The sequence below is a fragment of the Cellulomonas sp. APG4 genome (genome assembly GCF_009996735.1).
Lineage (GTDB): Bacteria > Actinomycetota > Actinomycetes > Actinomycetales > Cellulomonadaceae > Actinotalea.
In genome coordinates, this window is sequence record NZ_JAACYI010000014.1 from 55564 (window position 1) to 99684 (window position 44121).

Here is a 44121-nt window from a genome sequence, read left to right on the forward strand (position 1 = left end):
GGTGGGCGCAGAGATCGCGCTGTCGGCCATCGCCGTGAAGCCGGTGAGGTCGCGCGTGAACGCGCCGGCGTCGTGCCAGAACCCGCCGTGCAGGTAGGCCGCGCCCACGTACCAGGTGGGCTCGGGCATCGCCTGGCCGCGCGCCGCGAGATCGGCGAAGACCTTTGCCCACCGCTCGGCAAGGCCGAAGGCGATCGCGAACGGGAGGTACCGGCTGAACAGGTCCTCACCCTCCTCGAACCGGATCTGGTCCGCCTCTGCCGTCTCGAGGTACTGACGGAAACCCTGCGCCTGCACCAGCACGGCGGTGCCGGCAGCGGTGCGGGCGGGGGCCATGCCCGTGAGCGCCGCCGCGACGATCCCCACGGCGACGACGGCCACCCCGGTGAGCGCCCACGTGGTCCACACGGCGAGCACGACGGTCGTCACGACGCCGAGGGCGATGAGACCGGCTGCGGCGAGCCCCCAGGTGGTACGCACGTGCTTGGGGTTCGAGCGGAACCAGCCCTGCGTGGTCACGTCGTCGTACAACGCGTCCTGCACCTTCGCCATGGACGCTGCGAAGGTCGTGCGCAGGTCCGACAGTGCGATCACGTCGCGGCCCTCGAACAGCTCGTCGAGCAGCAGCCGCTCGAAGGCGAGGAGGCCGGCCTGGTCCGTGCCGCCCAGCAGCACGAGCCGCCAGTCACCCCCGCTGCCGTCCTCCTCGGGTGACTCGACCTGCTCGATGCGCAGGTAGCCGCGCACGGCGAGGTCGACGAGCGTCGCGGTCACGTCGTGCGGGTCGGCCACCTCGTCGACGAGCGTGCCCAGCTGGCCGGGGCGCAGCCCGTCGGGCGGTGTGAACCGCACCGGGACGGGGGCCTTCGTGCGCGGACCGACGTCGGCCTGCTGCCCCGGCACCGGAGCGAGGCCCGGCGTGAGCCCGCGGAACTCCTCGTCCTGGCCTCGCCGTCGGGCACGACGCACGACGGCGGCCGTGCCGCCCAGGCCGAGCACCGCCGCGAGGGCGAGCGGTCCTGGCTCGGTCGCGAACGCCTGTCCTGCCGTCCAGCGGTCCTGGAGCAGGGGAGCGGCGTCGGCGAACGTCCCCGCGGGGTAGGTGACCCGCACCGTCATGGGCTCGCCGGCGTCGAGCTCGTCCTGGGTGAACTCGGCAGTGGTCCCGGCGTGGTCGGCGTCGGTGCACGGTTCGTCCCCCTCGGAGACCACGCACTCCGCACCGGTCGCGTCGACCGGGCCGATCACGGTCACCCGCACGTCCTCCAGCGGGACCTGCCACGCCGAGCCGATCGCGTTGAGGTACAGCTCGTCCTCGTCGAGGCGCGGGAAGTGCTCGGTCGAGCTGACCCAGCCCTCGACCTCGTAGGTGACGCGGTAGGAGTGCACGCCCGTGAAGTCGTCGCGGTCCTCGTCGCCGATGCGGACCTCGAGGTACGCGCCCTCCTCGCTGGTCTCGACGGCCGTCTCGGCGCCCGTGCTGCTGGTCACGAAGAAGTCCGTCATGCGGTAGACGCGGTCCGTCGGCTCCTCGGCCTCGACGGGCTGCTTCACGAGGTACCACAGCACGGGGCCGCGGTTGGGGTCGTTGCCGAAGTCGACGTCGAGCTCGAGGGTCACGCCTGCGTGCCCGTCCGGCCGCAGCTCGATCGTCTGGTCGTAGCGGACGATGCGGTCTTCCGGGTCCGACGACGCGTCGGCCGGCGTCGCGAGCAGCAGCGGGACGCCGATGAGGACGGCGGCGACCACGAGCGCGCAGCGCAGCGGGGCGAGTCGCTCACGCAGACGAGCCCCGCGGGGCGCCGGGGTGCAGCAGCTCATCGCTGACGACGCAGGCTCATCGCCGCCTGGGCCTCGCGGTTCTCCTGGCGCTCACGCAGCGTGTGTCGCTTGTCGTACTCCTTCTTGCCGCGAGCGAGTGCGATCTCGACCTTGGCCCGGCCGTCCACGAAGTACAGCGCGAGCGGCACGATCGTGCGGCCCTTGGCCTGCGACTCGCGCTCGAGCTCGTCGATCTGACGCCGGTGCAGCAGCAGCTTGCGCTTGCGCCGCGGTGCGTGGTTGGTCCACGTGCCCTCGGTGTACTCGGGGATGTGCACGCCCTCGAGCCAGGCCTCGCCGCGGTCCACCGACGCGAAGCCGTCGACGAGAGAGGCGCGACCGGCGCGCAGCGCCTTGACCTCGGTACCGGTCAGGACGAGGCCGGCCTCGTACGTCTCGTCGATGTGGTAGTCGTGCCGGGCCTTCTTGTTGCTCGCGACGAGCTTGCGCCCCGAGGTGTCCTTGGCCATGTCCCCAGGCTAGGGGATCGGTGCGACAGGGCCGGTCAGAAATACCCCATCGGGTTGACCGTGGCCCCGTTGCGGTAGACCTCGAAGTGCAGGTGGCACGCCGTCGAGGTGCCCGTGGTACCGGAGTAGCCGACCACCTGGCCTCGGCTCACCGACTGCCCCGCGCGCACCGCGAACCGGGACAGGTGGTTGTAGCTCGTCATGAGCGACTTCCCGGCCGAGTAGCCGTGGTCCAGCATCACCTGGTTGCCGTACCCGCCCCGGCCGGTGGCCCACACGACGGTGCCGGGTGCGGCCGCCAGGATCGCCGTGCCGCAGTAGGCGCGGAAGTCCGTGCCCGCGTGGAGCTTGCGGTACCCGTACACCGGGTGGATCCGGTACCCGTACGACGACGTGATGACCCAGGGGTTGAGCGGGGTCGGGTTGGTGAGCTTGCCGGCGGCGGGCGCCGACGAGCCGCCACCGCCTCCACCGCTCGAGCCGCCGTTGTTCTTGGCGGCTTCCTCCTGGCGGCGCCGCTCCTCCTCCTCGGCCTTCTTGCGCGCGGCTTCCTGGCGTGCGATGACGTCCTTGAGGTCGGCCTCGAGCTGCTCCTGCTGCTGCTCGAGCTCGGCCTGCTTGGCCAGGTGCGCGGCCTTCTGGTCCTCGATCGCGACGAGCTTGGCCTGCTGCTGCGCCTGGAGGTCCTCGAGCGCGTTCTTGGCGTCCTCCGCGGCCTGCCGCGCCTGCTCGGCCTCGACGACCTTCGCGTCGGCCTCGGTCTTCAGGCGGTCGATCTCCTCGCGCACCGCGGTGAGCCGTGCCTGCCGGTTGCGGTTGACGCCCGTGAGCTGCTCGAGGTCACGCAGGGCCTGGGTCTGGGTGCGCAGCGCGGTCGACGCGAGCGCGCTCTCCTCGACGAACTCCTCGGTGGTCGACGCGTCGAGCACCGCCGCGAGGGACGACGTCGTCATCTCGCCCTTGTAGGCCTCACGCGCCACCTGCCCGACGGCGGACCGCAGCTCCTCGGCGCGCGCGGTGTCCGTGGAGATGTCCTCGGTGATCGTGGCCTCCTCGCCCTGCGCCACCTCGAGGCGGTCGGCGAGCAGCTGGGCCTCGATCTGGAGCTGGGCCAGCCTGTCCTCGGCGGCCGTGAGCTCGGCCTCGGCGACGGGGATCTGCGCCTGGACCTCCTCGAGCTCGGCCTGGGTCTGCAGCAGCGCGGCGTCGGTGCTCTCGAGGTCCGCGTGGACGTCCTCGAGCGCCTCCTGGTTGTTCTGGGCGCGCTGCTCGGCCCGCCGCCGCTCGTCGTCGAGGTTGCCAGCGACGGCGGGGCTGACGGCTCCCGCGGCCATCAGCGCGGCCAGGAGGGTCGCGACCAGGGCGGTGGCACGGCGGCGGGGGGAGGGGCGAGTCATCTCAGACCTTCGTGTAGCGGCTCAGGGTGACGACGCTCGAGATCGCGGCGAGCACGATCGCGACGGCGACGAGCAGGGGGGCGAGCGTCCAGACGGCCTCGGAGCCCACCCACGGGATGAACTCGAGCGAGCCGGCGAGCCAGTCCTCGACGAGGTAGCGCATGCCGAACCACAGGCCGCCGACCGCGAGGCCCGCGCCGATGGTCGCCGCAATGGCCCCCTCGAGCATGAACGGGAGCTGGATGAACAGGTTGGACGCCCCGACCAGGCGCATGATGCCGGTCTCGCGCCGCCTGCTCATCGCCGAGAGGCGGATCGTCGTGGTGATCAGCAGCACCGCGGCGAGCAGCATCACACCCGCGAGCCCTGCCGAGACGAGGCTGAGCCGGTTCATCGCGAGGATGATCGGCTCGATCAGGCGCTTCTGGTCGAAGACCTCCTCGACGCCCTGCCGCCCGGTGAAGTGGTCGTCGACCACCTGGTACTGCTCGGGATTCACGAGCGCGACGCGCAGCGAGGCCTGCATCTGGTCGGCCGTGACGCCGCGCGCCCACTCCTCGTCGGCGAACCGCTCCTGGAACGAGGCGAAGGCCTGCTCCTTGGTCTCGACGTAGTACTGCTCGACGTACGGCTCCATCGCCTCGCCCTCGAGCTCGGCGACCAGGGCGTCCATCTGCTCCTCGCTCACCTCGCCCGCGGCGCACGTGGGGACGTCGGAGTCCTGCGGGCACAGGTAGATCGAGACCTCGACGCGGTCGTACCACTCGTCGGTGGTCTGCCCGATCTGGATCTGCAGCAGGCCCGCGGCACCCACGAACGTGAGCGACACGAAGGTCACGAGGATCACGGAGATCGTCATCGCGAGGTTGCGACGCAGGCCGATGCCGATCTCGGCGAGGATGAACTGGAGGCGCACGGTCCCGGCCCCCTCAGCGCGTCGAGCCGTAGACGCCGCGCGACTGGTCGCGCACCATCCGGCCGTTCTCGAGCTCGACCACACGCTTGCGCATCTGGTCGACGATCTCGTCGTCGTGCGTGGCCATGACCACGGTGGTGCCGGTCCGGTTGATGCGGTCGAGCAGGCGCATGATCCCCACGGAGGTGGTCGGGTCGAGGTTGCCGGTGGGCTCGTCGGCGAGCAGGATCGCGGGCCGGTTGACGAAGGCACGCGCGATCGCGACGCGTTGCTGCTCACCGCCCGAGAGCTCGTGCGGGCGACGCTTCTCCTTGCCGCCCAGGCCCACGAGCTCGAGCGTGTCCGGCACGGTGGTCAGGATGTGGTGGCGGGGCTTGCCGATCACCTGGAGGGCGAACGCGACGTTCTCGAAGACGGTCTTGTTGGGCAGCAGGCGGAAGTCCTGGAACACCGCGCCGATCTGCCGGCGCAGGTGCGGCACCTTCCACGTCGAGAGGCTGCCGAGGTCGCGGCCGGCGACGAACACGCGGCCCGCCGACGGGCGTTCCTCGCGCAGCGCGAGGCGCAGGAAGGTGGACTTGCCCGAGCCCGACGCGCCGACGAGGAAGACGAACTCGCCGCGCTCGACCTCGAGGTCCACGCCGTCGAGCGCTGGCCGGGCACCGCGGGCGTAGACCTTGGTGACGTTCTCGAAGCGGATCACGAGGGTCCTCAGGGTCGACGACGGCGCCGTGCGGCGCCGGGGGCAGGCGTCACCCCGCGGCGAGCGTAAGCAGTGCGCGCCGTCGGCCCCGCCCCAACACGCCGCACGCCCGTAGCCCGGCGCGGCCCGGCGCCCCTCAACCCGGACAACCCGGACACGCCCGCCGTGCCCACCCCGCCTGCCCGGCCCCACCCCCTCCCTGCCCGGCCCCACCCCCCTCCCTGCCCGGCCCCACCCCCTTCGCGAGATCGTGACACTTGCGGCGACCTCGTCAGCGGCAGGAGCGATCTCGGCACAAGAGTCACGATCCCGGGGAATGGGGGTGGCGGGGGCTGGGGGGCGGGCAGGGGGTGGAGGGTGGTTGGGTGGAGGGAGGCGAGAGAGAGGGTCGCGATGGTGCCGTCGACGGAGCACTACCTGAGGTTCGAGCGCGTCGTGGGGGTCGAACGTACGCCGTCCGGCGTGCTGGTGGACCTGGGGCGCGAGCGCATGCGGGTGGACGTGGTGCGCGACGACGTCGTGCGGTTCATGGCGAGCCGTGGCGGCCGGTTCGACGAGGCGCCCACGCACGCGGTGTGCGTGGACCCGCTCGGGCTCGAGGTGCCGTTCGAGGTCGAGGAGGACGACGACGCCGTCCGCGTTCGTACCGCGGGCCTGGTCGCCACGGTGCACCTCGACCCGTTCCGCCTCGACGTGCACCGGCCCGACGGCAGCCCCGTGGTCGAGACCGCGCAGGACGCGGACGGGCGCTGGTGGCCCTACGCGGTGCTCAACGACTCTTTCGTGCTGCGCAGACGCTCGCGGCCCGACGACGCGCTGCTGGGCCTGGGCGAGAAGACGGGCACCTTCGAGCGTGGCGGGCGCGACTTCGCCCTGTGGAACTCCGACGTGCTGGACCAGGACGCCTCGGCGCGCTTCCACGGTCACCGGCCCGAGGGCGACCCGCGGACGGACCCCACGAGCACCGAGTTCGACCCGTACTACATGTCGATTCCGCTGCTGCACCACCAGCGCTGGCCGGGCGGGGCGGTGAGCGCCTCGTTCGTCGACAACGGCTACCGGCTCGACTACGACCTCACGGACCCGCGCGAGATCGTGGTACACGGCGCGGGCGGGCACTGGTGCGAGTACGTCATCGCCGGCCCCGCGATGCGGGACGTGATCGAGGCGTACACCTGGCTCACCGGGCGTGCCGCGCTCCCGCCGCTGTGGGCGCTGGGCTACCACCAGTCCCGCTGGCATGCGTACACCCAGCCGCAGGTCGAGGCCCTCGCGCAGCGCCACCGCGAGCTCGAGGTGCCGTGCGACGGCATCTGGCTCGACATCGAGTACATGGACGGCTTCCGCGTCTTCACGTGGGACGAGCACAAGTTCCCGGACCCGCCGGGCATGCTCGAACGTCTGCGTGAGCAGGGGTTCCGTGTGGTGACGATCATCGACCCGGGCGTCAAGCACGATCCGGGCTACGCCGTGTTCGACGACGCCGTGGCGCAGGACGTGCTGTGCCGCACCGAGAGCGGCGACCTGTACGTGGGTCAGGTGTGGCCGGGCGACACGGTCTTCCCGGACTTCGCGACGCCCGAGGCGCGCGCGTGGTGGGGCCGGCTCAACACCGAGCACGTGCGCTCGGGTGTCGCGGGCATCTGGAACGACATGAACGAGCCGGCCACGGGCCGCATCCCGCCCGACGCGATGCGGTTCGACCACGGCGCCGCGAGCCACGAGCGGTTCCACAACCAGTACGCGCTGCTCATGGCGATGGGCACGGTCGAGGGCCTGCGGGCCGAGATGCCGGAGCTGCGCACGTTCGTGCTGAGCCGCGCGGGCTCACCGGGCATCCAGCGCTACGCGGCCAACTGGATGGGCGACAACCTCTCGCGCTGGGACCACCTCGCGCTGAGCATGCCGATGGCCGCGGGCCTGGGGATCTCGGGTCAGCCGTTCGTGGGTGCGGACGTGGGCGGGTTCTTCGGCAGCTCGAACGCCGAGCTGTTCGTGCGCTGGATGCAGTACGGCGCGCTCACGCCGTTCTTCCGCAACCACTCCGCGATCGGCAACGTGGACCAGTACGCGTGGGCGTTCGGCGACGTCGTCCTCGGGCTGGTGCGCGAGGCCGTGCGGCTGCGCTACCGGCTCATGCCCTACCTGTACGCGGCGTTCGTCGAGGCCACGCGCACGGGCCTGCCGGTGCAGCGCCCGCTGGTGCTCGAGTTCCAGGGCGACCCGCTGGTGCGGGGGCGCGACGACCAGTTCCTCCTGGGCCGTGACCTGCTGGTGGCGCCCGTGACCGCGCAGGGCATGACCTCTCGGCAGGTCTACCTGCCGCCGGGGGACTGGTTCGACCTGCACACGGACGAGCGGCTCGCGGGTGGCCGGTTCGTGGTCGCACCCACGCCCATGGATCGCATCCCGATCTTCGTGCGCGCCGGTGCGGTGATCCCGCAGTGGCCCGAGGCGCCGGCGTCCACCGACGGCTACCGGCCCTCGGTGCTCGAGCTGCACGTCTACCCGCCCGCGGACGGCGACGGCGTCACGTCGACGTTCCAGGAGGACGACGGCGTCACGACGGCGGCCGAGCGCGGTGCGTTGCGTCGCACGACGGTCGAGGTGCGTCGCGACGGGACGCGGCTGGTGCTGCGGGCCGAGGTCGAGGGCGACGGGTTCGACGGTGACAGGCGCACCGGTACGCGCGTGGTGGTGCACGGGGTGGACGTGCGCGGTGCCGTGCTCGACGGTGACGCGGTGGCGGTCGGTGCGGGGGCGCTCGCGGTGCCGCACGCGGGTGGCTTCGAGCTGGTGCTCGAGACCGACTGAGTCCCGCGGGCGCGGCGCTTCCGGCTCTGGAGCGCCGTATCTGCGGAGGTTAGGCTGCGCGTGTGCCGCACTTCCGGATCAGCGAGGCCGCGCGTCTGCTCGGCGTGAGCGACGACACCGTCCGTCGCTGGATCGATGCCGGGACGCTCACGGCGAGCCGGGACGACGTCGGCCTCCAGGTGGTCGACGGGCGCGAGCTGGCCGACCTCGCGCAGGCCCGCGCCGCGGCGCCCGCGGACCCCACGGGTGTGCGTCGCTCGGCGCGCAACCGGTTCGTGGGCCTGGTGACGCGGGTGACCGCCGGCGGCGTCATGGCGCAGGTCGAGATGCAGTGCGGCCCGCACACCGTCGTGTCGCTCATGAGCGCCGACGCCGCCCGCGAGCTCGAGCTCGAGCCCGGTCGCCTCGCCGTCGCGGTGGTCAAGGCGACCACGGTGATCGTCGAGACGCCGGGCGGAGTGTCATGAGGCCCGCACGACGGCGGCATGGGCGCGTGGCGGCGGGACTCGTCGGGGTTGCCGTCGTGACGTCCGGCTGCGTCCCCGGAACCCCGTCGGACGACGGCCGCACGCTCACCGTGCTGGCGGCGGCCTCGCTCACCGAGGTGCTCGACCAGGTGGCAGACGACTTCCGCGCGACGGAGCCCGACGTCGAGGTGCGGGTCTCCTACGCGGGCTCGGCCGACCTTGTGGCACAGGTGGCCGACGGCGCCCCGGCGGACGTCCTGGTGACGGCCGACGCCCCGACCATGGACGAGGCCCGGGCGACCGGTCGGGTGGCGGGGGAGCCCGTCGTCGTGGCGACCAACCGGCTGGTGCTCGTGACCCCTCCGGACGACCCTGCGGACGTCGCGGGACCCGAGGACCTCGCCCGGGACGACGTCGACCTCGTCGTCTGCGCTCCCCAGGTGCCGTGCGGGCGCGCGACGGTCGCGCTCGCCGACGAGCTGGGGCTGGAGATCGCGCCCGTGAGCGAGGAGAACGCCGTGACCGACGTGCTCGGCAAGGTGGTCGCGGGCGAGGCCGACGCGGGCGTCGTCTACGTGACCGATGCGCGCCGGGTCGGGGACGACGTGCGGTCCGTCGAGCTGCCCGACGTGCCGACGGCGCGCGCGACCTACCTCGCGGCCGTGCTCGACGACGGCGCGGCGTCGCGCGACGACGACGGCGCGTCGGACCACGACGATGCGGCGTCCGACGACGACGCGGCGGCGCCCGACGGTGACGCGGCTGCCGCCGCGCGCCTGGTCGCGTACCTCGCAGGCCCCGAGGGTCAGGCCGTGCTCGCCGACGCGGGATTCGCAGCCCCATGACGGCCGAGCGGGTGCCGGTGCCGCGGTGGGTGCTCGTGCCGGCGGCGCTGGGCGCGGCCCTCGTGGTGCTCCCGCTCGTGGCGCTCGCCGCACGCGTCGACCCGGCGCAGCTCGCAGGGCTCGTGACGAGCGAGGGCGCACGGGCGGCGCTCGGGCTGAGCCTGCGCGCCGCAGCGGTCAGCACCATGGTGTGCGTGCTGCTCGGGGTCCCGCTCGCGCTCGTGCTCGCTCGTGGGGCCGGCCGGGGCACCACGGTGCTGCGTGCCCTGGTGCTCGTGCCGCTCGTGCTGCCGCCCGTGGTGGGCGGGCTCGCACTGCTCATGACCTTCGGCCGCCGCGGCCTGCTGGGCCGGTACCTCGAGGTCGCGGGCGTCCAGATCGCGTTCTCGACGACGGCGGTGGTGCTCGCGCAGGTGTTCGTCGCGCTGCCGTTCCTGGTGCTCACGCTCGAGGGCGCGTTGCGCACCGCGGGCACCCGGTACGAGAGGGTCGCCGCGACCCTCGGTGCGCGGCCCACGACGGTGCTCCGCCGGGTGACGGTCCCGCTGGTCGCCCCCGGCCTCGCCTCGGGTGCCGTGCTCGCGTTCGCGCGTGCCCTCGGGGAGTTCGGGGCGACGCTGACGTTCGCGGGCAGCCTCCAGGGCGTGACGCGCACGCTGCCCCTCGAGGTCTACCTCCAGCGCGAGACCGACCCCGACGCCGCGGTCGCGCTGTCCCTCGTGCTCGTGCTGGTCGCCGTCGTCGTGGTGGTCCTCACGCACGCCCGACGGCCGGTGGTGGCGGCGTGAGCGGGACGCCCGCCGGGACGCCGGCGCCCGGCCTGACGGTCCACGCCGTGGTGCGCGAGCGCGACGTGGATCTGCGTGTCGAGCCGGGACCCGGCCGCGTCACGGCGGTGATCGGTCCCAACGGCGCGGGCAAGTCGACCCTGCTGGGCGTGGTCGCGGGTCTCGTGAGTCCCGATGCCGGTCGCGTGGTGCTGGGCGACCACGTGCTCACGGACACCGATCGCGGTGTGCGCGTGCCGGTCCATGCGCGCCGCACGGTGCTCCTGGGCCAGGAGCCCTTGCTGCTTCCGCACCTGGACGTGCTCGGCAACGTCGCGTTCGGCCCACGCAGCGCGGGGGAGCGTCGTGGGGACGCCGAGCGGCGTGCGCTCGCGGTGCTCGAGGAGCTCGACCTCACCGACCTCGCGAGGCGCAGGCCCGCGCAGCTCTCGGGCGGCCAGGCGCAGCGCGTCGCGATCGCCCGCGCGCTCGCGGCGTCCCCGGACCTGCTGCTGCTCGACGAGCCGCTCGCCGCACTCGACGTGGATGTGGCGCCCGCCGTCCGGCGCCTGCTCGCACGCGTGCTTCGCGGCCGCACGGCGCTCGTCGTGACCCACGACCTGCTCGACGTGCTGGCCCTGGCCGACGACGTGCTGGTGGTCGAGGGCGGGCGCGTGGTCGAGCACGGGCCCACGCGCGAGGTGCTGGGCCGCCCGCGCAGCAGGTTCGCCGCGCGGCTGGCCGATCTCAACCTGGTGCTGGGTACCGCGACCGACGACGGCCTGGTGGCGGGCGGGGTGCGCCTGGTGGGCCTGCGCGACGAGGGCTGCGCGCCGGGTGACCCGGCCGCCGCGGTCTTCGCCCCGAGCGCGGTCGCGGTGCACGTCGAGCCGCCGTCGGGCAGCCCACGCAACGTGCTCACCGCACGTGTACGGCAGACCGAGCTGCGCGGCGCCGTCGTCCGCCTGCACGTCGAGTGCACGGGTTCGGTGGCCGCCGAGGACGGCGCCGCGATGACCGTGCACGCGGACGTCACCGCGGCCGCGGCGACGGACCTGGACCTGGTGCCCGGGCGCGACGTCCACCTCGCGGTCAAGGCGACCGAGATCGCTGTGCACGCGGCCCGCCGCTGAACGACGTCGTGCAGGAAGGGCGAGGTCGAGCGCCGGAGCCACGCCACCATCGCGGCGAGACCCGCTACCGGACGTCGACCTCCCAGAGCTCCAGAACCACCTCGTAGGTGTCACCGAGATCGGCCTGGAGTGCGCGCTGGAGGCGTGCCGCCTCCGCGACGTGCGCGTCGCGGCGTTTCGGGTCGTCCCACCCGTGCTGCCAGTCGAAGTGCTCGTTGAACGTGCGCGCCCAGGCTTTGAGCGCCACCGCGACGGGCTCGCTGACCGGAAGGTCGCCTTCCCTCGCCACCCCACCCGGGACCCACAGGGGCCAGTTGACGGTGTACTCGTTCATGAGGCGGACGCGAGTTGCCACTGTCAGCAACCTCCTCGGGCTCGACGTGACTTCTGCGTCGTCTTCGTCGAGATGCTGCCCCATGGAAGGGGGTCTCCGGAAGACGCGCCCTAGTTCTCGGTGCCGCCGCGGCGCCAGCGGATGCCGGCCTCGATGAAGCCGTCGATGTCGCCGTCGAACACCGAGCTGGGGTTGCCCACCTCGTGCTCGGTGCGCAGGTCCTTGACCATCTGGTACGGCTGGAGCACGTACGAGCGCATCTGGTCGCCCCAGCTCGCCTTGATGTCGCCCGCGAGCTCCTTCTGGGTGGCGCGCTCCTCGGCCTGGCGCAGCAGCAGCAGGCGGGACTGGAGCACGCGCAGCGCGGCGGCGCGGTTCTGGATCTGGCTCTTCTCGTTCTGCATCGAGACCACGGTGCCCGTGGGGATGTGGGTGAGGCGCACGGCCGAGTCGGTCGTGTTGACGGACTGGCCGCCGGGGCCGGACGAGCGGAACACGTCGACCTTGATCTCGTTCTCGGGGATGTCGATGTGGTCGGTCTGCTCGATGAGCGGGATCACCTCGACGGCCGCGAACGACGTCTGGCGGCGGCCCTGGTTGTCGAACGGTGAGATGCGCACCAGGCGGTGCGTGCCGGCCTCGACGGAGAGCGTGCCGAACGCGTAGGGCGCCTTGACCTCGAAAGTCGCGGACTTGAGGCCGGCCTCCTCGGCGTAGGAGGTGTCGAGCACCGCGGTGGGGTAGCCGTGCCGCTCGGCCCAGCGCAGGTACATGCGCAGCAGCATCTCGGCGAAGTCGGCGGCGTCCACGCCACCCGCCCCGGCGCGGATGGTCACGACGGCCTCGCGTGCGTCGTACTCGCCGTTGAGGAGCGTGCGGACCTCGAGGGCGCCCAGGTCCTTGCGGACGGTCTCGAGCTCGGCCTCGGCGTCCGCGAGCGTGTCCGCGTCGCTCTCCTCGACCGCCATCTCGACGAGGGTCTCGAGGTCCTCGATGCGCTGCTCGAAGGTCTCGAGGCGCTCGAGCTCGGACTGCGCGTGCGACAGCTCGGAGGTGACCTTCTGCGCGGCGTCGGTGTCGTCCCACAGGTCCGGGGCCGAGGCCTGGTCGGACAGCTCGGCGATGCGACGGCGCAGGGCCTCGGGGTCGCTCACCGCGCGGATGGTGCCCAGGGTGGTGCGCAGGGCGGAGATCTCGGCGGGGAAGTCGGTGGCTGCCACGACCGTCGAGGTTACCCGCTGTGCGCCCTCCGTCCCGACCGCCCGCAGGGATCGCCCTCCCCGCGTGGGTGGTAGGGGTCAACCCGCGCGGGCGCGGGTGGTGACCTCGAGGCGGATACCGTCGGACCACGGGGCCGTGACCCACGTGATCAGCGGTGGGCGAGCGACTGCGGCCAGGGTGACCTCGGCGGTACGGCCGTCGATCGCGACGGCGCGTGTGATCGCGAGGCCCTCCAGGTCGTCCGCGGCCGTCGCCGCGACGTGTCGCTCGACGGCGGCGGCTACCGAGGCGTCGGTCAGCATCAGTGGCTCCTCACCGCCGGTGCGCGCGTAGTACGCCTCCTCGTCGAGCGCGGTCGCGGCCGCGAGCGCGGCGCCGTCGGCGAGGGCGAGGAGCGCCTTGCGCTCGAGGTGGATGCTCGTGGCCGATGCCACGGCCGTGACGAGCAGCAGCGCGAGCACGACGTACAGCAGGGAGAGGATCATCACGCGGCCCTCGTCGCGCGGCCGCGCGGTCACGGCCCGTCCCGCACGACGAAGCGCTCGGTCGGCATGCTCGCGCTCGCGCTCACGGGCACGGTGAGCGCGTCGACGAAGGCCGGGACGCCGACCAGGCGCACGTCGGCCTCGACGTGCGCCGTCACGACTCCGTCCGGACCGTCGCACCTGCCGTCGCACGTGAGCGTCAGCGAGGACTCGTCGGCGTCCACGCCCTGGTCCTGGAGGGCCAGACCCGCGGCGGCGAGGGCACGTCCCTCGGCCTCGTCGGTGGACGAGGTGACGTACGCGCGGGCGGCCTCGCGCGCGGCGCCGTCGACCGCGAACGCGGCCCCTTGGAGCTGGGCGAGCACGAGAACGAGGTACACGACGGGGACCAGGAGTACGAGCGTCACGCCGAGGAACTCGACGATCGCCGAGCCGTCGTCTGTGCGGGGGGCTTCCTGCGCGACGGCGACCGCGGCCGAGGACCGACTCGCCACGTTCCGGTTCGTCGTCATGCGGCCTCGGCGAGCGCGTGCGCGTCGACCGTGAGGGTGCGTGGCCCGAGGAGGCCGAGCAGCGGCAGCGGAGCGGTCAGCTCGACCTCGACCACGTCGAGCCCGTCGACGACGACGCGCTGTGCGGTCACCTGCTCGGCGAAGCGGGGGTGCAGGGAGAGGTCGATCAGCTCGCGGGCGCGCGCCACGGCGTCGTCGGGCGACCTGTCGGCCAGCGCCCCGTACCGCGCGCCCTCGGCGGCGCAGTCCACGAGGGTCGAGCGCACGTGCAGTGCGAGGGCGAGCTGCAGCACCGAGGCGAAGACCAGCGTCGTCAGGGCGCCGACGAGCACGAACTCGACGATCGCCGACCCTCGTTCGTGGTCCTGGGGCCGGCACCGCGCGCGCTCAGCCGCCGAACGACGTGACACGGGCGATGGCGTCGTCGAACAGCCCGGTCAGCGCCGGCCCGGCGATCGCCCAGATCGCGAGCACGAGCCCCGCCGTCATCAGCGTCACGAGCACCCAGCCGGGCACGTCTCCGCGGTCGTCGCGAGGTGCCGGCAGCCGCCGGAGCAGGGCGTTGACGGCCCGGTCGAACGGGGTCAGGTGGTGGAGCACAGGATCTCCTTGCAGTGGTGGACGACGGTCAGAGCTCGAGGCGCAAGGCGGTGAGCCCGGGGAAGACGGCGAAGACGACGGTGACGGGGAGGATGAGGAAGACGACGGGAACCATCATCAGGACCTCCTTGCGGCCGCCGACCTCCATCAGCGCGGCGCGGCCCGCCTCGCGGGTGTCGGCCGCCTGGGCGCGCAGCACCTCGGCGATGGGCGTCCCGCGGTCGATCGCGACGGCGACGGCCTCGGCGAACCGCGCGAGCGGCACGACGCCCGTGCGGTCGGCGAGGCGCTCGAGGGCCACCGCGACGGGTGCACCTGCGTGGACGTCCGCGACGACCCGTCCGAACTCCTGGGCGAGCTCGCCGTGGGTCGCGCGCGCGACGCGGTCGAGCGCCGCCAAAGGGCCTTCGCCTGCGCCGACGGCGAGGGCGACGAGCTCGGCCACGGTCGGGAGCTCCGAGATGATGCGCTGCTCGCGGCGGCGTACCTGTGCGCTGAGCAGCTGGTCGCGCGAGACGAGACCGGTGAGGAGACCTGTGGCGACGAGCACGAGCCCGGCGACGGGGTGGGCGCCGCGGACTGTGGTCAGGAGGGCGAGTCCGAGGCCGGCGGCAGTGCCGAGAGCGGCCCACACCACCTGCTCGGCGCGCAGCTGCTCGACCGTCTGCGCCGAGCCCGCCCGCGCGAGGCGGCGTTGCACGTCGGCACGCGGTGATCCGACTCGCTCGACCAGCCGGACGGCGTCGACCATCACGGGTGCGATGAGGCGCTCGAGCACGGGGAACGGTGACCGAGTCGTCGGAAGCAGGGCGGAGCGCCCCGGCCGGGGTCGCAGGTAGGGCGCGAGACGGTCGTCGAGGCGGGGACGTCTCGCCGCGAGCGCCCCGAGCACGAGCAGCAGGCCGACACCAGCGAGCGCGCCGAGCGCCGCTCCGACCCATGGCGCAGGTGCGGAGCCGACGGTCGGCAGCAGGTCCGACCTCACCGGAGCACTCGCTCGTCGTCGGGCAGGCGGCCGATCCGCACCATGAGCTGGTAGGCGACCACGGTCGAGCCGGCGCCGGCGAGGAGCACCGCGGCCCCCGACGCCGTCCCGTAGGCAGCGGCGGCCTCGGCGCGGGTGGCGAGCATCGCCAGCACCACCCAGGGCGCGGCGACGGCGAGGCGCGCGGCGTTCACGGTCCAGCTCTGACGGGCCTCGAGCTCGGCACGCGTACGGGCCTCCTCCCTCAGGAAGCCGGAGAGGGTCCGCAGGAGCCTTCCGAGGTCGGTGCCGCCGACCTCACGCGTCATGCGCAGCGCCTCGACGATCCTGTCGGCCACCGGGTCGGCCAGCCGTTCCTTGAGCGCATCGAGCGCCTCAGGAAAGCGGCCGGCCACGCGGTAGTCCTCGCCGAACGCCCGGAACGCGGGGCGCAGCTGCTCGGGTCCCCGTTCGCCGAGCTGGGTCAGCGCCTCGGGCAGGGACAGCCCCGCGCGGACTCCCGACGCGAGGTTGTCGACGACTTCCGGCCACAGCCCGCGCAGCGCCGCCCGCCGTCGCCGCGCACGGCCGCGGACCAGCGCCGTCGGTCCCGTGGCGGCGAGCCCTGCGAAGCAGAGCGCGATGCTCCAGGTGCCCGTGAGGCCGAGGGCGAGCAGCCCCGTGAGCGCGGCGAGCGTGCAGCTCGCGCCCACCAGGCCACCGACCGAGACGCCCGGGGCACCCGCCTGGACGAGCAGGTCCCGTACACGGTCGGCGCGAGCGGACCTTCGCGGCGGGAGCGGGCCGGTGAAGGCCCACAGGACCAGGCAGAGCCCTGCTCCCAGCAGGAGTCCGGTGAGTGCGCCCATCAGGCCCCCGGTCGCAGCAGCTCGGCCGGGTCAACGCCGATCCGGGCGAAGCGCTCGGCGTGGGGTGGGAAGCCGTCGGCTCGCACCAGCGCGGCCCCGCGCGTGGTGAAGACCTCGGTCGCCTCGACCACCCCACCCTCGACCCGGCCCGGGACCGAGAGGATCTCGCGGGTGCGCCGTCGCCCGCGCGAGTCGACCTCGAGGTGCACGACGAGGTCGATCGCTGACGCGACGGTGGGCACCACGAAGCTCGACGCGACGTTCTCTCCCGCGAGCAGCGGCAGGGTGCAGATCTTGGTGAGCGCCTCGCGGGCACCGTTCGCGTGCACCGTGCACATGCCGGGCACGCCCGCGTTGAGCGCGATGAGCATGTCGAGGCTCTCGGCCTCGCGGACCTCGCCGATGACGATCCGGCTGGGCCGCATGCGCAGCGCCTCCTTGACGAGCCGCCGCAACGTGATCTCGCCGGTGCCTTCGAGGCTCGGTTGCCTGCACTGGAGCGCCACCACGTCGCGGTGCGGGACGCGCAGCTCGAAGACCTCCTCGCACGTGATGAGCCGCTCCCTGGGCGGCACAGAACCTGCGAGGGCGTTGAGCATCGTCGTCTTGCCCGCCTGGGTGGGGCCCGAGACGAGCACGTTCAGGCCGGCCGCGACCGACGCGCCGAGGAATCGGGCGGCCTGCGGCGTCAGCGAGCCGAGGGCCACCAGGTCGTCGAGGTGCGAGGCGCGCACCACGTACTTGCGGATGTTGACCGCCCAGTCGCGGCGCGTGACGTCGGGGATCACGACGTGCAGCCGCTCGCCTCCCGGCAACGACGCGTCCACGAACGGGCTCGAGAGGTCCAAGCGGCGTCCCGAGAGGCGCAGCATCTGCTCGACCAGCTCACGCACCTGACCGTCGGTCAGGATGGTGGTCGTCAACTCGGCCTGCCCGCGTCGCGCGACGAACACCTCCGCGGGTGAGTTGATCCAGATCTCCTCGACCTCGTCGTCCTCGAGGTACTGCTGGAGCGGGCCGAACCCGGCGACGGCGTCGACGACGGCCTTGTGCGCTGCCGTCGCGTCGGGCAGGGGCGGCACCCGGCCACGCAGCGAGCGCTCGTCGTAGTCGGCGAGGGCGTCGGTCACGAGCGCGTTCAGGCCCTGACGGTCGCGCAGCGGGTCGACCCCGCGCGTGCGGATCAGCTCACGCACCTCGTGCTCGAGCAGCGCGACACCGTCCACACGTCCCCCTCGCGCGTTCGACCGTCAAGTGCCCGACGAGCATAGGGGAGCGAATCGGGCAGATCGGGCGCTTGTGGACAACACCTTCGGGTGATCCGCAGGTCGCGGCGCCGGCTCGGCGCCGCGACCCGCAGCGCTCAGGCCCGTCGGCGCAAGGCCGTCGCCGCAGCACCCGTCGCGGCCAGGCACCACACCGCGAGCACCAGCAGCGACCGGCCGGAGATCGCGAAGGCGTCCTGTGCGAGACCCGCGCGCACGAGCTGCGCCATCGGCTCGATGGGCGCCCACTCGTGCACCTGCTGCAGCCAGGCGGGCATGCGCTCGGCCGGGTAGCTGACCGGGGAGAAGAGCAGCACCACGAAGACGAGCATCTGCGTGACCAGGTTGGCCAGCGGCGGGGGCAGCACGGAGGCGAGGGCGTACCCGACGGCGGCCGCGGTCATCGAGACCAGCAGGGTGGCCGGCACCAGCCACGGCGCGACGGAGAGCTCGATGTCGAAGCGCGCCGCGCCCACGAGCACCCCCAGCACCATCCCCGGCAGGGCGAGCACGGTCCAGACGAGCAGATCCGAGGCGAGGAACAGCCCGCGCGGCACCGGCAGGGTGCGCATCCAGTCGAGGCTGCCCTCGGTCTTGGACTGGGCGAGCAGCTGCGGGGTCATCACGAGCCCCACGGTGATGAGCGTGATGGTCGGCGCACCGGTCGCCAGGTAGAGCGCGACCTCGGGTGGCGGATCGCCCACGAGCAGCCCGTAGCCGACCACCGTGGCGACGGCCATGAAGACCTGCACGACGACGAGCAGGGGCAGGAACGTGGACTGGCGGCGGAACTGCCACTGGGCGAGGAGCAGGGTCTGCCGGACGGCGGTCACGCGGCCACCTCCTCGGCCGAGGCGCCGGCGTGCTCGGCACCGACCAGCTCGACGTAGACGTCCTCGAGGGAGGCCGGGACCAGCGAGTAGCGCTCGATCACGCCCTGGTCCACCTGGTGCTGCGCCCAGCGCACCACCTCGGCCGCGTCCTCGGTCGCGATGCTCGCGGACTCGCGCAACCGGTCGCTGCCGCGGGGACGCGCGCCGTCGGGCCAGGTCACCGCAGCGCCCGGCAGCAGGTCCAGCTCGACGGTGAGCGTGCCCTGCCACGAGGCGGTCAGGCCCGCAGGGGTGTCCGCAGCCAGGACGACGCCGTGGTCGAGGATCGCGAGGCGGTCGACCACCCGCTCCGCCTCGCGCACGTTGTGGGTGACCAGCAGCACGCCCGCGCCGTCGTCGGCCAGCCGTCGGATCTGCTGCCACAGCAGACGGTGGCGCACCGGGTCGACGTCGTTCGTGGGCTCGTCGAGCACGACCAGCCGGCCGGGCTGCACCACCGTCATCGCGAACGCCGTCAGGCGGGCGATCCCGCCCGAGACCTTCTCCGCTCGCGTGTCGGCCCAGGGGGAGAGGTCGAGCGCCTCGATGAGCTCGGCGGCCCTCGCCCGCACCGCCGTGCGGTGGCCGCCGCGGAGCCGTCCGACCAGCTCGATCGCCAGGCGCGGCGTCAGGCCGCTGATCGGGACGTTGGCCTGGGCCTGAATCGAGGCCCTGGACCGTGCCTCGTCCGGCCGCGCCACGGCGTCGATCCCGTCCAGGGTGATCGTGCCCTCGTCGGGGAGGACGAGCCCGACGACCTGGTTGACCAGGGTCGTCTTGCCCGCCCCGTTGTGGCCCAGGAGCCCGACCACCTGACCGGCCCGGACGTCCAGGTCGATCCCGTCGTTCGCCTGCACGCCCCGACGTCCGCGATAGCGCTTGCGCAGCCCCCGGATCGTCAGCACCTCGTCCTGTCCCATCAACCCCTCCTCGGTGACATACCGATCGGTATGTTCTGGAACGTAGCAGACGCCGGGTATCCGATACCAGGTGGTCGAGCGGATCAGATACCGATCAGTACATCCCGGGGTTAGGATGAATCCATGGCACGCGAGCACGAGGACGGACACACCCCGCACGAGGAGTCGATCGGCGCGGCGACGCGCGCCCTGGCGGACGCCACGGCGGCCCTCACCCGCCTGATCGGCAAGCAGGTCTCGAACGCCGTCCCGGAGGTCAGCGAGACCATCGCCGTCAGCCTTCGGGAGGCCTCCCGCGGCCTGGCCGAGGCGTCGGAGAAGGTCGAGCGCAGCGCGGGGGGTCGCCGCGGCCAGGACCGTCGTCAGGAGAAGGTCGACCGCACCCGCAGCGAGCTGCTCGCCGCCGCGGCGAGGGTCTTCGCCGCCCACGGGTACGAGGGGGCGTCGGTCGGGGACATCGCCGCCGAGGCAGGGTTCACCAAGGGTGCCCTCTACGCGCACTTCGGCTCCAAGAGCGAGGTCTTCCTGGCCCTCGCGCGCGAGTCCCTGCTGGTCCGGCACGAGGCGACGTGCGACGAACCCGAGCTCCCGGGCGTCACGGCCGAGGGGATCGACGAGGCCGCGATCGCGGCCTGGCTCCGCGACGCCCAGCAGAACCCGAGCCTGCTGCTGATGCTCGAGTTCGTGAGCTACGGCATCCGCCACCCCGAGGCCCGGGCGGAGCTCGGTGCCGTCCAGGAGCAGGGTCTGGAGCACTTCGCCGAGCAGGTGGCCGCGCTGCGGGCAGCGCGACGCGGCGCCGCGACCGAGGAGCCCACCACCGAGGACAGGGACATCGCTCTCGCCATCGTCTCGGTCGCCAACATGGCAGCCATGCTGAGCCTGCTGACCGACTCGCCCCACACGTCGCCCGAGGCCGGCGCCCGGGTGATCGCGCGGCTCCTCGAAGGCTGAGCCGCCCGGCCCCGGATCTGCGGGCCGCTGCTCGCCCCTACTCGCACCCCACGCCGTCGTCGTCGCCGTCCAGGTGGGGGCCGTAGCCGGGGTCGCCGCGGAGCACAGGCGCAGCCCCCGCGGCACGCGCGTCGGCGCAGCTCGCGAAGGGCACGACGGCGTCGTCGGATGGGGGAGCGGGCGGCGCGCCGGGAACAGGTCCGGTGGCGACGGGGAGCGGCTCGGCGGGGCAGCCCGTGAGCACGCGCGCCATCGCGTCGCGCTCGGCCTCGGTGACCCACAGGCCGTAGGCGTGCTTGACCGCGACCTGGCGCGCGACGTAGGCGCACCGGTAGGGCTTCGACGGCGGGAGCCACGTCGCGGCGTCCCCGGCGCCCTTCTGCTGGTTGAGCGCGCCGTCCACCGCGAGCAGGTTGAGCGGGTCGTTCGCGAACGCCACGCGCGTCGGCCCGTCCCACTGCCAGGCGCCCTTCTGCCATGCGTCGGCCAGCGCGACCACGTGGTCCACCTGCACGTCGCTGCTGGTCGCCGCACCGCGCACGAAGGCGAGGGTCGCGCCCGAGTACGGGTCGAGCAGGATGCCGGTCAGCACCACGCAGCCGCGCGTGCCCGGCTTGGTGGTGACGTCCGTGAGGTCACGGCCCAGCACGTCGTTGCGGGTGTCGCAGCCGTTGCGGTCCACATCCACCCAGCCCTCGCCGAACAGGTCCCGCTCGTACCCGGTGCGCGGTGCCCGGCCCTTGACCTCGAGCCGGCCGACGGCGTCGAGGGCCGCCCCGGCTGAGAGGCCCGGTTCCCCGGTCGCGGCGGGCGACGGTTCGGCCCGCGGCGCGCTGGTGGTCGCGGCCGGTGAGCCCTCGCCATCCGCGTGGGTCACCGCTTCCACCGTGCAGGCCGTGAGCGACGCCGTGACCAGCAGGGCGACCACGGCGCTCAGCCCGCGTCGCACGTCCCGGTCACCCACCCGGCAAGTCTGGGCGAGCGACGCCGTCGGGCCCGGGCGGCACGCCGCGCCGTGTCGCACAGCCATGTGCGCGGCTGGGTGACGCCGTGGCCGGACGGGTCAGGACTCCCGGCGTGCGCCCGCGCGCTCGGACTCCGCTGCCGTGCTGTCGGCGGGCTCGTCGGCGGCTGTCTGGGTGTCCGACGGCGTCGTCGTCGGGGCGGCCGCGGGGGCCGCCGGAGCCGGGGGAGGAACCGGGCCGGACGGCGCCGTTGCCGCCGGGCCCGGTCGATCGGTGCGCCGCAGCCGGCGCCGCAGCGCCAGCACGACGAGGGCGACGAGGCCGAGGACGACGAGCCACGGCGTGAGCACGCCGAGGGCCACGGCCAGCCCGGTGAGCGTCGCGACGAGCGAGTTCCAGCCCGTGACGAGCCCGCCCCAGAAGCCCGTGGGCGGCTCGGGCGGCACCGTGTCCTCGGTCCACAGCTCGATGCGCAGCGTCGAGAGCGCCACCTGGTCCGCGAGGCGGCTGCGCTGGGACTCGAGCGACTCGAGCTCGGCCTGCCTGTCGGTGAGCGCCTGCTCGGCCTCGACGATCGCCTGCGTGGACGTCGCGCGGCTCAGCAGGTCCTCGAGCCGGGCCACCGAGATCTCGAGGGCGCGGATGCGGGCGTCGAGGTCGCGCGCCTGCGCGGTCACCTCGGTGCTCGTGATCGACGTCTCCTCGACCGTGCCGAGGGTGCCGAGCTGCTCGAGCGTGCCCGACACCTCGGTCGACGGGATGCGCACCACCAGGTGCGCGCTCGCGAACTCGTCGTCCTCGGTGCCCTGCTCCACGCGCTCCTGCACGTGCCCGCCGACGCGCTCGACGAGCTGTGCGACCGCCGTGGCCGCGCGGCGCGGGCTCTCGACGGTCAGGCCCACCGATCCCTCGGTCACGAACTGCCTGTCCTCGACCGAGGGGACCAGGCCGCTCTCAGCCCGCGGCGCCTCCGCGGAGTCACTGCCCTCCTCGGCAGCGCCCATGTCCGCCATGCCCGCCGACTCGCCACCGCCGTCGGACGTCGCCGCGACGTCGGCCGCGTCACCGCTGCCGGCGGCGCTGCACCCGGCGACGAGCGTCAGGGCGAGGACGACGGCGAGGACACGTGGGGTGCGCATGGCCGTCACGCTAGAGCGCCGACGACGGCGTCCGTGGGGGTTCGGGGACATCGTTGCGGCTTCGTCACCTGCGGGTTCGTCGGTGATCATGCCGTGACGCATCCGTTGCCGAGCCGATGCCGGCGCGCGTGCAAGCGGACCGTGGGACGTGACAGGACGACGCCGCGCGGGCGGTCGGGGGGCGCGCGTGTCGTCGGCGCGTGTGACCATCGAGCATGGCCCTCGGACGCCTCCCCGCCCCCGCCCGCACCCGGGTCGCCTCCGCGCGGGCGGCGGCCGCCGCCGCGCTGCTGTCCCGCGTGGCCGGGCCGGACGCCGCGCAGGTGCGCCATCGCATCCACCGCACGCCGGGGCCCCGCTGGTTCGAGCCCGACAGCGCCATCGGTCGCGTGCACGGCGACGCCTCGATGTTCGTGGGCGGGCTGCGCGCGCTGCTGCTCCAGTCGTTGCACCCGCGCGCGATGGCGGCGGTCGCGGCACACTCGGGCTACCGCTCGGACCCGTGGGGACGCCTCCAGCGCACGGCGACCTTCCTGGCCGAGACCACGTTCGCGACCGCGGAGGACTCGGCGCGTGCCGTCGCCGTCGTGCGCGCGGTGCACGAGCGGGTGCGGGGCACGACGCCCGAGGGCGAGCCCTACCGCGCGTCCGACCCGCACCTGCTGCGCTGGGTGCACGTGGCGGAGGTCGACAGCTTTCTGCGCGCGCACCAGCTGCTGGGCCGCGTGCCGCTCGACGCCGCGGGCGCCGACGAGTACGTCGCGCAGACGGCGCGCGTCGCGCGCGAGCTGGGTGCCGAGCAGGTCCCGACGACGGTCGCGGAGCTCGCCGCGGCGCTCGAGGAGATGCGCCCCGAGCTGCGGGCGTCGACAGCGGCGAGCGAGGCCGCACGCTTCCTGCTGCTGCGACCGCCGCTCCCGCTCGCGGCCCGGCCGGTGTACGCGGGCCTCGCGGCGTGCGCCGTCGGGATGCTGCCGCGGTGGTCCCGCGCGCCCCTCGGGCTGCCCGACGTGCCGTTGCTCGACCGCACCCTCGCACTCGCCGCGGGCCGTGCGGTCACCCGGACCATCCGCTGGGCCCTCGACCCCGTGGACCCCCAGCGCGTCCCCGACGCTCCCGGGACCGCGCGCCCGAGCGACGTAGACTCGGGCGCATGAGCGAGCCGAGCGCCCCCGGTCCCCAGGACCCGTTCGACGACCCCGGCAGCGGCGGCACCTCGACGAGCGTCCTCGAGCGCACCGAGACCCGCGAGGAGGTCGAGCCCGGCGATCACGAGCGTTTCGCGCACTACGTGCGCAAGGAGAAGATCCTCGCGTCGGCGCTGTCGGGTGACCCGGTGATCGCCCTGTGCGGCAAGGTGTGGGTGCCCGGCCGCGACCCGAACAAGTTCCCGGTGTGCCCCATCTGCAAGGAGATCTACGACGGCCTGCGTGACCCGCAGGACGGCGAGGGCTCCGGCGGCTCGGGCGACGGCGGACGGTGACGGCGGGCCACCAGCCCGCGCGACGGACGGCCGCTGAGGCCGGCGCGCCCTCGGGCGTCGCCAGCCCGTCGCCCGCCGCGGCCTCGCACCTCTCGCCGGCGTTCCCGGCGCGTGCCCCGTGGGGCACCGCCCACAAGCTTCGCGCGTGGCAGGCCGCGGCGCTCGAGGCCTACGAGCAGCGCCAGCCGCGCGACTTCCTCGCCGTCGCGACCCCGGGCGCGGGGAAGACGACGTTCGCGCTGCGGGTCGCGACGGACCTCATCGCGCGCGGCGTGGTGCGCCGCGTCACGGTCGTCGCCCCCACGGAGCACCTCAAGCGTCAGTGGGCCGACGCCGCGGCGCGCGTGGGCGTGCACCTGGACCCTGCGTTCCGCAACAGCCAGGGACGGCACGGCTCCCACTTCGACGGCGTCGCGCTCACCTACGCGCAGGTGGCGTCCAAGCCGGCGCTGCACGCGGCCCGCACGGCCGCGGCGCCCACGCTCGTGATCCTCGACGAGATCCACCACGGCGGCGACGCGCTCTCGTGGGGAGACGCGGTGCGTGAGGCGTTCGAGGGCGCCACGCGCCGCCTCGCGCTCACGGGCACGCCGTTCCGCTCGGACACCGCGCCCATCCCGTTCGTCAGCTACGCCCCCGGGCCCGACGGCATCCGACGCTCGGCGGCGGACTACACCTACGGCTACGGCGACGCGCTGCGCGACGGCGTCGTCCGCCCCGTGCTCTTCCACTCCTACAGCGGCCAGATGCGCTGGCGCACGCGCGCGGGGGACGAGGTCAGTGCGCGCCTGGGCGAGGACCTGACGAAGGACATGACGGCGCAGGCCTGGCGTACCGCGCTCGACCCGAACGGCGAGTGGGTGCCGTCGGTGCTCGCCGCGGCGGACAAGCGCCTGTCCGAGGTGCGCCGCGCGGTGCCCGACGCGGGTGGCCTGGTGATCGCGACCGACCAGGCCGACGCGCGTGCCTACGCGGCCCACCTGCGCGCGGTCACGGGCGAGCCGGCGACGGTCGTGCTGTCCGACGACGACGGCGCGTCCGAGCGCATCGAGCAGTTCTCGGCAGGCACCAGCCGGTGGATGGTCGCCGTGCGCATGGTCTCCGAGGGCGTCGACGTGCCGCGGCTCGCCGTCGGGGTCTACGCCACGTCGACCGCCACCCCGCTGTTCTTCGCACAGGCCGTGGGGCGGTTCGTGCGTGTGCGACGCCGCGGCGAGACCGCCTCGGTGTTCCTGCCGAGCGTGCCGCAGCTGCTCGCGCTCGCGGCGACGCTTGAGCTCGAGCGCGACCACGCCCTCGACCGCCCGACCACGGACGACGACGACGCGACCACCCCGGAGGACCTGCTGCTCGCGGCGGCCAACCGCGAGGAGAAGGCGTCGGACTCCCTCTCCGACGGCGCGCAGGGCACCTTCGAGGCGCTCGACGCCCAGGCGTCGTTCGACCGCGTGCTGTTCGACGGCGGTGAGTTCGGCACGGGCGGCGAGGTGGGCTCGGAGGAGGAGCTCGACTTCCTCGGCCTGCCGGGCCTGCTCGACGCCGACCAGGTGAGCCATCTGCTGCGCCAGCGGCAGGCCGACCACGTGCGGCGCGGCAAGGCCCGCGAGAGGGCGCCGGAGCCCGCGGTCGACCACCGCCGCCTCGCCGAGCTGCGCAAGGAGCTCAACGCGCTGGTCGGGGCGTGGGCGCGGCGCAGCGGTCAGCCGCACGGCTCGGTGCACACCGAGCTGCGGCGCAGGTGCGGCGGGCCTGAGGTCGCGCTCGCGACGGCCGAGCAGCTCGAGGCGCGCACGGCTCTGGTGCGGGACTGGTTCGTGGGCCGCCGCTGAACGGTCGTCCGGCCCGGTGCGCGCCGCTTGTACCAGGAAAGAACGACCTCCGCGCGACTTGGTGCTTCCGGATGCGGGGTGCGCAGACCCCTGCCACGCTCGTCGCAACGAGCACCGGAACGTACCCCCTCCCCGGTGCAGGACAGAAAGGGCTCCACATGCCTACCTGGTTGATCATCCTGCTGGTCGGCGTCGTACTGCTGATCCTCGGTGTGGCTGTCGAGGCCGCGCAGTTCCTCATCTGGCTCGGCGTCATCGTGCTCGTCGTGAGCCTCATCCTCGGCTTCGTGGGCCGCGGCAAGTCACGCGTGTAGACGCCTGCGGGCAGGACCCCGGGAGCGCTCGGCGCCCCGGGGTCCTGTCATGTCCGGCCCCGTTCACCACGGGCACGGCCCGCACGCCCGGGCTCAGGCGTCGTCGAGCCGCACGTGCACCGTGTCGAGCGCGGGGTCGCCGGCCGAGAGCCTGCGCGCCCCGCGTGGCAGCTCGGCCCGCGAGGCCTCGTGCCGCTCGACGGCGAGGTTCACCCCCGGCGCGCCGGTCCAGCGGGTGTCGACCGCGCCCTCGACCACCAGCGGCACGTGCAGGGCGCGCAGGTCGGCGGTCTGCGGCGCCCAGGTCGCGACCGAGTGGTCGGGCCCTGAGACCACGACCTCCTCGACCGCGCGGCCGTCGTCGCCGAGCCGCCGCGCCGCCGCCTTGCGTCCTCCGCTGCTCGTCTTGCTCGCCGAGGCCTTCGCGACCGGCTCGAGGCTTCCGTCGCGTCCCTCGCGCGCGACCAGCTTGTAGACCATCCCGCAGGTGGGCGCGCCCGAGCCGGTGACGACCGAGGTGCCGACGCCGTAGGAGTCGACGGGCGCCACCGCGAGACCCGCGATGGCGTGCTCGTCGAGGTCGGAGCTCACCACGATGCGGGTGCCCGTGGCCCCGAGGGCGTCGAGCTGGGCGCGCACCTCGTGCGCGAGGGTCGGCAGGTCGCCCGAGTCGAGCCGCACGGCCCCGAGGCCCGTCCCGGCGGCCGCGACGGCGTGCTCGACGCCGCGCGCGACGTCGTAGGTGTCGACCAGCAGGGTCGTCCCCGCACCCTGGGCGGCCACCTGCGCGGCGAAGGCGGACGGCTCGTCGTCGTGCAGGAGCGTGTACGAGTGCGCGGCCGTCCCGATCGTGGGGACCCCGTAGCGCCGCCCCGCCTCGAGGTTGGACGTGCCCGCGAAGCCGGCCACGACGGCGGCCCGTGCCGCGGCCACGGCGGCCTGCTCGTGCGCACGGCGGCCGCCCATCTCCAGGCACGGCCGGTCGACGGCGGCGCTCGTCATCCGCGAGGCCGCCGAGGCGACCGCCGAGTCGTAGTTGAGCACCGAGAGCGCGAGGGTCTCGAGCAGCACGGCCTCGGCGAACGTCCCCTCGACCACCAGCACCGGAGAGCCCGGGAAGAAGCACTCGCCCTCGGCGTAGCCCACCACGTTGCCGCTGAACCGGTAGTCGGCGAGGAACCGCAGCGTGGGCCGGTCCACCACGCCGTGCCGCGACAGGTAGCGCAGCTCGGCCTCGGTGAAGCGGAAGTCCGCGATCGCCTCGAGCAGCCGGCCGGTCCCCGCGACCACGCCGTAGCGGCGACCGAGCGGGAGGCGACGCGTGAACACCTCGAACACGCAGTGCCGATGTGCGGTGCCGTCGGCGAGCGCCGCCTGGAGCATCGTGAGCTCGTAGCGGTCGGTCAGCAGCGCGGTCGAGGCGCGCTCGCGCTCGGCCGGGAGGAGGCTGACAGAGGTGGCCGACGGCGAGGGCAGCTCTGCGCTCATGAGGGGAACAGTAGGGGCAGCCCGCCCGCCGCGCCCACCGCGGCCGCGCTGCCTACAGTGGACGCGTGCGCATCTCACGCCCCGCGACGGCGACGGTCGGGCCCACCGGTGCCCCCGCCCCGGTGCGCGACGTGCGCGCGGAGGAGCGCCCGGCCGAGCGCGGTCCCGACGGCTGGTCGACGGTGGTCTGGAACGACCCGGTGAACCTCATGAGCTACGTCACCTACGTGTTCCGGACCTACTTCGGCTACCCCCAGGCCACCGCGGAACGCCTCATGCGCCAGGTCCACACCGAGGGCCGTGCGACCGTCTCGCGCGGCAACCGCGAGCAGATGGAGGCCGACGTCCAGGCGATGCACGGCTTCGGGCTGTGGGCCACGGTGCAGGCGGCCGAGCGCTGATGCGGGGCTTCCGACCCGAGGACGGTGCGGGGTTCGTCGCGCTGCTCGACCCGACCGAGCGCGTCGTCCTGCTCGACGTGGTCGACGAGGTGCTCGCGCTCGTAGGAGCTGACGCGCCGGGCGGCGGCATCCCCGAGGACGTCCCGGACGACCCGCTCGCCTCGGTGCGCGTGAGCCAGGGACCCGTGACCCCGCCGTGGGATCCCGCGCTGCGGCGTCTGCTGCCCGACGCGTCCCGGGAGGACACCGAGCTCGCGGCCGAGTTCCGCCGGCTCACCGAGGCGGACCTGCGCGTCACCAAGCACCGGAACCTGCTGCGGCTGCGTGCGGCCCTCGAGGGCGCGCGCCCCGAGCTGGTGGTGGTCGCGAGCGAGGCCGAGCAGGTGGCCGCCGCGCTCACCGACCTGCGCTTGGTCGCGTCCGAGCGGCTCGGGGTGCGCACGGACGCCGACGCCGACGCGCTGTACGACCTCGTCGGCCGCGAGCACGACGACGACCCGGACGACTCGGAGGTGTCCCAGCGCTTCCTCGCGACGGTCTACGTGGTGCTGAGCCTGCTGCAGGAGTCGCTCGTGGACCTCATGCTCGCCGGGCTCACGGAGGGGACCGCACCGCCGCCGTGAGGCGGACGTCACCCCGGTCCGGGCAGGAGCGGGGTGACGTCCGGTCTAGGCTCGGGCGCGTGAACGACGCCCCCATCGGCATCTTCGACTCCGGTGTCGGCGGTCTGACGGTCGCCCGGGCCGTGCTCGACCAGCTGCCCCACGAGTCGGTCCTCTACATCGGCGACACCGCGAACGCGCCCTACGGCCCCAAGCCCCTCGCGGCCGTGCGCGCCCACGCCCTCGAGGTGATGGACGACCTGGTCGACGCGGGCGTCAAGATGCTCGTGATCGCGTGCAACAGCGCCTCGGCCGCCGTCCTGCGCGACGCCCGCGAGCGCTACACGCAGCGTCGCGGCCTGCCCGTGGTCGAGGTGATCCTGCCCGCCGCCCGGCGTGCGGCCGCGGCCACCCGCAGCGGCCGGGTGGGGGTGATCGGCACGCGTGCGACGGTCGGGTCGCGCGCGTACGACGACGCCTTCGCGGTCGCGTCGGGCATCGAGCTCACCTCGCAGGCGTGCCCGGGCTTCGTCGAGCTGGTCGAGGCCGGTACGACGTCGGGCCCCGAGGCCCTCGCCGTCGCGCGCGAGTCCCTGGCCCCGGTGGTCGAGGCCGGCGTCGACACGCTCGTGCTCGGCTGCACCCACTACCCGCTGCTGACCGGCGTCATCTCCTACGTCATGGGTGACCAGGTGACGCTCGTCTCGTCCGCCGAGGAGACGGCGAAGGACGTGTACCGCACGCTCGTGGCGCACGGGCTCGAGCGTGACCCGTCGCTGGGGCCGCCCGAGCACCGGTTCCTCGCGACAGGCGACGCCGCGTCGTTCCAGACCCTCGCGCGGCGCTTCCTGGGCCCCGAGGTGCTGTCCGTCGAGCCCGCGGCGAGCCTGCGGTGAGGCTCACCGTGGTGGGCTGCGCGGGCTCGTTCCCCGGGCCGGACTCGGCCGCGTCGTGCTACCTGGTCGAGGCCGACGACGCCTCGGGGCGTACGTGGCGCGTCGTGCTCGACCTGGGCAGCGGCGCGCTCGGGGTGCTCCAGCGGCACGTGGACCCTGCAGAGGTCGACCTGATCGGGCTGTCGCACCTGCACCCCGACCACATGGCCGACCTGTGCGGCCTGTACGTGTTCCTCAAGTACCACCCCCGGGGTGGGCGGCCCCGTCGCGTCGTCGTGCACGGCCCGTTCGGTACGGCGTCGCGGATCGCCGACGCCTACGGGCTCGAGCCCGGTGAGAGCATGGGCGACCACCTCACGGTCCACACGTGGCAGCCGGGACACCCGGTCGCCGTCGGGCCGCTCACGCTCACGCCCGTGGCCGTCGAGCACCCCGTCCCGGCGTACGGCGTGCGGGTCGAGGGCCCGGCCGAGGACGACCCGTCGCGTCGCGTGGTGCTCGCGTACACCGGGGACACGGATGCGTGCGCAGGGCTCGACGAGCTCGCGGCGGGCGCCGACGTGCTGCTCGCCGAGGCCGCGTTCGTCGAGGGCCGTGACGACGCGGTGCGCGGGATCCACCTGACCGGACGGCGTGCGGGGGAGGCGGCGGCCGGCGGGGCGGTGGGCCGGCTCGTGCTCACCCACCTCCCGGCCTGGAACGACGCCGCGGACGCCGTGACCGAGGCGCGCGAGGTGTACGCCGGGCCCATCGACGTCGCCGCGCCGGGCATGGTCGTCGCCCTCTGAGACGCCCCCGGTCGCGGCCGACGGCGTCCGGACGGGAGCGGCCGGTGTCGCCGGGGTCGCCTAGGGTCGTCCCCATGACCTCGACCTCCTCGACCACCGCCCGCGCCGACGGGCGACGCACCGACCAGCTGCGCCCCGTGACCTTCAGCCGGGGGTGGCTCGACGCCGCCGAGGGGAGCGTGCTCGTCGAGTTCGGCCGCACGCGTGTGCTGTGCGCGGCGTCGTTCACCGAGGGCGTGCCGCGCTGGAAGAAGGGCTCGGGCTCGGGCTGGGTCACGGCCGAGTACGCGATGCTGCCGCGCTCGACCACCACGCGCTCGGACCGTGAGTCGGTCAAGGGCCGCGTGGGCGGGCGCACGCACGAGATCTCGCGTCTCATCGGCCGCTCGCTCCGCGCGGTGATCGACGTCAAGGCGCTGGGCGAGAACACGATCGTGCTCGACTGCGACGTGCTCCAGGCCGACGGCGGCACGCGCACCGCGGCCATCACCGGTGCGTACGTCGCGCTCGCGGACGCGGTCGCGTGGGGCCAGCGCAGCGGGGCGATCCGCAGCCCCAAGCCGGTGCTGACGGACTCGGTGGCCGCCGTGAGCGTGGGGATCGTCGACGGCGTGCCGATGCTCGACCTGCCCTACGTCGAGGACGTCCGTGCCGACACGGACATGAACGTCGTCGCGACGGGCAGCGGCAGGTTCGTCGAGGTGCAGGGCACCGCCGAGCAGACGCCGTTCGACCGCGGCGAGCTCGACGTGCTGCTCGACCTGGCGCTCGCGGGCACGGGCGAGCTCACGCGTCTGCAGCAGGCGGCGCTCGCGGACGGCGACGGGCCGCACGCGTGACCGTGCGCCTCGTCCTCGCGACGCACAACCGGCACAAGCTCGGTGAGCTGCGTGCGATCCTCGCGCCGCTCGTGCCGGGCCTGGACCCGGCGGACGTGGTGAGCGCGGCCGACGTCGGCGCGCCGCCACCCGTCGAGGACGGTGTCACCTTCGCCGAGAACGCGCTGATCAAGGCACGCGCGCTCGCGGCCGCGACGGGCGCGCCCGCCGTCGCGGACGACTCGGGCCTCGCGGTCGACGTGCTCGGGGGAGCGCCCGGCGTCTTCTCGGCCCGCTGGGCGGGCCGCCACGGCGACGACGTCGCGAACCTCGAGCTGCTGCTCGCGCAGCTCGCGGACGTCCCCGAGGTGCACCGCGCCGCGGGCTTCGTGTGCGCGGCCGCCCTCGTCACGCCCGGTGGCCACGAGCACGTCGAGATCGGCCACATGCGTGGTGTCCTCGCGACGGCGCCGCGCGGGTCGCACGGCTTCGGCTACGACCCGATCCTCGTGCCCGACGCGCAGCCCACCCGGGCCGGGGAGCAGCGGCTCACGAGTGCCGAGCTCACGCCCGAGGAGAAGAACGCGGTCTCCCACCGCGGGGCCGCCATGCGAGCGCTCGCGCCGCACGTGGCCGCCGCGCTGGGGGCCGGCTGAGTCATGCCTGGTGCTGCGCTCGGGAGCGGCTCGACCTCACCCGTGGGGCACGTCGCCGCGCGCGACCTCGCCGTCGGCTACCCCGGCCGCACGGTGCTCAGCGGCGTCACGTTCACGGCGTCGGCCGGTGACCGCATCGGCCTCGTCGGCGAGAACGGGACCGGCAAGTCGACGCTGCTGCGAGCCCTCGCCGGACGGCACGCGCCGGCCTCGGGTGAGGTGCGCCGCGTCGGGACGCTCGCGCACGTCGAGCAGGACCTCGACGTGCCCGAGGACGCGACCGTGGGCGACCTCGTGGAGGACGCGCTCGCCGAGGCACGTGCGGTCGCGCGCGAGCTCGAGGCCGCGACCGCCGCGGTCGACGCGCTCGGGCGTGCCGGCGACGACGACGCCCCGGCACGTGAGCGGCTGAGCCGGGCGCTCGCCGCGGCCGAGCGGCTCTCGGTGTGGGACGCCGACCGGCGCGCCGACGAGGCCCTCGCGCGGCTGGGCGCGCCGCGTGACCTCGACCGCACGCTCGCGAGCCTGTCGGTGGGGGAGCGCTACCGCGCGCGGCTCGCGTGCCGCCTGGCCGAGCGCGCGGACGTGCTCCTGCTCGACGAGCCGACCAACCACCTCGACGCGTCAGCCGTCGAGCACCTCACGGGTGAGCTGCGGGCGTGGCCCGGGGCCGTGGTCATCGTCACGCACGACCGTCGGCTGCTCGACGACATCATGACCGCGATCCTCGACCTCGACCCCTCGGTCGACGGAAGGCCCGCGCTGTACGGCGCCTCGAGCTACGCGGCCTACCGGTTCGCGCGCACGCAGGCGCTGCGGCGCTGGCGGCAGCGGTACGCCGCCGAGCAGAAGCGCCGGGCACGCCTGCTCGAGCGCCTCGACGCCTCCTACGAGGGCCTCTCCGACGAGTGGCGGCCGCCGAAGGGCAGCGACAAGCACCGCCGCGCCACCCGGGCGCGGATCCACGTCAAGGCCGCCGACCGGCTGGTCGAGCGTCTCGAGGCGGAGGCCGTCGAGGTGCCGCCGCCGCCCGCAGAGCTCGTGTTCCCCGACCTGCCCGCCCTGCCGCCGGGGCACGCCGTCGGGCACGTGCTGCTCGAGGTGCGCGGCCCGCACGTCCCGGGCCGGGTGGACCTGCCCGGCGTCCGCGTCGAGGTGCCGCCGTGCGGTCGTCTGCTGGTGACGGGACCCAACGGCGCTGGCAAGAGCACGCTGCTGGGCGTGCTCGCGGGTGCGATCCGGCCCGAGCGCGGCGTGCGCGACGTCGCGCCCGGGGTGCGCTTCGGCCTGCTCGCCCAGGGCGACGACCAGGGCCTCGACACCCGCACGGTCTTCGAGGCCTACGCCGCGCACGCGCTCGGGCTGCTCGAGGCCGGTGCGCTCGACCCCGAGCAGCTCGTGCCCGTGGCGGGTCTCGGCCTGCTCACCGAGGACGAGCTGGACCGGCCGCTCGTCGAGCTCTCGGTGGGCCAGCGACGCAGGTTCGCCCTCGCGCGGGCGCTGCTCGCCGCGCCCCACGTGCTGCTGCTCGACGAACCCACCAACCACCTGTCGGTCGCGCTGGTGGACGACCTGACGGACGCCCTGCGCGCGACCTCGGCCGCCGTCGTCGTCGCGACGCACGACCGCGCGCTGCTCGCCGACCTCGCGGACTGGCCGCGCCTCGACCTTGGCGCCTGAGGTTGCTCAGAACGTGGGCAGTCGGCCGACGTGCGCCATCGCCTGGCGCAGCAGGTAGCCCTGCCCACCCACCATCTCCACCTGGACCTGCTCGCCGCAGGCCTCCTCGGGCGTCATCCACGCGAGGTCGAGCGCGTCCTGCTGCGGCTCGCAGTCGCCGGACACGGGTACCACGTAGGCCATCGACACCGCGTGCTGGCGCGTGTCGTGGTACGGCGTGATCCCGGGGGTCGGGAAGTACTCGGCGACCGTGAACGGCTGGGGTGCGGCCGGGATCTGGGGGAGCGCGACCGGACCCAGGTCCTTCTCGATGTGGCGCAGCAGCGCGTCGCGGATGCGCTCGTGGAACATGACGCGGCCGGACACGAGCGCACGGGTCATGGTCCCGTCACGGCCCACCCGCAGCAGCAGGCCGACGGCGACCACGTCACCGCTCTCGTCGACCCGCACGGGCACCGCGTCGACGTACAGCATCGGCAGTCGCGCACGGACAGCGGCGAGCTCGGACTCGCTCAGCCAGCCGTCGGGCGTGGGCTCCTCGGGGAAGTCGGCGGTGTCCGTCATGGCCCCGAGCCTAAGGCGCACCCACGGAATACGACGGGCGCGCGGGCGTTGACGCACCCGAAGGGCCGCCGTGTGCGCGGCCGTCACCCGTGCCGCCGACGAGAGGAACCCCCATGGCCACCGTGGAGCTCACCGAGACGACGTTCGAGAAGACCGTGACCGAGAACGGCATCGTGCTGGTCGACTTCTGGGCCGAGTGGTGCGGGCCGTGCAAGCGGTTCGGGCCGGTCTTCGAGGAGTCCTCCGACGAGCACCCCGACGTGGTGCACGCCAAGGTCGACACCGAGGCCGAGCAGGGCCTCGCGGCCGCCGCGCAGATCTCGTCGATCCCCACGCTCATGGCGTTCCGCGACGGCATCCTGGTCTTCTCCCAGGCCGGCGCGCTGCCCAAGCCCGCGCTCGAGCAGGTGGTGCAGGCGGTCAAGGGCCTCGACATGGACGACGTGCGCCGTCAGCTCGCCGAGCAGCAGGCCGCCGGCGGGGCCGACGAGCACGCCGGTCACCAGCACTGAGTCCACCGGCACTGAGTCCACCAGCACTGAGTCCACCGGGACTGCGTCCGTCATCAGCGCGGGCCGATCACCTGACGGGGTGCGCGAGGCGGGAGTCGAACCCGCACGCCCGAGGGCACCAGGACCTAAACCTGGCGCGTCTGCCGATTTCGCCACTCGCGCTCGGGGGCGAGCCTAGTCACCCGACGCCGTCGTGGCGTCGCGCGCCGGCTCGTCGTCCGGACCGGCCCGGTTGTCAGACCAGGCGCAGGTCCCGCAGCAGCTTCGCCACGTGGCCCGTCGCGCGCACGTTGTACTGCGCGAGCTCGACGGTGCCGTCGGTGCCCACCACGATCGTCGAGCGGATGACGCCCTCGACCACCTTGCCGTACAGCTTCTTCTCGCCGTAGGCGCCGTAGGTGGTCAGCACCGCGCGGTCGACGTCGGAGGCGAGCCGGTACGTGAGGCCGGCCTCCTCGCGGAACCGCGCGAGCTTCTCGACGGGGTCGGGCGAGATCCCGACGACGGTGTACCCCGAGGCCTTGAGCGTCTCGAGCGAGTCGCGGAAGTCGCACGCCTGCGTGGTGCAGCCCGGCGTCATCGCGGCGGGGAAGAAGAAGATGACCACCCGACCACCACGCAGCTCGGAGAGCGTGAGGCTCCCGCCGTCGTCGGTGGGGAGCGTGAAGTCCGGCGCGAGGTCACCGGCGGCGAGGCGGGTCATGGGTCTCCTTGGTCGGCGGGCCGCCTCAGCCTAGCGACCGCTCGGGAACCTGTGCCCCCGTGCGCCGTCGCGGCCGGGTGCGCGACGCGGGACGTCCCGCGGTGGCTGCGACGGCCGGTACGGTGCGCGGGTGAGCTCGACGACCCCCGGTGCTGTCCCGCCCATCCGCATGCTGCACGACAGGGTGCTCGTGCACCTCGACGGCGAGAGCTCCGAGCGGCTGTCGAGCTCGGGCATCGTGATCCCCGCGACCGCCTCGGTGGGGCGACGTCTCGCGTGGGGCGCGGTGGTCGCCGTCGGGCCCCACGTACGCCAGGTGCAGCGTGGTGACCGCGTGCTGTTCGACCCGCAGGAGCGGGCCGAGGTCGAGCTCCAGGGCACCGACTACGTGCTGCTGCGCGAGCGCGACCTGCACGGTGTGGCCGAGCCCGAGGCGGGCGGCGAGGGCACGGGGCTCTACCTGTGAGGCCTGCCGCGCGCCACGGACGCCCCGTGGGCCGTGTGGAGGTCCCGTGAGGTGCGTGCACCCGTCGGAGGGACGCGCGGCGCAACCTGTTGCGCAACCGGCCCGCGGGTGGTGCAGTAGCCGTCTGGACAGCCTGTGGCGCCGCCGCGGGCACGGTGCCCCGCGGCGCGGGGCACCAGGGCACGGAGGGAGGTCGGGCGATGACCGCGCACGACGCTGCACGCGACCATGACGGCGAGGCGCCTGCCGCCCTCCCCACCGACGCGCTCGAGACCGACGTCGACGTCGACGAGGTGGACGAGGAGGCCTCGCACGAGGTGATGAACCTCCTGAGCCAGCACGTCCCGCTCGCCCTCCTCGCCGACCTCGCGATCCCGAGCGGCCCCGAGTCGCCGCAGATCCTGCAGGACGAGGGGCTGCCGGAGGTCGCCTGGTGGGAGCACGAGGAGGGGGACGGGGCCGACGGCGCCACCGAGTCGCCGGACCAGCCCGTCACCACCTGAGGACGGGCCAGCGGACGCCGTCGTCGGCCGACGGCGTCGTTTTCGCGCGGGCCCTGCGCAGGTGCTAACGTTCTGCACCGCGCGCCATTAGCTCAATTGGCAGAGCAGCTGACTCTTAATCAGCGGGTTCGGGGTTCGAGTCCCTGATGGCGCACAGAAGAAGGCCCCTGACCAGGCATGATGCCCGGTCGGGGGCCTTCGTCGTGCCGGGCTCAGCGCTCAGGCGGAGCCGGTCGGGGCGTCCTCGCCCTCGTCGTCGGCAAAGGGGAGCAGCTGGTCGACGCCCGTGATGGTCAGGAGCTCCTTGAGCATCCACGGGGCGTTGCGCAGCTCGACGGGGTAGCCGCGGGCCTCTCCGTCGCGGGCGAGGCGCACGAGGATCGACATCCCCGTGGAGTCGATGAACGTGATGCGGCTCGCGTCGATGACCACGGGCAGCCCGCGGTCGGCGACCACCTGGCACATCGGCCCTGCGCTGTGCCTGACGGCGAGGTCGATCTCGCCCCAGGCCTCGACAACTGAGCGCTCGGGCTCCTCGTGCAGGGTCATCCCCGACCCGGCGTCGTGAGCAGCGTCGTCCATCGACCCGTCCTCTCGTGCTCGGTGCATGGCCCCCGGAGACGATCAAACCGCAGATCAGCGCGGATGGCACACGGGCCGCGCGTCGGGGCGGAGGGGCGGGCGTGCCACGGGGCGGCTCGCCGCGCACACGCCGGGACCCTTGGTCGGGGCCCGTCGGCGCCGACACCGTAGGGTGCACGTGTGACGCGCATCGCCCTGGCCACCTGTGCCGACCTGCCCCAGCTCGACCCCGAGGACGCCCCGCTCGTCGGCGCGCTCGAGGCCCGCGGGGTCCACGCCGAACCCGCGGTGTGGGACGACCGCTCGGTCGACTGGTCGTCGTTCGACCTCGTGCTCATCAGGTCCACGTGGGACTACGCTCAGCGCCGCTCGGAGTTCCTCACCTGGGCGGCCGAGGTGGACCGGGTCTCCACCCTCGTCAACCCCTATCCGGTGGTGCGCTGGAACACGGACAAGCACTACCTCCGCGAGCTCGAGCGGGCGGGTGTGCCGGTGGTCCCGACGATGTGGCTCGAGCCCGACAGGCACCTGTCGTCGCGAGCTCTGCACACGCGCTTCCCTGCGCACGGGGACTTCGTCATCAAGCCCGCGGTCTCGGCCGGCTCGGTCGACACCGGTCGCTACACGGCCATCGACGCGTCCTCGCGGGGCCTCGCCATCCAGCACGCCCGCCGGCTTCTCGAGGCGGACCGCACCGTGATGGTGCAGCGCTACCTCCAGAGCGTCGACCAGGTGGGTGAGCGGGCCCACGTGTTCATCGCGGGCCAGTACTCGCACAGCGTGGTCAAGGCCGCGATGCTCGACGGTCCCGACGTGGGCGTCGACGGCGTGTACAAGAAGGAGGAGATGCGCCCCGCCGAGGCACCGGGCCCCGAGATCGAGATGGCCCGCAACGTGATCCTGACGGCGCGTCGCCTGCTCACGGAGCAGGCGGGCGCGGAGGTGCCCAAGCCGTTCTTGTACGCGCGGGTCGACGTGGTCAGCGGGGACGACGACCAGCCGGTGCTGCTCGAGCTCGAGATGGTCGAGCCGTCGCTGTTCACCTCGCTCGCCGACGGCGCACTCGAGCGGTTCGCCGACGCGGTCGCCGCACGCGTCGGGTAGGCGTCGGGGCGCCCTCGCAGGCGTCGTCACGGATCCCGGAGCGGGCGGACGAAGCACCACCGCGGAGCAGGTAGACTTTCCGCCGGTCCGTGCGCGTGCGCCGGGTCATGGTGGCTATAGCTCAGTCGGTAGAGCACCTGGTTGTGGTCCAGGGGGTCGCGGGTTCAAGTCCCGTTAGCCACCCCGAGCAGAGGCCCGGATCGCGGTTCGCCGCGATCCGGGCCTCTGTCGTGAGGTCGGGGCCGACGCGCGTCAGGGCGCGTTGCGGGCGTTGCGCACCGACGACGCGAGGACGCGTGCCGCGATCTCCTTGGCGGCGGCCGAGTCAGGCCCCGGCTGCGGCACCAGCATCGCCTCGCGGTAGTAGCGCAGCTCGTCGATGCTCTCGAGGATGTCGGCCAGGGCGCGGTGGCCGCCGTTCTTCTCGGGCGAGGAGAAGTAGATGCGCGGGTACCAGCGGCGCGCGAGCTCCTTGATCGAGGAGACGTCGATCACCCGGTAGTGCAGGTGACCCACGAGCTCGGGCATCTCCTTCTCGAGGAACGCCTTGTCGGTGCCCACCGAGTTGCCCGCGAGGGGCGCCTTGCCGGCGTCGGGCACGTGCTCGCGCAGGTAGGCGAGCACGCGCTCCTGCGCTTCCGCGAGTGTCAGGCCACCGGGCAACGCCTCGAGCAGGCCCGAGCTCGTGTGCATGTCGCGCACGAAGGGGTCCATCTGCTCGAGCGCCTCGACGGGCGGCGTGACGACCACGTCGACGCCCTCGCCGAGCACGTTGAGCTCGGAGTCGGTGACCACGGCGGCGACCTCGACCAGGGCGTCGCGGGACAGGTCCAGACCCGTCATCTCGCAGTCGATCCAGACGATCTTGTCGTTGGGTGCAGAGGCTGGGCTCACCCGGTCACTCTAGGGCCCTCGCCCGGGGACGGTCCCGGCGACCCACGCGGCCACCAGGGTGACCGCGGCGCCTCCTGCGGCCGAGAGTCCCGCCACGAGCCACGACGCCGCGCTCCAGCCCGCGACGGCACCCACGACGAGGCCGACGACGACGGCGAGCAGCACGCGGTCCCACGGCCCGCTCGAGGCAGTACCCGAGGAGGCGTCGTCGTCCGCGGTGCCGGGGGAGCCGGAGGTGCGCGGGACGTCCGGGCGCTCGGGAGGCGGTGCCGCGTGGCGGCCCATCAGCGCGCCGTGCCGCGGGACCAGGTCATGGGCGACATGGTGGCAGACCGGGCGCGCGCCGAGCGGGCGGTGCTCAGGCGGGCGTGAGGGCCGCCTGCACGCAGACCGGCCCGGCGGCCGACCGCACATCTGCGGCCGGCCGCCGGGCCGGGACTCCCGTGGCGGCGCCACGGGCACGGGTGGGGCGGCGGGTGCTCGCCCGGAGCAAGGTCGTCATGCCGACGGCCTTGGACGGCTGCGCGGTGGTGGACCCCTGCGGGGTCGAGGAGCGCTCGTGCCGGCGGATCGCCACCTGCTGGCGGCGCGCCCGCTCGACCTCGGCGCGCCGGTGATCGCGCACCGCTGCGTCGTAGAGGCTGATGGGGTGCATGGTGGTGCTCCGTTGGGCTGGAAGGGACAGGATCGAGGACGGGCCAGGTCCTCCACCGCGGTGGTGCCAGCGTCGCAGCGGCCCGGTGCGGCATGCACGGCTTTTTGCGCGGGATGTCCGGCCCCGTCGCGCGGGCGCCCGGACGCGCTGCGATGCTCGTGCCGTGCCCTCCACCTGGAACCGTCTGCGCGCCTCGATCACCGGCCTGGGCCGTGACCTGTGGGGCAGGCGCGGCTGGGTGGTCGACCGCGGGCCGCAGATCGCGGTGCTGCTGGGACTCGCGCTCGTCGCCCTCGGCGTGGCGGGCTTCCTCGCCGTGCTCGACGCCGTCGGTGAGAACGACGACCTCGCGGCGCTCGACACGCCGGTGCTCGAGGCCCTCGCGGCGGCGCGCAGCGAGGCGGTGACGGCGTTCCTGACCGCGGTGACCACCGTGAGCGGGCCGGCCGTCCTGCCCGTCGTCGTGGTGGTCGCGGCGCTCGTGTGGGGGCTCGCCGGACGCGAGTGGTGGCAGGCGGGGCTCCTCGCTGCCGCGATGGTCGTGTCGACCCTGGTCTCGCTCACGCTCAAGGCGGTCGTCGCGCGACCGCGGCCCCCGGTCGACACGATGACGGTCCCGGGAGCGGAGACCACGTACTCGTTCCCCTCGGGGCACACCATCGGGGCCGCGACGCTGCTGCTCGTGGTCGCCTATCTCGCCTGGGTGCGCCGGCCCCGCGTGGGGGCGCTCGTCGTCTGGGTGCTCGTCGTGGTGCTCGGCACCGCCCTCGTCGCGCTCAGCCGCCTGTACCTGGGGTACCACTTCGTGACCGACGTCGTCGCGTCGTCCGCGCTCGCCCTCGCGGTGCTCGGGGGTGTGGTGGTCGTGGACCGACGGCGGGCGGTGCTCGCCGCTCGCGCGACCTCTGCACAGACTCGCGCCGAGGCGGGGCCCGACCGCGGGTGAGCGCGCGTCAGCGCACGGGGGAGGCGGGTGCGGGTGGGGTCCACCCCATGGCGCCCTGGGCCCCGCGGCTCAGGGCCGCCGAGGGCACGAGGCGCATGAGCCCACGCCGCAACGTCTGCGGCACGCCACCGCCGAGGTGAGCGCCCACGCGGGCCGACGCGAGCGCAGCGCGTGCGAGTCCGCGGCACCGCGGCCGCCGGACACGGTCGAAGCCCTCGAGCGCGGGGGCCAGCCGCCCGCCGTCGGCCACGGGCGCGCCGATCAGCAGGCCGACGCTCAGGCCGTCCTCGAGCGCGGTCGCGGCCCCCTGACCCATCGTCGGCAGGAACCCGTGCGCGGCGTCGCCGACCATCACCACGCGCCCGACGGCGTAGCGCGGCAGCCCGCCGGGCAGGTGGTGCACGTCATGCCGCAGCACCGCCTCGCGCGGGGTGACCGCGAGCACGTCCCGCACGGGCGCGGGCCACCCCGCGAAGCGCTCACGGGCGGTGCCCAGCTCGTCGGTCAGGACGGTGCGCTCGGGCATCGCGACGTAGCCGTACCAGTACGTCTCGTCGTCGGCGACGGGCATGAGACCGAACTCGGCGTGCGGGCCCCAGTACTGCACGAGCGCGTCGGGCACCTGCGGTGCGCGTACCACGGCACGCCAGCTCGAGTACCCGCTGTAGACGGGCCGGTGACCGGGGTAGACCGCTGCCCGGACCGCGCTCCGCATCCCGTCGGCGCCCACCACCAGCTCCGCGACGTGTCCCGCGACCACAGCCGGGGCGCCGTCGGCCTCGCCGGGATCGACCTCGGTGACGGCGATGCCCGGAATCATCTCGACGCCGTGGTCCCGGGCCGCGTCGAGGAGCGCGCCGTGCAGTCGCCGCCGGTGCACCCCGACCAGCGACACCGCCGACCGCACCTGCGGCGTCGCGGGCACGGTCAGCAGCCGTCGGCCGTGCTCGTCCCAGGTCCCTGCCGCCCACGTCGGGCGACCGAGGGCCGCGACGTCGTCGTCGGTGAAGCCGAGCCCGCGGAAGGCCGCGACGGCGTTGCGCGACATCGCCACGCCGGCCCCCACCTCGCGCACGTCGGCCGCTCGCTCGAGGACGGTCACGCGCCAGCCGGCGCGGCGCAGCGCGACCGCCGAGGCGAGGCCCGCGATCCCGCCGCCCACCACGACGGCCCGCGGGGACGAGCTCTCGGTCGGCACCACGCACCTCCAGGCTCGGACGGGTCGGTCCCCAGCGCCCCCGGCAGGATTCGAACCTGCGACCTGCGGATTAGAAGTCCGATGCTCTATCCACTGAGCTACGGGGGCCCGGCCGGACCAGCGTAGTGCGGACGTCCGGGCGCACGTCGGTCGCGTGCGGACGGCGTGCGCGCTTGGTCCAGACGGGTGAGCAGGCGAGGATTGGACCGTGATCACCGCGACCGCCCCGGAGCCGTTGGGTGCGGCGGTGACGGGTCGTCTCGGGCCGGCGAGCCCGACCCTCCTCGACGCCGTCACGGATCTGCGCCGGGACGTGGCCGCGACCGAGTTCGTGCTGCCGCTGCCCGGGGTCGAGGAGGCCGAGGACAGCCGCCGTCGGCTGCTCGACCAGCTCGACGACCACCTGCTGCCGCGTCTGCGCGAGCTCTCGGCGCCGGGGTTCGTGGTGGTCGCGGGCTCGACGGGTGCGGGCAAGTCGACGCTCGTGAACTCGTTGCTCGGGACCGAGGTGAGTGCCGCCGGCGTGCTGCGGCCCACGACGCGCCGGCCCGTGCTCGTCCACCACCCGGACGACGGCGACCTGCTCGCCGGGCACCCGCTCCTCGAGATCGTCGAGGTGGTCGCGCACGACGGCGTGCCACGCGGGCTCGTGGTGGTGGACGCGCCTGACCTGGACTCCCTGCTCGAGTCGAACCGCTCGACGGCGCACCGGCTGCTCGAGTCGGCCGACCTCTGGCTCTTCGTGACCACCGCGGCGCGCTACGGCGACGCCCTGCCCTGGTCGGTCCTCGACCGCGCGCACGAGCGCGGCACGTCGATGGCCATGGTGCTCAACCGCGTGCCCGACGCGGCGCTGGTCGAGGTACGTGGCGACCTGCTCGGGCGCCTGCGGGCTCGCGGCATGTCGAGCGTGCCGCTGTTCCTGGTGCCGGACCTGGGTCCGCACGAGGGCATGCTCGACGCGCGGCACGTGGCCCCGGTACGGAGATGGCTCGCGATGGTCGCGGGGCCGGATCGTGCGCGTTCGGTCATCGCGCGGACGCAGCGCGGTGCCCTGCGTGCCCTGCGGCCGTGGGTCGACGAGCTCGCCGACGGCGTCCAGGCGCAGGCCGACGCCCGCACGGCGCTCGAGGGGCTCGTCCGCGAGTCCGTCGACGAGCCCGCGCACGCCGCCGCGGACGCCGTGCGCTCGGGCGGTGCGGGGGACGGTCCGGTGCGCAGCCGCTGGGCCGCGGGACAGGGCGTGCTCGACGGACGCTGGGGCCGGCGCCGCCGCGCGGCACGGCGTGAGGCCCTCGGCGCGGTGGACGCGGAGGTGCGGGGAGCCGTCGAGGTGGCGCTCGCCACCGCACGTGGGCGTGGCCACGCCGCGGTGCGGCACGCGCTCGGGGTGAGCGGGCTCGCGGGCGCCGCGTGGCTGCTCGACCGGCTGCCGTCCGCCCCGGCGCAGGACGACGTCGCGGCTCAGGTCGAGGAGTGGGCAGGGGGCGCCGCCGCCCAGGCCGCCCTCGCCGACGCGGGTGACCGACACGCTCGCCGCAGGTACGCCCGCCTCGCGACGTCGGCCGGACCCGACGGCGTCTCGACGCTCGTCCGGGCGGCGGCGGTGGGCCTCCCGGCCGCACGGCGCGTGCTCGACGACGGGCTCGGGAGCGTCGTCGTCGAGGACCTCGTGCGCGCGACGCGTGACGACCTCGCCGCCCGCGCCTCCGCCCAGGCCCGGGCCGCTGCGGACGAGGTCCTCGGCCCCCTCGGACACGCGGAGCTCGCGGACGACGCCGCCAGCAGGCTGCGGCTGCGCCTGGCCGTGCTCAAGGGGCTGGCATGAGCGCGCGGCACGCGCAGGAGGTCGGGGCGCGGACGGCGGAGCTGCTCGCGCGGGCGGCGCACGTGCGCTCGGCGCTCGAGGGTGCCGGCAGCGGCGTCCCGGCCGGTACGCGCGCCGACGTGGAGCGCCTGCTCGACGCCGTCGCCGAGCGGCTCGAGCTGGGCGTCGACCACACCGTGGTGGCGCTCGTGGGTGGCACCGGATCGGGCAAGTCGAGCCTGTTCAACGCGCTCGCGGGGCTCGCTCTCGCGGACGTGGGGGTGCGGCGACCGACGACGTCCGAGGTGACCGCGTGCGTGTGGGCCCACGACGCGGGTGCGCTGCTCGACTGGCTCGCGGTGCCCGTCACGCGCCGTTTCGAGCGTGAGAGCGCCCTCGACGGCGAGTCCCAGGCGGACCTGCGCGGGCTCGTGCTGCTGGACCTCCCGGACCACGACTCGGTCGAGCCCGAGCACCGCCGCGTGGTGGACCGGGTGCTGCCGCACGCCGATCTGGTGCTCGTGGTGGTGGACCCGCAGAAGTACGCCGACGACGCGCTGCACACGGGCTACCTGCGGCACCTGCACGGGCACGAGACGTCGATGCTCGTCGTGCTCAACCAGCTCGACACCGTGCCCGAGGGCGCGCGCGACGCCGTCCTCGAGGACGTGGGGCGGCTGCTGCGCGAGGACGGCCTCGCGCACGTGCGCTTGCTGGGCCTGTCCGCCGCCACCGGCTCCGGGGTCGCCGAGCTGCGGCGGGCGCTCGCGGACGCGGTCGCGGCGCACGGGCTCGCCGA

The 44121-nt window shown here is 74.2% G+C and carries 50 protein-coding genes and 4 tRNA genes (1 of these 54 only partly in view); 26 read left to right on the forward strand and 28 right to left on the reverse strand.

Annotated features, from left to right (window positions below; all coding sequences use genetic code 11):
* The 5 genes in view from GXB85_RS11480 to ftsE are tightly spaced (at most 35 nt apart) and all read right to left on the reverse strand, a layout consistent with a single transcriptional unit that may run on beyond the window.
* On the reverse strand, positions 1–1821 hold the 5' portion of the coding sequence (locus GXB85_RS11480; protein WP_161917796.1) for a DUF2207 domain-containing protein. Its footprint begins 75 nt before the window's first position; the window shows 1821 of its 1896 coding nt (coding positions 1–1821); it begins with the start codon at positions 1819–1821; its stop codon lies beyond the left edge, outside the window.
* Positions 1818–2291 (reverse strand): SsrA-binding protein SmpB, encoded by a 474-nt coding sequence (gene smpB / locus GXB85_RS11485; RefSeq protein ID WP_161917797.1) that lies wholly within the window; start codon positions 2289–2291, stop codon positions 1818–1820. Before smpB ends, GXB85_RS11480 begins: the two co-directional genes overlap by 4 nt.
* A 35-nt stretch (positions 2292–2326) precedes the next feature.
* A complete protein-coding gene (locus GXB85_RS11490) occupies positions 2327–3688 on the reverse strand; it encodes a M23 family metallopeptidase (RefSeq protein WP_161917798.1) in 1362 nt (453 codons plus the stop codon).
* 1 nt (position 3689) lies between these two features.
* Positions 3690–4604: a permease-like cell division protein FtsX gene (gene ftsX / locus GXB85_RS11495; RefSeq protein WP_161917799.1), complete on the reverse strand. Its 915-nt coding sequence runs from the start codon at positions 4602–4604 to the stop codon at positions 3690–3692.
* A 13-nt stretch (positions 4605–4617) separates the two neighbouring features.
* Complete coding sequence (gene ftsE, locus GXB85_RS11500; protein WP_161917800.1) at positions 4618–5307, reverse strand: cell division ATP-binding protein FtsE; 690 nt, start codon at positions 5305–5307, stop codon at positions 4618–4620.
* A gap of 393 nt (positions 5308–5700) precedes the next feature.
* Between ftsE and GXB85_RS11505 the strand changes: the two genes are divergently transcribed.
* The 5 genes from GXB85_RS11505 to GXB85_RS11525 all read left to right on the forward strand — a co-directional run bounded on the left by GXB85_RS11505 (position 5701) and on the right by GXB85_RS11525 (position 11333).
* Positions 5701–8121 (forward strand): TIM-barrel domain-containing protein, encoded by a 2421-nt coding sequence (locus GXB85_RS11505; RefSeq protein ID WP_161917801.1) that lies wholly within the window; start codon positions 5701–5703, stop codon positions 8119–8121.
* Between the two features lie 62 nt (positions 8122–8183).
* The gene (locus GXB85_RS11510) at positions 8184–8588 is read left to right on the forward strand and encodes a TOBE domain-containing protein (protein WP_161917802.1); all 405 of its coding nucleotides are present in this window, start codon (positions 8184–8186) and stop codon (positions 8586–8588) included.
* Between the two features lie 26 nt (positions 8589–8614).
* Positions 8615–9433 (forward strand): molybdate ABC transporter substrate-binding protein, encoded by an 819-nt coding sequence (gene modA / locus GXB85_RS11515; protein ID WP_370524188.1) that lies wholly within the window; start codon positions 8615–8617, stop codon positions 9431–9433.
* Complete coding sequence (locus GXB85_RS11520; RefSeq protein WP_161917804.1) at positions 9430–10221, forward strand: ABC transporter permease; 792 nt, start codon at positions 9430–9432, stop codon at positions 10219–10221. The genes modA and GXB85_RS11520 overlap by 4 nt, the downstream gene beginning before the upstream one ends.
* Positions 10218–11333, forward strand: coding sequence for a sulfate/molybdate ABC transporter ATP-binding protein (locus GXB85_RS11525; RefSeq protein ID WP_370524189.1), 1116 nt, complete (start codon positions 10218–10220; stop codon positions 11331–11333). Before GXB85_RS11520 ends, GXB85_RS11525 begins: the two co-directional genes overlap by 4 nt.
* A 64-nt stretch (positions 11334–11397) precedes the next feature.
* Here the strand turns inward: GXB85_RS11525 and GXB85_RS11530 are convergent, their stop codons facing one another.
* The 11 genes from GXB85_RS11530 to GXB85_RS11580 all read right to left on the reverse strand — a co-directional run bounded on the left by GXB85_RS11530 (position 11398) and on the right by GXB85_RS11580 (position 19375).
* Positions 11398–11667: a hypothetical protein gene (locus tag GXB85_RS11530; protein ID WP_161917805.1), complete on the reverse strand. Its 270-nt coding sequence runs from the start codon at positions 11665–11667 to the stop codon at positions 11398–11400.
* Between the two features lie 110 nt (positions 11668–11777).
* Complete coding sequence (gene prfB, locus GXB85_RS11535; protein ID WP_161917806.1) at positions 11778–12887, reverse strand: peptide chain release factor 2; 1110 nt, start codon at positions 12885–12887, stop codon at positions 11778–11780.
* Positions 12888–12965: 78 nt separating this feature from the next.
* Entirely contained in the window at positions 12966–13406 is a 441-nt protein-coding gene (locus GXB85_RS11540) for a hypothetical protein (RefSeq protein ID WP_370524190.1), read from the reverse strand.
* Positions 13403–13885, reverse strand: coding sequence for a pilus assembly protein (locus GXB85_RS11545; RefSeq protein ID WP_161917807.1), 483 nt, complete (start codon positions 13883–13885; stop codon positions 13403–13405). The genes GXB85_RS11540 and GXB85_RS11545 overlap by 4 nt, the downstream gene beginning before the upstream one ends.
* Positions 13882–14295 (reverse strand): TadE family protein, encoded by a 414-nt coding sequence (locus tag GXB85_RS11550; protein WP_161917808.1) that lies wholly within the window; start codon positions 14293–14295, stop codon positions 13882–13884. Before GXB85_RS11550 ends, GXB85_RS11545 begins: the two co-directional genes overlap by 4 nt.
* Complete coding sequence (locus GXB85_RS11555; RefSeq protein ID WP_202627898.1) at positions 14273–14473, reverse strand: hypothetical protein; 201 nt, start codon at positions 14471–14473, stop codon at positions 14273–14275. Before GXB85_RS11555 ends, GXB85_RS11550 begins: the two co-directional genes overlap by 23 nt.
* 40 nt (positions 14474–14513) lie before the next feature.
* Positions 14514–15470 carry a type II secretion system F family protein gene (locus GXB85_RS11560; protein ID WP_370524191.1) on the reverse strand — a complete coding sequence of 319 codons (957 nt, stop codon included), beginning with the start codon at positions 15468–15470 and terminating at the stop codon, positions 14514–14516.
* Positions 15467–16318, reverse strand: a complete 852-nt coding sequence (locus GXB85_RS11565) for a type II secretion system F family protein (protein ID WP_161917810.1) — start codon at positions 16316–16318, stop codon at positions 15467–15469. The genes GXB85_RS11560 and GXB85_RS11565 overlap by 4 nt, the downstream gene beginning before the upstream one ends.
* Positions 16318–17544 carry an ATPase, T2SS/T4P/T4SS family gene (locus GXB85_RS11570; RefSeq protein ID WP_161917811.1) on the reverse strand — a complete coding sequence of 409 codons (1227 nt, stop codon included), beginning with the start codon at positions 17542–17544 and terminating at the stop codon, positions 16318–16320. Before GXB85_RS11570 ends, GXB85_RS11565 begins: the two co-directional genes overlap by 1 nt.
* Positions 17545–17681: 137 nt before the next feature.
* A complete protein-coding gene (locus GXB85_RS11575; protein ID WP_161917812.1) occupies positions 17682–18416 on the reverse strand; it encodes an ABC transporter permease in 735 nt (244 codons plus the stop codon).
* A complete protein-coding gene (locus GXB85_RS11580) occupies positions 18413–19375 on the reverse strand; it encodes an ABC transporter ATP-binding protein (protein ID WP_161917813.1) in 963 nt (320 codons plus the stop codon). The genes GXB85_RS11575 and GXB85_RS11580 overlap by 4 nt, the downstream gene beginning before the upstream one ends.
* A gap of 123 nt (positions 19376–19498) precedes the next feature.
* Between GXB85_RS11580 and GXB85_RS11585 the strand changes: the two genes are divergently transcribed.
* The gene (locus GXB85_RS11585) at positions 19499–20329 is read left to right on the forward strand and encodes a TetR/AcrR family transcriptional regulator (RefSeq protein ID WP_161917814.1); all 831 of its coding nucleotides are present in this window, start codon (positions 19499–19501) and stop codon (positions 20327–20329) included.
* A gap of 37 nt (positions 20330–20366) precedes the next feature.
* Here GXB85_RS11585 and GXB85_RS11590 read toward each other — a convergent pair whose 3' ends face one another.
* Positions 20367–21293, reverse strand: coding sequence for a DUF1524 domain-containing protein (locus tag GXB85_RS11590; RefSeq protein WP_370524192.1), 927 nt, complete (start codon positions 21291–21293; stop codon positions 20367–20369).
* Positions 21294–21392: 99 nt separating this feature from the next.
* Positions 21393–22433: a DUF4349 domain-containing protein gene (locus GXB85_RS11595; RefSeq protein ID WP_161917816.1), complete on the reverse strand. Its 1041-nt coding sequence runs from the start codon at positions 22431–22433 to the stop codon at positions 21393–21395.
* Between the two features lie 215 nt (positions 22434–22648).
* Between GXB85_RS11595 and GXB85_RS11600 the strand changes: the two genes are divergently transcribed.
* From GXB85_RS11600 to GXB85_RS17865, 4 genes are all read left to right on the forward strand, one after another.
* A complete protein-coding gene (locus GXB85_RS11600) occupies positions 22649–23590 on the forward strand; it encodes an oxygenase MpaB family protein (RefSeq protein WP_161917817.1) in 942 nt (313 codons plus the stop codon).
* Positions 23587–23916 carry a DUF3039 domain-containing protein gene (locus tag GXB85_RS11605; RefSeq protein ID WP_161917818.1) on the forward strand — a complete coding sequence of 110 codons (330 nt, stop codon included), beginning with the start codon at positions 23587–23589 and terminating at the stop codon, positions 23914–23916. The genes GXB85_RS11600 and GXB85_RS11605 overlap by 4 nt, the downstream gene beginning before the upstream one ends.
* Positions 23913–25745 (forward strand): DEAD/DEAH box helicase, encoded by a 1833-nt coding sequence (locus tag GXB85_RS11610; RefSeq protein ID WP_161917819.1) that lies wholly within the window; start codon positions 23913–23915, stop codon positions 25743–25745. The genes GXB85_RS11605 and GXB85_RS11610 overlap by 4 nt, the downstream gene beginning before the upstream one ends.
* A gap of 158 nt (positions 25746–25903) precedes the next feature.
* Positions 25904–26059 (forward strand): hypothetical protein, encoded by a 156-nt coding sequence (locus tag GXB85_RS17865; RefSeq protein WP_202627877.1) that lies wholly within the window; start codon positions 25904–25906, stop codon positions 26057–26059.
* 93 nt (positions 26060–26152) lie between these two features.
* Here GXB85_RS17865 and GXB85_RS11615 read toward each other — a convergent pair whose 3' ends face one another.
* A complete protein-coding gene (locus tag GXB85_RS11615; protein WP_161917820.1) occupies positions 26153–27547 on the reverse strand; it encodes a nicotinate phosphoribosyltransferase in 1395 nt (464 codons plus the stop codon).
* Positions 27548–27669: 122 nt separating this feature from the next.
* Between GXB85_RS11615 and clpS the strand changes: the two genes are divergently transcribed.
* From clpS to GXB85_RS11650, 7 genes are all read left to right on the forward strand, one after another.
* On the forward strand, positions 27670–27948 hold the full coding sequence (clpS, locus tag GXB85_RS17870; RefSeq protein ID WP_370524195.1) for an ATP-dependent Clp protease adapter ClpS: 279 nt from the start codon (positions 27670–27672) through the stop codon (positions 27946–27948).
* A complete protein-coding gene (locus GXB85_RS11625; RefSeq protein ID WP_161917821.1) occupies positions 27948–28571 on the forward strand; it encodes a DUF2017 family protein in 624 nt (207 codons plus the stop codon). The genes clpS and GXB85_RS11625 overlap by 1 nt, the downstream gene beginning before the upstream one ends.
* A gap of 59 nt (positions 28572–28630) precedes the next feature.
* A complete protein-coding gene (gene murI, locus GXB85_RS11630) occupies positions 28631–29446 on the forward strand; it encodes a glutamate racemase (protein WP_161917822.1) in 816 nt (271 codons plus the stop codon).
* On the forward strand, positions 29443–30234 hold the full coding sequence (locus tag GXB85_RS11635) for an MBL fold metallo-hydrolase (protein WP_161917823.1): 792 nt from the start codon (positions 29443–29445) through the stop codon (positions 30232–30234). The genes murI and GXB85_RS11635 overlap by 4 nt, the downstream gene beginning before the upstream one ends.
* A gap of 74 nt (positions 30235–30308) precedes the next feature.
* On the forward strand, positions 30309–31073 hold the full coding sequence (gene rph, locus GXB85_RS11640) for a ribonuclease PH (protein ID WP_161917824.1): 765 nt from the start codon (positions 30309–30311) through the stop codon (positions 31071–31073).
* Positions 31070–31708 carry an RdgB/HAM1 family non-canonical purine NTP pyrophosphatase gene (rdgB, locus tag GXB85_RS11645; RefSeq protein ID WP_161917825.1) on the forward strand — a complete coding sequence of 213 codons (639 nt, stop codon included), beginning with the start codon at positions 31070–31072 and terminating at the stop codon, positions 31706–31708. The genes rph and rdgB overlap by 4 nt, the downstream gene beginning before the upstream one ends.
* Positions 31709–31711: 3 nt before the next feature.
* Positions 31712–33388, forward strand: a complete 1677-nt coding sequence (locus GXB85_RS11650) for an ABC-F family ATP-binding cassette domain-containing protein (RefSeq protein ID WP_161917826.1) — start codon at positions 31712–31714, stop codon at positions 33386–33388.
* Positions 33389–33394: 6 nt separating this feature from the next.
* On the opposite strand, the gene GXB85_RS11655 is transcribed toward GXB85_RS11650, so the two are convergent.
* On the reverse strand, positions 33395–33952 hold the full coding sequence (locus tag GXB85_RS11655; RefSeq protein WP_161917827.1) for an NUDIX hydrolase family protein: 558 nt from the start codon (positions 33950–33952) through the stop codon (positions 33395–33397).
* A 113-nt stretch (positions 33953–34065) separates the two neighbouring features.
* Here GXB85_RS11655 and trxA point away from each other — a divergent pair, with 113 nt between their 5' ends.
* Positions 34066–34464 carry a thioredoxin gene (gene trxA, locus GXB85_RS11660; RefSeq protein ID WP_161917828.1) on the forward strand — a complete coding sequence of 133 codons (399 nt, stop codon included), beginning with the start codon at positions 34066–34068 and terminating at the stop codon, positions 34462–34464.
* 80 nt (positions 34465–34544) lie between these two features.
* On the opposite strand, the gene GXB85_RS11665 is transcribed toward trxA, so the two are convergent.
* Positions 34545–34626 (reverse strand) — tRNA-Leu (locus GXB85_RS11665).
* Positions 34627–34699: 73 nt separating this feature from the next.
* Positions 34700–35167 carry a thioredoxin-dependent thiol peroxidase gene (bcp, locus tag GXB85_RS11670; protein ID WP_161917829.1) on the reverse strand — a complete coding sequence of 156 codons (468 nt, stop codon included), beginning with the start codon at positions 35165–35167 and terminating at the stop codon, positions 34700–34702.
* Between the two features lie 169 nt (positions 35168–35336).
* On the opposite strand from bcp, the gene GXB85_RS11675 reads away from it, so the two are divergent.
* From GXB85_RS11675 to GXB85_RS11685, 3 genes are all read left to right on the forward strand, one after another.
* On the forward strand, positions 35337–35633 hold the full coding sequence (locus tag GXB85_RS11675) for a co-chaperone GroES (protein ID WP_161917846.1): 297 nt from the start codon (positions 35337–35339) through the stop codon (positions 35631–35633).
* A 200-nt stretch (positions 35634–35833) separates the two neighbouring features.
* Positions 35834–36136: a hypothetical protein gene (locus GXB85_RS11680; RefSeq protein WP_161917830.1), complete on the forward strand. Its 303-nt coding sequence runs from the start codon at positions 35834–35836 to the stop codon at positions 36134–36136.
* Positions 36137–36217: 81 nt separating this feature from the next.
* Positions 36218–36290: transfer RNA gene (locus GXB85_RS11685), tRNA-Lys, on the forward strand.
* Between the two features lie 65 nt (positions 36291–36355).
* On the opposite strand, the gene GXB85_RS11690 is transcribed toward GXB85_RS11685, so the two are convergent.
* The gene (locus GXB85_RS11690) at positions 36356–36718 is read right to left on the reverse strand and encodes an STAS domain-containing protein (RefSeq protein WP_161917831.1); all 363 of its coding nucleotides are present in this window, start codon (positions 36716–36718) and stop codon (positions 36356–36358) included.
* Positions 36719–36898: 180 nt separating this feature from the next.
* Between GXB85_RS11690 and GXB85_RS11695 the strand changes: the two genes are divergently transcribed.
* Both GXB85_RS11695 and GXB85_RS11700 read left to right on the forward strand, forming a co-directional pair.
* Entirely contained in the window at positions 36899–37822 is a 924-nt protein-coding gene (locus GXB85_RS11695; protein ID WP_161917832.1) for a hypothetical protein, read from the forward strand.
* A 110-nt stretch (positions 37823–37932) separates the two neighbouring features.
* A tRNA-His gene (locus GXB85_RS11700) sits at positions 37933–38005 on the forward strand.
* Between the two features lie 69 nt (positions 38006–38074).
* Here GXB85_RS11700 and orn read toward each other — a convergent pair.
* From orn to GXB85_RS11715, 3 genes are all read right to left on the reverse strand, one after another.
* Entirely contained in the window at positions 38075–38716 is a 642-nt protein-coding gene (gene orn / locus GXB85_RS11705; protein WP_161917833.1) for an oligoribonuclease, read from the reverse strand.
* 9 nt (positions 38717–38725) lie between these two features.
* Positions 38726–39001, reverse strand: a complete 276-nt coding sequence (locus GXB85_RS11710) for a hypothetical protein (protein ID WP_161917834.1) — start codon at positions 38999–39001, stop codon at positions 38726–38728.
* 73 nt (positions 39002–39074) lie between these two features.
* Positions 39075–39371, reverse strand: a complete 297-nt coding sequence (locus GXB85_RS11715) for a hypothetical protein (RefSeq protein WP_161917835.1) — start codon at positions 39369–39371, stop codon at positions 39075–39077.
* Between the two features lie 163 nt (positions 39372–39534).
* Here GXB85_RS11715 and GXB85_RS11720 point away from each other — a divergent pair, with 163 nt between their 5' ends.
* The gene (locus tag GXB85_RS11720) at positions 39535–40317 is read left to right on the forward strand and encodes a phosphatase PAP2 family protein (RefSeq protein WP_370524193.1); all 783 of its coding nucleotides are present in this window, start codon (positions 39535–39537) and stop codon (positions 40315–40317) included.
* A gap of 7 nt (positions 40318–40324) precedes the next feature.
* Here the strand turns inward: GXB85_RS11720 and GXB85_RS11725 are convergent, their stop codons facing one another.
* Complete coding sequence (locus GXB85_RS11725) at positions 40325–41515, reverse strand: FAD-dependent oxidoreductase (protein WP_161917837.1); 1191 nt, start codon at positions 41513–41515, stop codon at positions 40325–40327.
* 35 nt (positions 41516–41550) lie between these two features.
* Positions 41551–41623: transfer RNA gene (locus tag GXB85_RS11730), tRNA-Arg, on the reverse strand.
* 100 nt (positions 41624–41723) lie between these two features.
* On the opposite strand from GXB85_RS11730, the gene GXB85_RS11735 reads away from it, so the two are divergent.
* Together GXB85_RS11735 and GXB85_RS11740 are read left to right on the forward strand one after the other, a co-directional pair.
* Entirely contained in the window at positions 41724–43343 is a 1620-nt protein-coding gene (locus GXB85_RS11735) for a dynamin family protein (protein ID WP_370524194.1), read from the forward strand.
* The coding region (locus tag GXB85_RS11740; RefSeq protein ID WP_202627878.1) for a GTPase at positions 43340–44121 on the forward strand (782 nt) is incomplete at its 3' end. The genes GXB85_RS11735 and GXB85_RS11740, both read left to right, overlap by 4 nt.

What these genes read in the sequence shown, in the direction of transcription:
- smpB (WP_161917797.1), bottom strand. Translation starts at nt 2,291, where the DNA reads ATGGCCAAGGACACCTCGGGGCGCAAGCTCGTCGCGAGCAACAAGAAG.
- GXB85_RS11490 (WP_161917798.1), bottom strand. Translation starts at nt 3,688, where the DNA reads ATGACTCGCCCCTCCCCCCGCCGCCGTGCCACCGCCCTGGTCGCGACC.
- GXB85_RS11505 (WP_161917801.1), top strand. Translation starts at nt 5,701, where the DNA reads ATGGTGCCGTCGACGGAGCACTACCTGAGGTTCGAGCGCGTCGTGGGG.
- GXB85_RS11520 (WP_161917804.1), top strand. Translation starts at nt 9,430, where the DNA reads ATGACGGCCGAGCGGGTGCCGGTGCCGCGGTGGGTGCTCGTGCCGGCG.
- GXB85_RS11530 (WP_161917805.1), bottom strand. Translation starts at nt 11,667, where the DNA reads ATGAACGAGTACACCGTCAACTGGCCCCTGTGGGTCCCGGGTGGGGTG.
- GXB85_RS11545 (WP_161917807.1), bottom strand. Translation starts at nt 13,885, where the DNA reads ATGACGACGAACCGGAACGTGGCGAGTCGGTCCTCGGCCGCGGTCGCC.
- GXB85_RS11565 (WP_161917810.1), bottom strand. Translation starts at nt 16,318, where the DNA reads ATGGGCGCACTCACCGGACTCCTGCTGGGAGCAGGGCTCTGCCTGGTC.
- GXB85_RS11580 (WP_161917813.1), bottom strand. Translation starts at nt 19,375, where the DNA reads ATGGGACAGGACGAGGTGCTGACGATCCGGGGGCTGCGCAAGCGCTAT.
- GXB85_RS11585 (WP_161917814.1), top strand. Translation starts at nt 19,499, where the DNA reads ATGGCACGCGAGCACGAGGACGGACACACCCCGCACGAGGAGTCGATC.
- GXB85_RS11595 (WP_161917816.1), bottom strand. Translation starts at nt 22,433, where the DNA reads ATGCGCACCCCACGTGTCCTCGCCGTCGTCCTCGCCCTGACGCTCGTC.
- GXB85_RS11600 (WP_161917817.1), top strand. Translation starts at nt 22,649, where the DNA reads ATGGCCCTCGGACGCCTCCCCGCCCCCGCCCGCACCCGGGTCGCCTCC.
- GXB85_RS11605 (WP_161917818.1), top strand. Translation starts at nt 23,587, where the DNA reads ATGAGCGAGCCGAGCGCCCCCGGTCCCCAGGACCCGTTCGACGACCCC.
- GXB85_RS17865 (WP_202627877.1), top strand. Translation starts at nt 25,904, where the DNA reads ATGCCTACCTGGTTGATCATCCTGCTGGTCGGCGTCGTACTGCTGATC.
- GXB85_RS11615 (WP_161917820.1), bottom strand. Translation starts at nt 27,547, where the DNA reads ATGAGCGCAGAGCTGCCCTCGCCGTCGGCCACCTCTGTCAGCCTCCTC.
- GXB85_RS11625 (WP_161917821.1), top strand. Translation starts at nt 27,948, where the DNA reads ATGCGGGGCTTCCGACCCGAGGACGGTGCGGGGTTCGTCGCGCTGCTC.
- rph (WP_161917824.1), top strand. Translation starts at nt 30,309, where the DNA reads ATGACCTCGACCTCCTCGACCACCGCCCGCGCCGACGGGCGACGCACC.
- GXB85_RS11650 (WP_161917826.1), top strand. Translation starts at nt 31,712, where the DNA reads ATGCCTGGTGCTGCGCTCGGGAGCGGCTCGACCTCACCCGTGGGGCAC.
- GXB85_RS11655 (WP_161917827.1), bottom strand. Translation starts at nt 33,952, where the DNA reads ATGACGGACACCGCCGACTTCCCCGAGGAGCCCACGCCCGACGGCTGG.
- trxA (WP_161917828.1), top strand. Translation starts at nt 34,066, where the DNA reads ATGGCCACCGTGGAGCTCACCGAGACGACGTTCGAGAAGACCGTGACC.
- bcp (WP_161917829.1), bottom strand. Translation starts at nt 35,167, where the DNA reads ATGACCCGCCTCGCCGCCGGTGACCTCGCGCCGGACTTCACGCTCCCC.
- GXB85_RS11675 (WP_161917846.1), top strand. Translation starts at nt 35,337, where the DNA reads ATGCTGCACGACAGGGTGCTCGTGCACCTCGACGGCGAGAGCTCCGAG.
- GXB85_RS11680 (WP_161917830.1), top strand. Translation starts at nt 35,834, where the DNA reads ATGACCGCGCACGACGCTGCACGCGACCATGACGGCGAGGCGCCTGCC.
- GXB85_RS11690 (WP_161917831.1), bottom strand. Translation starts at nt 36,718, where the DNA reads ATGGACGACGCTGCTCACGACGCCGGGTCGGGGATGACCCTGCACGAG.
- GXB85_RS11710 (WP_161917834.1), bottom strand. Translation starts at nt 39,001, where the DNA reads ATGGGCCGCCACGCGGCACCGCCTCCCGAGCGCCCGGACGTCCCGCGC.
- GXB85_RS11715 (WP_161917835.1), bottom strand. Translation starts at nt 39,371, where the DNA reads ATGCACCCCATCAGCCTCTACGACGCAGCGGTGCGCGATCACCGGCGC.